At 63.0% G+C, this 57,040-nt stretch carries 55 protein-coding genes and 1 tRNA gene (2 of these 56 running past the window's edge); 28 read left to right on the top strand and 28 right to left on the bottom strand.

Translation table 11 applies throughout. The annotated features are described in order from the left end of the window. A protein-coding gene (gene ppk2, locus L6637_RS01925) for a polyphosphate kinase 2 (protein ID WP_237862372.1) crosses the window boundary here: on the top strand, window positions 1-346 show its 3' portion. Its footprint begins 455 nt before the window's first position; only the last 346 of its 801 coding nucleotides appear in the window; the start codon falls outside the window, past its left edge; the stop codon is at window positions 344-346. 70 nt (window positions 347-416) lie between these two features. Here the strand turns inward: ppk2 and L6637_RS01920 are convergent, their stop codons facing one another. The 5 genes from L6637_RS01920 to L6637_RS01900 all read right to left on the bottom strand — a co-directional run bounded on the left by L6637_RS01920 (window position 417) and on the right by L6637_RS01900 (window position 7,863). Further along, window positions 417-851 carry a hypothetical protein gene (locus L6637_RS01920; RefSeq protein ID WP_237868896.1) on the bottom strand — a complete coding sequence of 145 codons (435 nt, stop codon included), beginning with the start codon at window positions 849-851 and terminating at the stop codon, window positions 417-419. Window positions 852-871: 20 nt separating this feature from the next. Continuing rightward, window positions 872-2,572, bottom strand: coding sequence for an aspartate:alanine exchanger family transporter (locus tag L6637_RS01915; RefSeq protein WP_237868894.1), 1,701 nt, complete (start codon window positions 2,570-2,572; stop codon window positions 872-874). A gap of 18 nt (window positions 2,573-2,590) precedes the next feature. After that, complete coding sequence (locus L6637_RS01910; protein WP_237868892.1) at window positions 2,591-5,344, bottom strand: decarboxylase; 2,754 nt, start codon at window positions 5,342-5,344, stop codon at window positions 2,591-2,593. A gap of 138 nt (window positions 5,345-5,482) precedes the next feature. Then, window positions 5,483-7,186, bottom strand: a complete 1,704-nt coding sequence (locus L6637_RS01905) for a SulP family inorganic anion transporter (RefSeq protein WP_237868891.1) — start codon at window positions 7,184-7,186, stop codon at window positions 5,483-5,485. Next, window positions 7,183-7,863, bottom strand: a complete 681-nt coding sequence (locus L6637_RS01900; protein WP_237862574.1) for a YoaK family protein — start codon at window positions 7,861-7,863, stop codon at window positions 7,183-7,185. Before L6637_RS01900 ends, L6637_RS01905 begins: the two co-directional genes overlap by 4 nt. Before the next feature lie 134 nt (window positions 7,864-7,997). Here L6637_RS01900 and L6637_RS01895 point away from each other — a divergent pair, with 134 nt between their 5' ends. Genes L6637_RS01895 through L6637_RS01885 form a run of 3 tightly spaced genes read left to right on the top strand, consistent with a single transcriptional unit; the run spans window position 7,998 to window position 11,193 of the window. Beyond that, complete coding sequence (locus tag L6637_RS01895; protein ID WP_237868890.1) at window positions 7,998-9,686, top strand: aspartate:alanine exchanger family transporter; 1,689 nt, start codon at window positions 7,998-8,000, stop codon at window positions 9,684-9,686. 11 nt (window positions 9,687-9,697) lie between these two features. Further along, window positions 9,698-10,582 carry an alpha/beta hydrolase family protein gene (locus L6637_RS01890; RefSeq protein ID WP_237862366.1) on the top strand — a complete coding sequence of 295 codons (885 nt, stop codon included), beginning with the start codon at window positions 9,698-9,700 and terminating at the stop codon, window positions 10,580-10,582. A gap of 23 nt (window positions 10,583-10,605) precedes the next feature. After that, window positions 10,606-11,193 (top strand): invasion associated locus B family protein, encoded by a 588-nt coding sequence (locus L6637_RS01885; protein ID WP_237868889.1) that lies wholly within the window; start codon window positions 10,606-10,608, stop codon window positions 11,191-11,193. Window positions 11,194-11,207: 14 nt separating this feature from the next. Here the strand turns inward: L6637_RS01885 and L6637_RS01880 are convergent, their stop codons facing one another. Further along, window positions 11,208-11,531: a response regulator gene (locus tag L6637_RS01880; RefSeq protein WP_237868888.1), complete on the bottom strand. Its 324-nt coding sequence runs from the start codon at window positions 11,529-11,531 to the stop codon at window positions 11,208-11,210. Between the two features lie 171 nt (window positions 11,532-11,702). Next, on the bottom strand, window positions 11,703-12,326 hold the full coding sequence (locus L6637_RS01875) for a response regulator transcription factor (protein ID WP_237868887.1): 624 nt from the start codon (window positions 12,324-12,326) through the stop codon (window positions 11,703-11,705). A gap of 273 nt (window positions 12,327-12,599) precedes the next feature. Between L6637_RS01875 and L6637_RS01870 the strand changes: the two genes are divergently transcribed. Continuing rightward, the gene (locus tag L6637_RS01870; protein ID WP_237868885.1) at window positions 12,600-13,283 is read left to right on the top strand and encodes a helix-turn-helix domain-containing protein; all 684 of its coding nucleotides are present in this window, start codon (window positions 12,600-12,602) and stop codon (window positions 13,281-13,283) included. A gap of 15 nt (window positions 13,284-13,298) precedes the next feature. On the opposite strand, the gene L6637_RS01865 is transcribed toward L6637_RS01870, so the two are convergent. From L6637_RS01865 to L6637_RS01855, 3 genes are all read right to left on the bottom strand, one after another. Then, window positions 13,299-13,988: a MarC family protein gene (locus L6637_RS01865; RefSeq protein WP_237868883.1), complete on the bottom strand. Its 690-nt coding sequence runs from the start codon at window positions 13,986-13,988 to the stop codon at window positions 13,299-13,301. A 154-nt stretch (window positions 13,989-14,142) separates the two neighbouring features. Further along, window positions 14,143-14,607 carry a potassium channel family protein gene (locus L6637_RS01860; RefSeq protein WP_237868881.1) on the bottom strand — a complete coding sequence of 155 codons (465 nt, stop codon included), beginning with the start codon at window positions 14,605-14,607 and terminating at the stop codon, window positions 14,143-14,145. Between the two features lie 70 nt (window positions 14,608-14,677). After that, a complete protein-coding gene (locus L6637_RS01855) occupies window positions 14,678-15,769 on the bottom strand; it encodes an AI-2E family transporter (RefSeq protein ID WP_237868879.1) in 1,092 nt (363 codons plus the stop codon). A 157-nt stretch (window positions 15,770-15,926) separates the two neighbouring features. Between L6637_RS01855 and L6637_RS01850 the strand changes: the two genes are divergently transcribed. Next, a complete protein-coding gene (locus L6637_RS01850; RefSeq protein WP_237868877.1) occupies window positions 15,927-16,439 on the top strand; it encodes a GNAT family N-acetyltransferase in 513 nt (170 codons plus the stop codon). Between the two features lie 1,493 nt (window positions 16,440-17,932). Here the strand turns inward: L6637_RS01850 and L6637_RS01845 are convergent. After that, window positions 17,933-18,862: a helix-turn-helix domain-containing protein gene (locus tag L6637_RS01845; protein ID WP_237868876.1), complete on the bottom strand. Its 930-nt coding sequence runs from the start codon at window positions 18,860-18,862 to the stop codon at window positions 17,933-17,935. Window positions 18,863-18,984: 122 nt separating this feature from the next. Next, window positions 18,985-19,749 carry a sigma-70 family RNA polymerase sigma factor gene (locus tag L6637_RS01840; protein WP_237868875.1) on the bottom strand — a complete coding sequence of 255 codons (765 nt, stop codon included), beginning with the start codon at window positions 19,747-19,749 and terminating at the stop codon, window positions 18,985-18,987. A 466-nt stretch (window positions 19,750-20,215) separates the two neighbouring features. On the opposite strand from L6637_RS01840, the gene L6637_RS01835 reads away from it, so the two are divergent. The 14 genes from L6637_RS01835 to L6637_RS01770 all read left to right on the top strand — a co-directional run bounded on the left by L6637_RS01835 (window position 20,216) and on the right by L6637_RS01770 (window position 34,628). Beyond that, complete coding sequence (locus L6637_RS01835; RefSeq protein WP_237862572.1) at window positions 20,216-20,878, top strand: response regulator transcription factor; 663 nt, start codon at window positions 20,216-20,218, stop codon at window positions 20,876-20,878. Window positions 20,879-20,917: 39 nt separating this feature from the next. Continuing rightward, window positions 20,918-21,352 carry a response regulator transcription factor gene (locus L6637_RS01830; protein WP_237862356.1) on the top strand — a complete coding sequence of 145 codons (435 nt, stop codon included), beginning with the start codon at window positions 20,918-20,920 and terminating at the stop codon, window positions 21,350-21,352. After that, window positions 21,345-23,453, top strand: a complete 2,109-nt coding sequence (locus L6637_RS01825; RefSeq protein ID WP_237868874.1) for a PAS domain-containing sensor histidine kinase — start codon at window positions 21,345-21,347, stop codon at window positions 23,451-23,453. The genes L6637_RS01830 and L6637_RS01825 overlap by 8 nt, the downstream gene beginning before the upstream one ends. A gap of 268 nt (window positions 23,454-23,721) precedes the next feature. Then, window positions 23,722-24,600, top strand: a complete 879-nt coding sequence (locus tag L6637_RS01820) for a helix-turn-helix transcriptional regulator (protein WP_377802680.1) — start codon at window positions 23,722-23,724, stop codon at window positions 24,598-24,600. Between the two features lie 53 nt (window positions 24,601-24,653). Beyond that, window positions 24,654-25,604 carry a helix-turn-helix transcriptional regulator gene (locus tag L6637_RS01815; protein ID WP_237862353.1) on the top strand — a complete coding sequence of 317 codons (951 nt, stop codon included), beginning with the start codon at window positions 24,654-24,656 and terminating at the stop codon, window positions 25,602-25,604. Window positions 25,605-25,705: 101 nt separating this feature from the next. Next, window positions 25,706-25,996 (top strand): hypothetical protein, encoded by a 291-nt coding sequence (locus L6637_RS01810; RefSeq protein WP_237862352.1) that lies wholly within the window; start codon window positions 25,706-25,708, stop codon window positions 25,994-25,996. A gap of 123 nt (window positions 25,997-26,119) precedes the next feature. Beyond that, window positions 26,120-27,325: an NAD(P)/FAD-dependent oxidoreductase gene (locus L6637_RS01805; protein ID WP_237868873.1), complete on the top strand. Its 1,206-nt coding sequence runs from the start codon at window positions 26,120-26,122 to the stop codon at window positions 27,323-27,325. Window positions 27,326-27,396: 71 nt separating this feature from the next. After that, window positions 27,397-28,194, top strand: a complete 798-nt coding sequence (locus L6637_RS01800) for an acetoacetate decarboxylase (protein ID WP_237868872.1) — start codon at window positions 27,397-27,399, stop codon at window positions 28,192-28,194. Window positions 28,195-28,228: 34 nt separating this feature from the next. After that, on the top strand, window positions 28,229-29,404 hold the full coding sequence (locus L6637_RS01795) for a DUF3734 domain-containing protein (RefSeq protein WP_237868871.1): 1,176 nt from the start codon (window positions 28,229-28,231) through the stop codon (window positions 29,402-29,404). Between the two features lie 53 nt (window positions 29,405-29,457). Next, window positions 29,458-30,606 (top strand): HlyD family secretion protein, encoded by a 1,149-nt coding sequence (locus L6637_RS01790; RefSeq protein ID WP_237868870.1) that lies wholly within the window; start codon window positions 29,458-29,460, stop codon window positions 30,604-30,606. A 41-nt stretch (window positions 30,607-30,647) separates the two neighbouring features. Then, window positions 30,648-32,252: an MDR family MFS transporter gene (locus L6637_RS01785; protein WP_237862347.1), complete on the top strand. Its 1,605-nt coding sequence runs from the start codon at window positions 30,648-30,650 to the stop codon at window positions 32,250-32,252. Between the two features lie 44 nt (window positions 32,253-32,296). Next, window positions 32,297-33,079: a 3-hydroxybutyrate dehydrogenase gene (locus L6637_RS01780; protein ID WP_237862346.1), complete on the top strand. Its 783-nt coding sequence runs from the start codon at window positions 32,297-32,299 to the stop codon at window positions 33,077-33,079. A 37-nt stretch (window positions 33,080-33,116) separates the two neighbouring features. Further along, on the top strand, window positions 33,117-33,827 hold the full coding sequence (locus L6637_RS01775; RefSeq protein WP_237868869.1) for an SDR family NAD(P)-dependent oxidoreductase: 711 nt from the start codon (window positions 33,117-33,119) through the stop codon (window positions 33,825-33,827). A 39-nt stretch (window positions 33,828-33,866) separates the two neighbouring features. Continuing rightward, a complete protein-coding gene (locus L6637_RS01770) occupies window positions 33,867-34,628 on the top strand; it encodes a DUF1275 family protein (protein ID WP_237868868.1) in 762 nt (253 codons plus the stop codon). A 280-nt stretch (window positions 34,629-34,908) separates the two neighbouring features. On the opposite strand, the gene L6637_RS01765 is transcribed toward L6637_RS01770, so the two are convergent. Next, window positions 34,909-34,998 (bottom strand) — tRNA-Ser (locus L6637_RS01765). Window positions 34,999-35,231: 233 nt separating this feature from the next. Between L6637_RS01765 and L6637_RS01760 the strand changes: the two genes are divergently transcribed. Then, on the top strand, window positions 35,232-35,648 hold the full coding sequence (locus L6637_RS01760) for a hypothetical protein (protein ID WP_237862343.1): 417 nt from the start codon (window positions 35,232-35,234) through the stop codon (window positions 35,646-35,648). A 131-nt stretch (window positions 35,649-35,779) separates the two neighbouring features. On the opposite strand, the gene L6637_RS01755 is transcribed toward L6637_RS01760, so the two are convergent. The 13 genes from L6637_RS01755 to pncA all read right to left on the bottom strand — a co-directional run bounded on the left by L6637_RS01755 (window position 35,780) and on the right by pncA (window position 49,655). Continuing rightward, entirely contained in the window at window positions 35,780-36,106 is a 327-nt protein-coding gene (locus L6637_RS01755) for a hypothetical protein (RefSeq protein ID WP_128951785.1), read from the bottom strand. A 235-nt stretch (window positions 36,107-36,341) separates the two neighbouring features. Then, on the bottom strand, window positions 36,342-38,189 hold the full coding sequence (gene ilvD / locus L6637_RS01750; protein WP_237868866.1) for a dihydroxy-acid dehydratase: 1,848 nt from the start codon (window positions 38,187-38,189) through the stop codon (window positions 36,342-36,344). Between the two features lie 161 nt (window positions 38,190-38,350). After that, the gene (locus tag L6637_RS01745; RefSeq protein ID WP_237868864.1) at window positions 38,351-39,211 is read right to left on the bottom strand and encodes an ABC transporter permease; all 861 of its coding nucleotides are present in this window, start codon (window positions 39,209-39,211) and stop codon (window positions 38,351-38,353) included. Then, complete coding sequence (locus L6637_RS01740; protein ID WP_237862340.1) at window positions 39,208-40,137, bottom strand: ABC transporter permease; 930 nt, start codon at window positions 40,135-40,137, stop codon at window positions 39,208-39,210. The genes L6637_RS01745 and L6637_RS01740 overlap by 4 nt, the downstream gene beginning before the upstream one ends. After that, entirely contained in the window at window positions 40,137-41,123 is a 987-nt protein-coding gene (locus L6637_RS01735) for an ABC transporter ATP-binding protein (protein ID WP_237868862.1), read from the bottom strand. Before L6637_RS01735 ends, L6637_RS01740 begins: the two co-directional genes overlap by 1 nt. Beyond that, window positions 41,120-42,103 (bottom strand): ABC transporter ATP-binding protein, encoded by a 984-nt coding sequence (locus tag L6637_RS01730; RefSeq protein WP_237868861.1) that lies wholly within the window; start codon window positions 42,101-42,103, stop codon window positions 41,120-41,122. Before L6637_RS01730 ends, L6637_RS01735 begins: the two co-directional genes overlap by 4 nt. A 4-nt stretch (window positions 42,104-42,107) precedes the next feature. Further along, complete coding sequence (locus L6637_RS01725) at window positions 42,108-43,745, bottom strand: ABC transporter substrate-binding protein (protein WP_237868860.1); 1,638 nt, start codon at window positions 43,743-43,745, stop codon at window positions 42,108-42,110. Window positions 43,746-43,772: 27 nt separating this feature from the next. After that, window positions 43,773-44,588, bottom strand: a complete 816-nt coding sequence (locus L6637_RS01720; protein ID WP_237868859.1) for a sugar phosphate isomerase/epimerase family protein — start codon at window positions 44,586-44,588, stop codon at window positions 43,773-43,775. Window positions 44,589-44,972: 384 nt separating this feature from the next. Next, entirely contained in the window at window positions 44,973-45,185 is a 213-nt protein-coding gene (locus L6637_RS01715; protein WP_237868858.1) for a hypothetical protein, read from the bottom strand. Window positions 45,186-45,315: 130 nt separating this feature from the next. Further along, a complete protein-coding gene (locus tag L6637_RS01710; RefSeq protein ID WP_237868857.1) occupies window positions 45,316-45,699 on the bottom strand; it encodes a GrlR family regulatory protein in 384 nt (127 codons plus the stop codon). Window positions 45,700-45,736: 37 nt separating this feature from the next. After that, entirely contained in the window at window positions 45,737-47,770 is a 2,034-nt protein-coding gene (locus L6637_RS01705; protein ID WP_237868855.1) for an NAD(+) synthase, read from the bottom strand. Window positions 47,771-47,896: 126 nt separating this feature from the next. Next, window positions 47,897-49,012 (bottom strand): alpha/beta fold hydrolase, encoded by a 1,116-nt coding sequence (locus tag L6637_RS01700; RefSeq protein WP_377802679.1) that lies wholly within the window; start codon window positions 49,010-49,012, stop codon window positions 47,897-47,899. 16 nt (window positions 49,013-49,028) lie between these two features. Further along, the gene (pncA, locus tag L6637_RS01695; protein ID WP_237868853.1) at window positions 49,029-49,655 is read right to left on the bottom strand and encodes a bifunctional nicotinamidase/pyrazinamidase; all 627 of its coding nucleotides are present in this window, start codon (window positions 49,653-49,655) and stop codon (window positions 49,029-49,031) included. A gap of 254 nt (window positions 49,656-49,909) precedes the next feature. Between pncA and glk the strand changes: the two genes are divergently transcribed. The 3 genes from glk to L6637_RS01680 all read left to right on the top strand — a co-directional run bounded on the left by glk (window position 49,910) and on the right by L6637_RS01680 (window position 51,527). Beyond that, window positions 49,910-50,878 (top strand): glucokinase, encoded by a 969-nt coding sequence (gene glk / locus L6637_RS01690; protein ID WP_237862330.1) that lies wholly within the window; start codon window positions 49,910-49,912, stop codon window positions 50,876-50,878. A gap of 143 nt (window positions 50,879-51,021) precedes the next feature. Then, window positions 51,022-51,225 carry a hypothetical protein gene (locus L6637_RS01685; protein ID WP_237862329.1) on the top strand — a complete coding sequence of 68 codons (204 nt, stop codon included), beginning with the start codon at window positions 51,022-51,024 and terminating at the stop codon, window positions 51,223-51,225. Between the two features lie 140 nt (window positions 51,226-51,365). After that, on the top strand, window positions 51,366-51,527 hold the full coding sequence (locus L6637_RS01680) for a hypothetical protein (RefSeq protein WP_237870041.1): 162 nt from the start codon (window positions 51,366-51,368) through the stop codon (window positions 51,525-51,527). A gap of 83 nt (window positions 51,528-51,610) precedes the next feature. Here the strand turns inward: L6637_RS01680 and L6637_RS01675 are convergent, their stop codons facing one another. Next, window positions 51,611-51,988: a response regulator gene (locus L6637_RS01675; protein ID WP_237862328.1), complete on the bottom strand. Its 378-nt coding sequence runs from the start codon at window positions 51,986-51,988 to the stop codon at window positions 51,611-51,613. Between the two features lie 126 nt (window positions 51,989-52,114). Further along, window positions 52,115-52,933 (bottom strand): Spy/CpxP family protein refolding chaperone, encoded by an 819-nt coding sequence (locus L6637_RS01670; protein WP_237862327.1) that lies wholly within the window; start codon window positions 52,931-52,933, stop codon window positions 52,115-52,117. 485 nt (window positions 52,934-53,418) lie between these two features. Here L6637_RS01670 and L6637_RS01665 point away from each other — a divergent pair, with 485 nt between their 5' ends. The 4 genes from L6637_RS01665 to L6637_RS01650 form a co-directional block, all read left to right on the top strand. Beyond that, entirely contained in the window at window positions 53,419-54,759 is a 1,341-nt protein-coding gene (locus L6637_RS01665) for an ABC transporter substrate-binding protein (protein ID WP_237862326.1), read from the top strand. A 132-nt stretch (window positions 54,760-54,891) separates the two neighbouring features. Continuing rightward, complete coding sequence (locus tag L6637_RS01660) at window positions 54,892-55,830, top strand: carbohydrate ABC transporter permease (protein ID WP_237862325.1); 939 nt, start codon at window positions 54,892-54,894, stop codon at window positions 55,828-55,830. Further along, window positions 55,830-56,735: a carbohydrate ABC transporter permease gene (locus L6637_RS01655; protein WP_237862324.1), complete on the top strand. Its 906-nt coding sequence runs from the start codon at window positions 55,830-55,832 to the stop codon at window positions 56,733-56,735. The genes L6637_RS01660 and L6637_RS01655 overlap by 1 nt, the downstream gene beginning before the upstream one ends. A gap of 6 nt (window positions 56,736-56,741) precedes the next feature. Then, window positions 56,742-57,040: the start of an ABC transporter ATP-binding protein gene (locus tag L6637_RS01650; RefSeq protein WP_237862323.1), read on the top strand. It continues 802 nt past the right edge of the window; the window shows 299 of its 1,101 coding nt (coding positions 1-299); it begins with the start codon at window positions 56,742-56,744; its stop codon lies beyond the right edge, outside the window.

Here is a 57,040-nt window from a genome sequence, read left to right as displayed (position 1 = left end):
CGGGATGGAGGAGCAGGAGCTCCGCTTCAGGGCGCGGATCGAGGATCCGTTGCGGCAGTGGAAGCTGAGCCCGATGGACACCGAGTCGTTTGGCCGCTGGTACGATTATTCCCGCGCGCGAGACATGATGTTCGAGGCGACCGACACCAAGCATGCGCCATGGCGACTGATCCGCTCCGACGACAAGCGGCGCGCCCGCCTCAACATCATCTCGCATATTTTGCAGGCGATCCCTTACAAGAAGATCAAGCGCGAGAAGGTCAAGCTGCCGCAGCGCTCCCACAAGGGCCGCTACAACGATCAGGCCAGCCTGCGCGGGCTGAAATTCGTCGAAGAGCGATATTGAGACGCATGATCCCAACATGAAAAACGGGCTGCGGTGACGCAGCCCGCTTTATTGCAAGCCTCGTTCACGCCTATTTCAGCTTGATGGTCACGCCACCAACCGCAGCCGACACCTCCGCGCCGACCTTCGGTCCTGTGAGCTGAAGGATCACACCATTGCCGTTCTGCAACTGCACGGCGCCGGCGCCGGCGGCGACCGCACCGCCGGCTCCGCCCGCTGCATAGGAACCTTCGATCGAGGCCGGCCCCTTCAAGTGATAGGCATGGCCTACGAACTTGGTCGTCGAGGCGCCAATCGTGAAGCCGACGCTCATCCCTGATACCGTGAAGGGATATTTGTGGCCCCTGTAGAGCAGCACGCCCTCCCCGCCACCGACGCCGACGATGAAGCCGCCCTTGGTGAAGACGACGGCGACCTGGCCGGTGTCGGCGCGCGTGGGCGTGCTGAAACCTGCAACGATCGCAAGCGAAGCGGCCAGCGCAGCTCCGACGGTCAATTTTCTCATAGCGTTCTTTCCCCTTTTGTTTACTGCGCCAGCAGCATTGCGAAGTAGCCGAAGATCGTCAGCAGGATACCCGAGACGGCATAGCCGACCGGGAATCCGATCCAGGGCACGGAGCTCTGGATCTCGACCGCAGCCTCCCGGCACGGACCGGAATGCGACCGCGCGCCGGCGACGCCGCCCATCAGCACCGCCGGGTTGATCTTGAAGACGTGGAAGCCGATCGCCCAGACGATGAACGGCGGGATCGTGCAGGCAATGAACCCGACGATGAATATCTTGAGGGCAATCGCACCCGTTAGCTGCGACAGCAGCCCGGCGCCCGCATTGACGCCGACGATGGCAACGAACACGACGAGGCCGAGATCCTCGAGCACGTTGCGGGCCGCGTTCGGCGTGTTGCCGAAGAAGCGCAGCCGCGACACGATCGAGGACACGATCACACCCGACAGCAGGAGGCCGCCGGCATTGCCGAGGCCAACCCTGGCGCCGAACGCCGGGAAGTCCACCATGCCGATCAGGAAGCCGAGGATCATGCCGACCGCCAGCGTCAGCAGGTCGGTCGACGTGTTGGTGCGCGCAATGCGGCCCCACATGTCGCCGAGCTCGCTGACCGCAGACTTGAGGCCGACCACCGAGACGATGTCCATCCGCTCCAGCTTGGTCTTGAGACCGGCCGGGATCTGCACGCCGCCGCGCTCGACCTTGGTGACCTGCAACTGGCCAGCAATCGCCGTATCGCGGAAGGATTCGAAGGTGCGGCCCACCATCTCCTTGTTGGTGATGAGGATGTCTGCCTGGTCCATGGGAATGCCGAGTGTCTTGGCATCTGCGACCTCCGGGCCGATCAGGCCCATCTTGTCGGTGAGATGCTCGGTCGAGCCGCCAAGGGCGACAATGTCGCCCTTTTGCAGCACGAGATCGGCATCGGCCCCCTGCGGCTCGCCGTTGCGCCCGACATTGACGATCCGGTATTCCGGATTCATCGCGCGGAACTTGGCGATGCTGATTCCGGCGGTCGCGGGATTTTCCAACCGATAGGCACGCAGGCCGAACTGACGATAGCCGGTGAGGCCGCCGCCTTCGAGATCCTTGACCCCGAATTCCTGCTCATACTGCCTCGCGGCAGCCCTGGCGTCGACACCCCACCAGCGCGGCAGATATTTGCAGATCAGGATGATGCCGACGGTGCCCCAGATGTAGGTGATGCCGTAGGACAGCGCGATCATGCCGGAAGCCTGCTCGGGCTTCATACCCTCGGGCAACTTGACGACGCCTGAGGTAATCGCCTGCTCCGCCGAGCCGATCGCCGCGGACATCGTCTGCGAGCCCGCCAGCATGCCGCCGGCAGCACCGACAGGAAGGTCGAAGATCTTGGCACCAAGAACGACCAGCGCGAGGCCGAGCACGCTCGACACCAGCGCCAATATGCAGAACTTCAGCCCGTCACCTTTCAGGCTGTTGATGAAGGATGGCCCGACACGCAGGCCCACCCCGTACATGAAGAGATAGTAGAACAGGCTCTTGGCAAAGTTGTTCAGCTCGAGCTTGACGCCGTAGGTCGACGACCACACCGACAGGCCGGCGCCCACCACGATGGCGCCGGCGACCATGCCGAGGCCATATCCCTTGATGCTGGCCCGGCCAATATAGACGGCGAGGCCGACGACGAAGAACAGCAGCAGATACGGGTTCTGCTGAAGGAACGTGAAAAAACCCTGCATGTCGGTCCCCTCCGATACTTATGACGCGGCCTTGAGCTTCGGCTGCGCACCGGGCTTCGGCCGGCCAAGTTTCGCCAAAGCCTCCGTGCGCACGAGCTTCAGCCCTTCCTTGGCGTCGTAGCCATGGATCTCCTTCACATCGAGCTTGCGCATGAAGTCGATCGTCTCCTGGGTGATCACCTGGCCCGGCACCATGATCGGGAAGCCCGGTGGATACGGGATCACGAAGTTCGCCGAGACCAGTTCGGGGCCGGCCTTCAGCCGGCGGTCGATCTCGGGATCGTGGAGGCGGATATGCTCGCAGCCCGCGACGTCATAGGCGGCGTAGAAGCCGGTGCGGATGTCGCCCTCGTTGGTCTTGGCGCCGGAATCGCCGCGGAAGCTCGGATGGAAGTGCGAGAAGTTCGGCAGGTCGGGCACGTCCTTCATCAGGCTCTTGACGCGCGCCTCGAAGGTCTTGCGCGCATTTTCGCCGCCTTGCACCAGCCCGCGGTCGACCTCGCCTGCGATCTCGGCGAGGACCCGAATGAGATGCGCGACGTCGCTGCGGGTGTTGTTGATGTTGGACTGGACCAGCACCGAGTTGCGCGAGGTCTTGTTGACCTGGATGTTGTACTCGTTGGCGAGAATGCCCTTGAACTGGGTGCCGTCGAAGCCGGCCATGCCGCACACGAGGGTCATGCGGGTTGGATCGAGGCAGAACTCGTCCTCGTCGAGGCTTTTCAGCGTCGTCGCCCAGTTCACGCCAGCCGAGAGATAATCCGTGAAGCCGCTCTGGCGGTACTGCGCCGGCACCATGGCGTCGGCACCAAGGATGCGGAAGTATTTCGAGAGCAGCGGATTGTTGTTGACGGCCTGACGGATCGCGAACGCGATCTCGATCGCATTGGCGACGAGACCATATCCCTCCAGCTCCATCTGCCGCCGCGAGATGTCGAGGCTGGCGATGAGCTGCTGGTTCGGGCTGGTGGAGGCATGCGTGAACACGGCCTCCTTGAACTGCTGCTCGACCGTGTGGAATTCGACGTCCTTGACCGACAGCATCGACCCCTGCCGGATCGCCGACATCGACTTGTGGGTCGAGTTGGTCTGATAGACCCGCAAGCGGATCTGCCTGGGATCGGGGATCAGCCTTGTGCTGAGCAGAACCTCATCCGTCGGGTTCTTGCCAAGCTGTGCCTGCTGCTTCTCATAGGCGTCGACCGATTTGGGATCACGCATCCACGCCTCGATGTCGTTGGCGGCGCCGAGGCCTGTGCGGCGGCGCAGGAACGGCGAGAAGCGCGCGAAGCCGAACCAGGCTTCGTCCCACAGGAAAATCAGGTTCGGCTTGATGGCGAGACATTCCTCCATCACCCTGCGGGTGTTGTAGATGTGGCCGTCGAAGGTGCAGTTGGTCAGGTCCAGCATCTTGACGCGGTCGAGCCGGCCCTCGGCCTTGGCGCTCAGCAGCGCCTGCTTGATCGTCTTGAGCGGCACTGCGCCATACATCGAATATTCCGTCATCGGGAACGCTTCGACATAGAGCGGCTGCGCACCGGCGAGCACCATGCCGTAATGGTGCGACTTGTGGCAGTTGCGATCGACGATCGCGATGTCGCCCGGGGCAAGCAGCGCCTGCACCGCCATCTTGTTCGAGGTCGAGGTGCCGTTGGTGACAAAGAAGACGCGGTCGGCACCAAGCGCCCTCGCCGCCTTTTCCTGGGCCTTCTTGATGTTCCCGGTCGGCTCCAGCATGCTGTCGAGACCGCCAGTGGTCGCGCTGCTTTCGGCCAGGAACAGGTTGGGGCCGTAAAACTCGCCCATGTCGCGGATCCAGTCGGATTTGAAGATCGACTTGCCGCGGGCGATCGGCAGCGCGTGGAAGGTGCCGATCGGACGCTGGGCGTATTTCTTGAGATTGTCGAAGAACGGCGTGTCGTAGCGATCCTGGATGCCCTCGAGGATCGACAGATGCAGCTCCAACAGCTCTTCCACCGAATAGAAGATGCGGCGAACGACGCTGGCCTCGGGATTACCGGCGAGTTCCTCGACGTCGCGGTTCGAGATCATGTAGAGGTCGAGCTCGGGCCTGACCCGCTTGATGATCTGGGCAAGCCGCAGCGCGGACGCGTCGGATTCATCCTTGAGACCGGCCGTAGCCGTCAACGAACGGAGGACCGGCGCATCGTGCCGCGAACGAAGGCCAAAGCCCTCGTTGATGATGACGGCGCCCAGATTCGGATTGAGCATGGTCGCGCAGAAGGCGTCTTCGAGGCTGCCGACGATGACCGGTTCGTAGATGAAGCCATCCTCGGGGCGGCGCAGCTTGCGCCATTCGGCCGCGAGAGCCGGCCATTGGCTGGACGACATGCCGGTGACGATCAAAGTCTCGAAATAGGGTCGGCGTGCCTTATGACCACCGAAGGTGGGCGACACCAGTTCGGGCGCATCGCCATTGCCATCTTCCTTCGCATTCCAATCGCCGGCATGCTGGCGGAAGGATCGCGTGGCCAAGGCCTGGGTGATCCGCGTCGCAAGCGACCGCGAGGCGGCCGCATCGCCCGACGAGGCTGCCTCGCGCAGGGCCGCCATCAATTGCAGGCCGGGATAGCCGTGGAATTCTTCCGTCACCGACAGACTGGCCAGCGCCTCGTCATAAGCCGCGCGATCGCCGCCGCGCGCCCAAACCTTGGCAGCCTCGACCAGATCACGCCAATCGTCCGCCCGCGCGCCGGGACCGGAGAAGAACTGGTCGATGCGCTTCTGCGCGGCCTTGGTGTCCTTGGACATATATCTCTCCCGATCCTTACAGGCGAAAGGTGATGCGGGATCGTGCTTTGGGCGCCCGTCGCTCCATTGATCCAAGTCAACGGTCACACGCATTCTCGGCAGGCCGGGCGCGATGCCATTCGCATCGCAACAAGCTCGTCATGCCGTTCGCTGAGCCGGACCGCCGGTGTTTTCGCCGAGCACGCTGTCGAGCGAGCGCAGCCACTGACCGCTGTCGGTCTTCTCCCCGAGCCCCTCGGCGCGCAGGAGGTCGCGAAGCTGCGCATGCGCGCCGACGATGCAGAGGGTCACGTGGCGCGAGGCGAGCTCGTCGTAGAGATCGTGCAGCATGCGCGCGCCCGCCAGATCGATATAGGGCGACGCCGAAAGGTCGCAGGCGACCAGATGGACGCCCGGCGCGGTTCGGAGCGCGGTCAGCACTGTATCCAGAATCGTTTCGGCATTGATGTAGAGCAGCGACCCTTCGGGGCGAAACGCGATGATGCCAACGAGTGGCTCGACGTCCGCGTGCCGCGCGCTGTCCGAATAGCGGCCGCTGCCCGGCAAGCGGCCGAGGAATGCGACGTTCGGCCGCGAAGCGCGCGCCAGCAGCAGGACGATCGACGCGATCGAGGCCAGCAGGACACCCTGGAGGATGCCGAGCAACAGCACGGCAATCAGAGCGATCGACGCAGCATAGAAGTCGATCCGGCTCACCTGCCACATCCGCACCAGCGCGCGGATATCGACCAGCTTGTAGACCGCGGCAAAGACGATAGCCGCGAGCACCGCCTTTGGCAGGTTGGTCAGCAGCCCCGTGAAGAACAGGAGACAGAGCCCTAGCGTCACCGAACAGATGACGAGCGCCAGAGGCGTTCGCGCACCGGCGCTGTCGTTGACCGCCGATTGCGACAAGCCGCCGGCGACGGGATAGCCATGGCCGAAGGCGGCTGCGAGGTTCGCAGCGCCCAGCCCCAAGAACTCCTGGCGGACGTCGAGCGCATAGCCGTGCTTGACGGCAAAGCTCCGCGCCGCCGATACACCCTCGATATAGGCCAGCAGCACGCAGCCGGCTGCGAGCGGAAACAGATCGTCGAACTCAAGCAGGCCGAAGGTTGGCATGCCCAGCGCCGGGAGCCCCTCCGGGATCTTCCCGGTAACGGGCACACCGAGGCCGGGAAAGCCTGATATCGTCGCCACTACAATCGCAAGCGCCACGACCGTGATGCCGACCGGCTTGCCAGGCAAGAGCCGTTCGCCGAGCAGAAGCAGCAGGAGTGCTACAGCACCGATCGCCAGCACCAGGAGATCGAGATGACCGAGCTGTCCGACCAGCTTGAGGGCACGGTCAAAGAAATTGTGTCCGCCGCCGGCAACGCCGAATAGGCTCGGCAACTGGCTCATGATGATCGTGAGCCCCGCCCCCGCCTTGAATCCGACAAGGATGCTGTCGCTAACGAGCCGAACCAGCACGCTGAGCTTGAACAGCCAGGCGATGAAGCAGAGCACGGCAACGCCGAAAGCCGCGAGACTTGCGATCTGCGCGTATTTCACGGCATCGCCGCCGGCGAGCACGCCGACGGTCGCGGCGATCATCAGCGAGATCGCCGACGTTGGGCCGATCGCCAACTGCCGCGAAGCCCCAAGCAACGCATAACCGATGCCGCCGAGCATGTAGCCATAGACACCGATCTGCGGCTGCAGGCCGGCGAGCGCGGCGTAGGCCAGCGAAACCGGAATGGCGTACGCGGCGAGCGTGACGCCGGCGACGGCGTCGGAAGGAAGCCATTCGCGACGATAGGCGGCAAGCCAGCCAGCCGGTGGAAAGAACCGCGTCCAGCTCGATTCGGGTGGCGTATTCATGTGATCACCTCACGCGGTGTCGCTTCGCAGCGCAGCAGGACAATCAGCAGCGCGACGACGGGAATGCCGAGCGCGAGGTTGGGAATGGTCTCGGTGGCGAAGGCACCAGCGGCCGCGCCGCAGCCGAACACCGCGCACAGCGCGAAGAAGATGGCGGACCTGCGCAGGGTCCCAAGCGGCGCACCTCCGTAGGCGACCGCGAAGATATTCTCGACGGTCTGACGCATGTTGCCGGTGATCATGACCGTGCTGCAAGCCACGCCCTCGACTTTGATAAATATGGCCGACTGCATCGCCGCGACCATGGAAATGCCAAGCGTTCCTGCAATATCCGGCATCCGGTTGTGCAAGATGCCGATCACGATCAAGAAGACAATCTCGACCAGGACGCTGAGCGCGCTGGCCCGCTCTCCGGCCACACGGCGCAGCCAGGCGGCTATGACGATGCCGGCGGTGAAGGCCAGGATGGGCGGCACGAAATGCAATGCCTTGGTCCAATTGCCCGCCATGGCGTAGACCCAGAGAAAGATCACATTGGCCGTCTGGGCATTCGCCATGACGCCGTGGATGATCCAAGTATAGGCGTCAATATAGCCGCCGGCGAACGCCAGCAGCAGGACAATCTCGACCGTCTCATCGCGGCGGATTGCGCCGGCGGCAACGTCCAAGGTGCTCATGTCGACAATACGGAGCCTAAATTCTTCATTTGGTTCATAGGCGCCGCCGCGTCCTCGCCGAGGCTTGATCTGGATCAAGCAATCTCCCCCCGCGGCAAATCAAATCGCGGGAAAAGCGCCGGGGAACGTCGACCATGGAAACCGTCAGGTGGATCATCGCCGCCGCACCGGAAATCTTCCTGCTGCTGGCGATCGCGATCGGCACCATTCTCGGCCGTATCAAGGTCCGCGGTTTCTCGATCGGCACCACCGCCTGCATCTTGATCGTCGCAGTGTTGATCGGACAGCTCGGCAGCTTCACCTTTCCACCGATCCTGCGGGCCATCCTGTTCAGCCTGTTCGTCTTCACGATCGGCTACCGCTCCGGCCCGGAATTCTTCGCCTCCTTGAGCATCCGGACGCTGGCCCAGGTCGTGCTGTCGCTGGTGATCGGCGCGACGGGCCTCGTGCTCGTGCTGATCTTTGCCCGCCTGTTCAAGCTCGATACCGGCACCGCCGCGGGCCTCACCGCCGGTGCGCTGACCCAGTCCTCGGTGATCGGCACCGCATCAGGCGCGCTGGCGCAACTCGGCCTCGCGCCGGACATCCTGAAACAACAGGAAGCCAATATCGCCGCCGGCTATGCTGTCACCTACGTGCTCGGCTACATCCTGACGCTGCCGTTCGTCCCGTTCGTCGCGCCGCGGCTGATGCGGGTCGATCTCAAGGCGGAGGCCAAGAAACTCGAGGCCGAGCTTGCCGGCGGCGTCCCCGCGAAGTCGGACAATCTCTCCTACCGCAAATTCCAGGCTCGGGCCTATCGCGTCTCGGCGGCCGCCGGCCGCACCGTCGAAGCCATTGAAGCCGAGATCGGCGGGCGCACCGTCGTCGAGCGGATCGTCCGCCAGGGCGCCGACGTCGGACCGCATCGCGATGTCGTGCTCGAAAATGGTGACGACATCGTCCTGACCGGTCCGACCGCGGCGATCGTCGCCGCCAAGCCGGTCATCGGTGCGGAAATCGACGCCGACGAATTGTTGCGCAGCCTGCCCGGCAATGTCATCGACGTGCTGGTGGAGAACCGCAAGCTGCATGGCCGCTCGATCCGGGAAGTCGCCGAGATCGTCGGCGATAGCGCCCGCGGCGTCTTCCTGCGCGCACTGACCCGAATGGGCCGCGAGGTGCCGCTCGGGCCCGATACACGCGTCTATGTCGGGGACGTTATGACGCTGGTCGGCAGCACCCCCAATATCGCGCGCGCGACGGCGCAGGTTGGCTCTGCCCTGAACACGAGCGATCGCACTGATATTGCGTTTCTTGCCGCCGGCATTGCCATCGGTCTTCTGGCCGGTCTCGCCAGCTTCAAGATTGGCAATGTTGCGCTGACGCTGGGCGGCGGAGGCGGCGCGCTGATTGCGGGCCTGGTCTGCGGCTGGTTGCGTTCGCGCAAGCCTAGCATGGGCGCCATGCCGCCAGCCGCGCAGCAGACCTTGGGTGATATCGGCCTGGGCGGCTTCATTGCTGCGATCGGCCTGGGCAACGGCCTCGCCGCCTGGTCGGCGATCCAGGCCCACGGCTTGTTGCTTGTCGGCATGGGGATCGTTGTCACGCTCGTCCCGCTGACGGTCGGTACGATCGTCGCCTGTTACGTGCTGCGGATGAACCCGGTTGTGACGTGCGGCGCGCTGGCCGGCGCCATGACGGTCGATGCCGCCGTGACCGGCGCCTGCGACGTTGCCGAGAGCAAGACCCCGGTGCTTGGCGTTGCGGTGCCGTATGCGGTCGGCAACGTCGTGCTGACGGTGCTCGGTCCGATCGTCGTCGCCGCCACATATTCGGGATGACGGAGGCCCAGATGCGTGACTTGCGTGCAATCCTCGGCCCGTTCGTGACGGTCATGCTCGGCCTCCTCATCTTCGCAGCGCCGGCGCGCGCCGATGATGAGGTCCGCATCCAGGAGGAGCTCTGGGCCCTGACGTTGCCGTTACCGATGTTCGCCTATCTCGTGCGCCCGGTCGGCGACGGCCCCTTCCCGCTCGTGATCATGAACCACGGCGTTTCGCTCAACATGGCTGACCGCAGCTTCTTCCCGCTGGTGGAGTTTCGCGACGCAGCCAAATGGTTCGCGAAGCGCGGCTATCTTGTGATCGCGCCGGTGGGCACCGGATATGGGGCGGCCGCGATCGATATTCCGGAGCGCGGGCTGTATGGGCCATTTTTCTCGAAGATCGGCAAATGTGAGAACCCCAATTTCCCCGATGCCGGCCTCGCGATCGCACAGGTCGATCGCTGGATCATCGACTATCTGACCGCCGAGAAGCGCATCATTCCAAAGGATGTCATCGTCGTCGGCCAATCCGCCGGTGGTTGGGCGTCAATTGCATTATCGAGCATGAACCCACCGGAAGTGAAGGCCATCATCACTTTCGCCGCCGGCCGTGGCGGCCGCGTCGGGGGCAAGCCGAACAACAATTGCGCGCCCGACAAGCTCGTCGAGGCGACGGGGAATTTCGGCCGCACATCGCGGATACCGATGCTGTGGATCTACATCGAAAACGACACGTTTTTCGGCCCTGATCTGTCGAAGCGGATGCATGCGGCCTTTACCGCCGCCGGCGGCAAGGCAGAGTACCATTTGATGCCGCCATTCGGAAGTGAGGGCCATTACTTTATTGGCTCGCCGGACGCGATCCCGATCTGGTCGCCAATCGTGAGTCAGTTTCTCGATGCGCAAAAATGAGCCTGAACTTGGGAGCCGCGACGATGCCCCGTCCTCTTCGTTTTCTTTCCGGCTTTCTGGTCCTCGCTGTCGCTAGCTCCGCGACGAGTCCAGGCCTCGCCGCACGGAAGGCGACGGCGCAAGTCGACAAATCGGCTGAGGTCGCAACGCGAGGCCAGCGCGAAGCCAAGGATGTCACCTATGGCGACTGGCAGAAGGTATGCTTCACGGCCGGCGGCGCGCCCAAGCTCTGCCGAACATCCATCACCGGAATATTTCCAACCGGACAAACGGCAGTACGCGTGGACCTCATCGAGCGCGAGGACTCACCTACGGTGCGCCTGCAACTGTTCATGCCCGTCGGCATGTATCTGCAACAGCCGGCCAAGGTGAGGATCGATCACGGCTCGGCTCGCCGGGTCCCCTATAATTGGTGCGCCACCAATACCTGCATCGCAGCTGATGTTGCCGACCCAGCCATGATCAAGGAGATGGAGTCCGGCAAGACGCTGACGCTGGAGGTCGTCGACGCCAATCTGCTTGCCTTGACGACGTCGATACCGCTCGCGCAATTCGCCACCGTCCACAAGGGCGCGCCGGCCAAAACGCTGGAGCAATATGTCGACGAGTGAGAGGGGCCGAGAAGTCAGGCGGCGGATGCACGCTCGACCGAGGCGATCAGCGATTGCGCCGAGAATGGCTTTGTCAGATATGCAACGCAACCTGATGCCATCGCAGCGGCACGATTTGCCGCACTGTCATTGCCGGTGATGTAGATGACCGGCGCGACAACCCCCTGCCCTGCCAGTCGGAGCCTCAAATCGATGCCCGACTTTCCGCCGAGATTGATGTCGAGCACGATGCAGATCGCCTCGTCGAACTTGCCCTGATCGAGCAAAGCATTCGCTGAGTCGAACAGAGCCGCAACGAACCCGTGCGCACGAAGCAACCTGTTCAGGCTGGTCCGCATCGAAGGGTCGTCATCGACGACGAAAACTGTATCGCGGGACGGCAAGGAGGCGACCTTTCGGTCCGGCGCTATCTGTAGCGCGATGCCCGCATGGCAGCACCGCTCCACGAACTTTCATATTGTCCCTTGGGGCAGTCCAACGCGGCAAACTACTTTCCCAGCGACGGGAACCTAATCGCCCTTCGTATCGAGCATCCCAAGTCGTTCCGCGATCGAAACAAGCTCTGCAAGCGAATGAACTTGCATCTTCTCCATCACCTGATGGCGGTGGGCTTTCACGGTCCGCTCGGTCGTCCCTAGCTCATATGCAATTTGCTTGTTGATCTTGCCGCGGACAATGAGATCAAACACCTGCCGTTCGCGCTGGGTCAGCCTGGCGAGGTGCGCACGAAACGCCTCTAGCCTGCTGCGTTGGCTCCGCATGGCGTCCTGCCGCACCAGCGCACGTTCGATCGCGTCAAGCAGCAATTCTGACGAGACCGGCTTGGTCAGAAAGTCTTCCGCTCCGGCCTTGATGGTCCGCACCGTCGTTGCCGTATCGGCATGTCCGGTCAGGAAGATGATGGGCAGCGTCGAGCCTGACGCGACCAGCCGGCTCTGCAATTCGGGGCCGCTCAGTCCCGGTATCCGCACGTCGAGCAGAATGCATCCCGGCTGATCGTCACCTGGCGCTGCGTCCAGCAGATCCTGCGCCGACGCATAGGTCGCGACATCATAGCCGGCGAGCTTCAACCGGCGTTCGATCGCCGTCCGGAACGATGCGTCGTCATCAACTACGTGGACCAGGCCGGGCACTCTTCACCTCTCGCAAAGTCTAGCAATGACGAATGAAAGACCGAAACGATCGTGCTTCCACACGGCATCCTTTCCGAAGGCAGCAAGGGCTTCTCAATCCGCGCAACGAAATTTTCAGTCTGTCCCTAGGTACATTGGCCCTTGGGACAATGGATGGGAATACCGCGTTAGTCGTAAATCAACTTCAGCGGGAGTGGGATAGCGCGGCGCATTTCCTGCGGCGAGAGTTTCTGTCCGACAGACCAATTCGGCGTTGAGCTGAGGAGTTGGCCTATGTTCGTTCGCATCACCACGGATTCCGCACCCCGCCCCAATTCGCTCCGCGACCTCGGCATGACCAGTTCGTCGACTACGCTGATCAGTCTGAGCGAATTTTCCTATAAGAAAGGTTCTGAAGTTTACGGCGAGAAGGAACCCGCCGATTATGTCTATCAAGTCAAGTCTGGGGCGGTGCGGAGCTACAAGCTGCTGTCGGACGGTCGCAGGCAGATCGGCGCCTTTCATCTCACTGGCGATATCTTTGGCCTGGAGAATGGCAGCGAGCACCGGTTCACGGCCGAGGCGATCGTCGATACCACGGTACGTCTCGTCAAGCGGCAGAGCCTTGAACTGGTCGCTGAAAGTGACACCGTGGTCGCCAGGAACCTGCTCAGCATGACCACCAACAATCTGCAGCATGCGGAAGACCATATGCTGCTGCTCGGGCGCAAGACCTCGCTGGAGCGGGTTGCGGCGTTCCTGCTCGAGATGGACAAGCGGGTGACAGCGGCTGGGGTCATGGCGCTGCCCATGTCGAGGCGCGATATCGCCGACTATCTCGGCCTGACGCTGGAGACCGTCTCACGTGCGTTGTCGCGGTTGCATGAGCTCGGCGTCATCGGCTTTATCGGCAACACACAGCGCCAGATCGTGTTGCTGGACCGGCACCAGCTTGCAAGCCTCGATCTGCCGGCTTGATCTGACGAGAAGCCGCTAATGGACGGTGTGTGCAGCACCATCCAGGATGGTTCGCGCGACGTCCGTCGTCCCGGTGATGATGATCTGCACGCCGATGCAGAGCAGCAGGAATGCCGACAGCTTTGTAACCACGCTGGTGCCTTCCTCGCCGAACACGCGCGCCATGGCGCTCGATTTGCGGTAGGCGTGGTATATTGCCGCGGTTACGGCGATCGCAATTGCCAGCGAAACAATCGACGATTCGAACATCGCGTCCAGACTGTCGGTCCGGCTTATTCCGATGGCGATGGCGGTCGCAATCGTCCCAGGTCCGGTTGTGAGCGGGATCGTCAGCGGGAAGAACGCCATCCGCTTCATGGTCGCAAGATCGGCAGTCGCCTCCGCATGGGGGCCGGCCGCACCGGGCAACGCGTGGAGCATCGACCAGCCGGTTGCGGCAACCACGAGGCCCCCGGCAATCCGGAGCGCCGGTATGGTCACGCCGAAGAAGTTCAGAATCTGGCTGCCGAGAAACAGCGAGACCAACAGAACAGCGAAGGCATATCCGGCAACGCGCAGCGCAAGATCCGCACGCTCTTCCTCAGACAGGCCCCTGGTCCGGTCGAGGAAGATGAAAGCCAGTCCGTAAGGATTGATGATAGCGAATAGCGCGCCAAAGCCGAACAAGAAATCGGCAACCCACCGGGATGTCGCGAAATTGGGCATCTGGCCTCAGATTCCGTTGCGCCGCGAAAGGTTTCCGTACGAGCCTGACAGGCACGATCCGCACATCACGTCAGCTCCGCCCGATGGTCGCTTCGGTCCATGTCCAGCGAAATTGCGTTTCGGAGTGCTCTCATCGTTTTCGGGACAGTCGCATTCACGGCACTTGTTCCTTTCTTCGGATGACGTCGTCCTTGATCAGCCCGACGTGGTCGAGCGTCTTGCGCAAGACCTCGAACAGGATCGCGGCTGACCAGCCGAACAGCAGCACGCCGTTCATCGCGGTCAGCGGCCCGATCAGCCGCCATTCGCGCACCGGCGTGATGTCGCCGTAGCCAAGCGTCGTGTAGTTGACGAAAGCGAAATAGACGAGGTCGCTGTCGGCAGCGGCCACGGCCTGGACGACGGCATAGGTCCATGCCCATACCAGAACTTCCAGCGCGTGCGCGACGTTCAGGACCGCTGCCGTCGCAACCATCACACCCATCAGGTGCAATCTCGGCCGCCCAACCTTTCGAAGACCTGCGCTGCGGGCAATTGCGACGGCGACGAGTGTAACCAGCGCGTGGATGCCGATATTGATCGCACTGATCAGCGCGCCGACCGTCAATTGCAACAGCATAAGGATCGACCAACCTCGCGGGTGCCGAACGATATTCAAGGGGGGCTGCAATCGTCGACGTTGATTTGGGTCAACGATCGGCAATCCCGTCCGGCACCGGCGCGGCCTGCTCGATGCGGATCCAGGCGGCGGCAAGCTCCCAGGCAACCGCCAGGATGATCGGCCCGATGAAGAGCCCGATGATCCCGTGCGCGAGCGTTCCGCCGATCACGCCGATCAGGATCACGAGCGTCGGCGTGGTCAGCCCACGCCCCATGACCAAAGGCTTCAGGATGTTGTCGAGCAGGCCGACGATGACGAAGAAGACCGTCAGCGGCAGTGCCGTGGTGATGTCCTTGTCCGTCCAGACCCAGATGACCACGGGAAGAAGAACGATGGCCGCGCCGATCTGCACGATCGACAACAACAGAACGATGACGGCGAGCAGGCCTGCGCTCGGAATGGCGGCGAGCTTGAAACCGATGCCGGCGAGCAAGGCCTGAATGATCGCAACGCCGATCACGCCCTGCGACACCGCGCGGATGGTTGCGCCGGAGAGCTCTAGAAAATGCTCGCTCTGTTCCGGCACGATCCGGTACAGGAAACTGCGAATCGCGCCGGCAAGCTGCGGCCCGTAGGGAAAAAGGAGCCCGGCGACCAGCACTGATAGCAGGAACTGAAGCGTGCCGATGCCGGCGCTGCCGACGAATGACAGCATGAACCCGGCCAACGGCTTCAGATACGGTGTGACCTCCCGCAGCACCGCGCGGATATTGGTGTAGGCCAGATTCCAGAGATCGTAGAGCTGCGGGCCGATCAAGGGCCAGCTCTTGATCCGCTCAGGTGCTTCCCGAAGCGCGAGCTCGCCAGCGCTGATCTGGCTTGCGATGTCCCTGATCCCTTCGACGGCACTCAAGCCTAGCCACGCCGCGGGCCCGATGACGATGCCGAGCATGACCACCGTGAGGATGGCCGCCGCAATACGCGGGCTGCCGCCGAGGAATTTGGCGAGCCAGCTGAAGACCGGATAGAACGCCACCGCGAGCACCGCGCTCCAGGTCAGGATCGGCACGAACGGCTGGATGATCAGGAAGGTCCACACGACCAGCAGCCCGAGCAATCCGAGCCGGATCACGAGCTGGATGACGCCGTCGGTCGTCAGAACTTGTCGAATTGTCTTCACGCGCGGTGCCTGTGTCCTCAGGAGCCCGCCAAGCGTAGCCGCCCCGCTCGCGCAGCCGGCTTGATCCAGATCAAGCAGTTCCGCCGCAGTCACCAGCCTGATCGCCGGATGCAGACGACAGTCGTCGTCTCCGCCTCATAAACGCAGCGAGACACCGATGACTGATGCCGCGAGCTACTCGCACAGGGACACGTTGCGCGACGGCACGCCCGTCGAGATCCGAGCGCTCCGCCCCGAGGATGCGGTCGAGATGCTCGCCGCGCTGGGCCAGACCAGCGCGCAGTCGCGGCGGCGTCGCTTCTTCATCCCGAAGCAGCATTTTTCGGACAGGGAGCGCGACTTCTTCATGGAGATCGATTTCGAGCATCATGTCGCGCTGGTCGCCTGCGTGGACGATGCGGGCATCGTCGGCGGCGGCCGCTACATCGTCACAGAGCCTGGCCGCGCCGAAATGGCCTTCATGGTGATCGACGCCTGGCAAGGGCGCGGCATCGGCGGCCTGCTACTGCGCCACCTGATCGCGCTGGCGCGCGACGCCAAGCTGAGCGAATTGATGGCCGAGGTGCTCCTCGAGAACGCCGCCATGCGCCGCGTCTTCGATAGATTCGGATTCGTGCGCGTAAAGGGCCAGGATCCCGATGCCCTCCACCTGGAATTGAAGCTGAGCTAAACGGATCAAACTCCAGTCAATTCAGCCAATTAGACAGAATTATTGACGCTGAAATTGAAGGGGTGACCTGTCAACCTTTGCAACTCCCGCAGCGCGCCTGCCTCGCAGAGCCTCGCGAGGACACGCTCCCAGGCTGGAATGCGAGGCCCCCGGGTACCGGGCACGGCCGGCCGATGCCCCCTCTCCGAGGACACGGCGGCGATCTGCCCCCCCCACCCGTGAAGCCTTCACGCGGTGGATTTTGTATTTCTGTTCGTTAAGATGCCCCCAGGGTTAGCCACTCACAGCTTGCTCCGGAGTGCATGGATGCAGAACTTTGTAACCGGATGCGTTGTGGTCGCTGTGGGTTTTATGGTCTTGCTTGCCTTCTCCCAAAAGCACCATCAATGCTGGAATGGGCACGTGCTGCAAGACTTGCACGAGCATGTGCTCACTCGTCAGCCTTGCGGATCCCTCAGTAGCTCCTCCATGTAGGAGTCCGCCGCTCTCTTCCACTCCCGCGACGCGCAGTAGCGCCCGCGCATTTTGAGCCGCCAGTAATCGCGAATTTTGACTCTCGCCGGCGCTGCGCCTGGATCGCGGAATGCCACGCGTCAAACGCCGCCGCGACTCCGAACGGAGCAACCAGCGGCTTGCCATCAGGCCAGGAAAACCACCCGTTCTCCCAAGTGACGAGCCCGTCTTCGTGAACCCTGCCATTCACGAGGGGTTCATACCTGCTGAAGCACGCTTCGCCTTATGGAGGTTTTCAGATGATCATTATCGGCCTCGCCGCATCGCTACTCGCAGGTCAGGCTTTGCCGACCATGGACTTTCAGCCGCCTATGCAGCAGGTCCAGTACGGCGTCCCCAGGCACCCGCCCCCTTGTGGGGACGGTTGGGATATCAGTGCTCGGGATGGCTGGTGCTATCCGAACGGATACCTTCCGCCTCAGGAACAGGCTGCGAGGCAGTGGCAGTATCGACGTGGATACGGTTACGGCGGCCGATATCCCGTTCCTTGCGGCAACGGTGCTGACATCGATATCCGAGATGGGCAATGCTACCCGACCGGGACAGTACCGCCTCAATTTCAACAGGGCCGGCAGGGGTACTACGGCGACGATTACTACGATCGCCGCCCCCGGCGCTATTATCGCTATTATTAAGGAAGCCGCCGCCTGAACCGGCGGGCCTTGGTCGTCTCGGCGCAATCAGCCGCTGCTGGTCGCGCTTGCGGTGAGTTCGACGACGGCGCCTCATTGGTCACGCTCCGCAAGCATGCTGCTCGAGAGTGACCTGGGCATAGGTCGCGACAAATGCTCGAATTGCAGAAAACGTTCGCGAACACGCGAGTACCGAGCAATCGACTGATTTTGCTGGATTAGCGCACTTTTTCTTACCTAGCGTTCTGCACAGGGATCCGGAACACGGGGACAAACGGATCTCTGCCGATCGCGAATCCCTGCCCGGGGTTAACCGCTCGGCCGAGGACGAAACTCACTATCCGGAGCTCACGTCTCACGTACCGAATTACCCCGCATGTCGCGGCGCCAAGCGCCCGGGCTTAGACCGACCAAAGTGGAAAATACCCGCGTAAAATGGCTTTGATTGGCAAAACCGACCGACATTGCGATCTCGGCGAGCGACAGGTCCCGAACGGTCATCAACTGCTTCGCAGCGCTGACGCGTTGGCGAAGCAGCCACTGATGTGGCGGCAGCCCGACGGACGCTCGAAACGAGCGAGAAAAATGGCCAACCGACAGGCCCAACTCCGCCGCGATCTCCTCCAACGCGAACTTCCCGCTGAGATCCGACTCGAGCTTTTCGCAAGCGCGCCTCACCTGCCATGGGGCAAGACCACTGGGCACGAGTTCGGCGTTGCGCAGGCCACCATACGCCTGAGCGACGTGCGCAGTGAGCGCAAGCATCATGTGGTCTACGAAAAGCTGGTTGGCTTCAGCGGGCCGGCGCAATCCCTGGAGAAGTGCCGCGCCGATGTGATGCACGACTTCGTCGCGAAAGCCGGTGCCGAACTGGCAATCGAGCTGCCCGACACGCCGCACGCCGAACTGCCCTGCAATGCCGTTAAGGGCCGAAGCAGGAACGTAGAAATGAACAGAATGGAACGGCTTGTCGATCACAAAGCGCGGATCGTTCTTCAGGTCATAGAGGTAAGTCGCGCCTGCCCGGATATTGGGCTTGGTCACGCACTTGCCATGCTCCCAATATTCGCAATCCGGGTAATCGCGAAGCTTCAAGCTGACGAGGTAGGCGTCTTCCGGATCGACCGCACCGCAAAGGCCCGGAACGGGATTGTCATCCCGCGTTTCCGTCGCAGCGACCTCGACGCCGCGCACGGAACGGGCGATCAGCGACGAGGGCGTGTCCCGAAGGTGCAGAAGCTCCCTGAACTTCTCCCCATGAAAGCCGCTCTGTGCCATATCGGTCGACCATCGCTCCTACAGACCCGCAGATCAGCCTACTGCCACGTCGGCCTCCATTATCGCGGTTGAGGGAGAGCCGTCCAGCGGAACCCATGACACGAATGGTTTACAACGCGATTTCAACGTGTTGCCGCGGCGTCGAGACCTGCCGCCACCAGGATCCTCGCGAGTTGCTTGCGCGCGTAAAAGATCCTGCTTTTCACGGTCGCCTGCGGAATGCCGATGATCTCGCTGACTTCGGCCGTGGAGTTTTCACGATAGTAGTACAGGTCGATGATCTCCCGGTGAGCCGGGGATAGCTCATCGATACACGCCCGCAAAAGTCCCTCTGTTTCCTTGCGGTCCAGAGCAACATCAGGTGTATCCCCGTCATCGATGATCCCAAGAGTCTCGTCTTGATCGATCTTCTCGTGCGTTCGTTCTCGCCGCGAGTTGATGGCCTTGAATCGGGCGATCGAGAGCAGCCATGTGGAAACGCGCGCGCGACCTTCGAACATGTTTGCGGAGCGCCACACATCGAGGAACACCTGGTTGACGAGATCGTCGACGATCGCGGGATTCCGGACGAGACACCGAATGAATTGGGACACTCTCTTGCGGTGGCGGGCGAAGATGATGTGCATGGCCGCCTTGTCGCCCTCGGCGACGTTCTTCAGCAGCATCTCGTCGGAAACGTCGGCCTCCTGGCGGACCGCATAGACCAGCCTCTCGCGGCTCTTGGCATCGAATGGCCCGTCCGATGATTGCAAAACAGGATCATTGCACCTGGTTGCGGACGCGACTGAGCCCGTTTGGGCGCAGCCGGATAAGGGAGCGCTTCGCCGAGGTCGATGAAATGATGGGGTACGCACCCGCGCTCGTTGTCGTTCCCTGATAACAGACATCGTCCCCTCCGTTCTCTTGACGAGATTGCGATGAGGATGGGTCGCATGAAGCCTCTTCGGCTATCCTACGAGGGGCGTCCGCTTCTAGTCTTCTGGTCTAGGGTCTATTACCCGCTCGGCGGGCCAAGGGGAGCTCGAAGCCGTAGCTCCGGTCAGGTCTCTCCGTCGGGCACACGCTTGTGAAACGCTCACGACGGCTCTGGGTCGCAGGTGACGACTTTGCCCAAACGCACGATCGCCTCAAGGCGCAGAGCAGAATCAGACAAAACACGCGGGTTTTGGGAAAGACGACGGTATTGCATAGCCTTAAGAGCCGTAAGAACCCGGGTGAGACCGCGAAGCTGAGGGCCGAAAGCCCCGGCCAGGAAACGGCGACAAACCGCGGAGCAGGAAGCGATCAAGAGGCCAAGCCATGCTTGATATTACCGCCAGCTCTCATGCTCCACCTGACCCGCCTTGCCATCTCATGACCATCAACGCCGACATCACCGACCGTCCGCTTGTGCTGATCGTGGACGACGACGAAGAGATTCGCTTCGCGCTGCGCGAGTTGCTGCTGTCGGTTGGACTCGACGCGTGCTGCTTCGGCTCGACCCAGGAACTGTTGCACGCCGATCTGCCGGAGCGACCGGGTTGCCTGATCCTCGACGTCCGCATGCCCGGCGCCAGCGGCCTGGATCTGCAGCAGCATCTTGCCGCAAACGGCAACGCGCGGCCGATCGTTTTCCTCACCGGTCACGGCGATATCGCCATGACGGTGCAAGCGATGAAGGCAGGAGCGGTGGATTTCCTGACCAAGCCAGTCAGGGATCAGGCGTTGCTCGACGCGGTCACCGCAGCGATCGAAAAAGACCTGGCGCAAAGGGCATCGGCCGAACGTGTCCGCCAACATGTCGATCGCTACGTGACATTGACTCCGCGCGAACGTGAAGTGCTGCGTGAAGTGGTCAGGGGTCGTCTCAACAAGCAGATCGCGTTCGATCTCGGCATCAGCGAAATCACGGTCAAGCTGCACCGCGGCAATGCGACGCGGAAACTCCAGGCCGGATCGGTCGGCCAGTTGGTCAGGATCTGGGAATCATTGCCCCCGGAAATTCGAGGGAAGCCATCGGCCTACACCAAAGAATAGGTACAACCCAGGACGCAATGGGCGGATGGTCGAAGGGCCATGCCAGCGAAAACCGCTCGTCCGCCCAAAGCACCCATCGTCGCTGTCATAGATGACGACGAGGCCGTGCGAGAGGCGCTTTCGGATCTCCTCTTGGTGCTGGGACTCGCATGCCGGACATTCGATCGAGCGGAAGCCTTCATGGCCGAATATCAGCCCGATCGGTTCGACTGTCTGATTACCGACGTGAGCATGCCGGGCCGGAGTGGCCTCGAACTCCAGGAGCGACTACGGGAACTTGGCTCGTCGATGCCGGTTATTGTCATCTCTGCTGATACAAATGCGGCCACCCGCGCACGCGCGCTGAGCGGCGGCGCCCTTGCCTGCCTGACGAAGCCGGTCAATGATGATGTTCTGCTTCGCCACCTGGAGTCGGCGCTAAACCGCGCAAGCGGCGTGCGCGACGATCGACGGGACGCACCGTCAGATGACTAATTCTTCCCGACGCGCCGCAGCAAACGGCCACGACCCCGCTTTCGCCGCTCCTTTCGTCGCGGAACTCTCCGATCTGGCATCCGAAAGCATCATCGTCAGCGACGTTCATGGTGTCATCAGGTACTGGAACCCGGCCTCGGAAGCGCTCTACGGATGGCCTGCCCTGGCGATGGTCGGGCAGCATGTCCAGACGATCGGATCGCTCGCCCACGCCGGCACCGACCATTTCAACGCACTGCTGCGCGAAGGCCGGTGGGAGGGTGTGGTCCACCGGCGCGGGCTGACCGGAACTGATATCGTCGCCGCCGTGAGACAAATCGTCAGGCGGGACTCCGCCGGCGACCTTCTCGATATTGTCGAATTCGGTCGTGACGCCGGGTCCCTCACCCGAGCGTCGTATCTGCGCATGGATGCGGAGCTGCAATCGTCCCTCGCTGCATCCTGGGAGCTCGACACGTCGGCCGCGCGCCCCTTGCTCGATGCGATCGCGGAACATCGACGTAGCGGCGTCGCGATCGACTTCGATCAGCATCCGGATTGGGTCGACAGGATGCTGTCCGCAACCCGCATCCTGGCCGTCAACGATCGCGCGGTCCGCATGTTCGGTGCGCATGCCGGCTACGAGCAGATGATCGGAAAATCCATCGACACGTTCTGGCCAGCCGAGAGCCGCTCTGTCCTGGCGACACTGCTCGAAAGTGTCGCCAGCGATCGCACGCGCCTCGAGACACGCAAGATGGTCTTGAGCGGGAGCTTGCGCGAACCCGTCATCAAGGCCTGGCATTCGGCGGAGCCGAAGCCGCCCGACACCGTGTTCGTGACGATCAACGGCGTGACGAATGACGACCGGACCACCTGGGAACTGCAGGCGAGCGAGGATCGATATCGTAGGCTGATCCAGTATCTTCCGACCGCGCTTTGGCAGGTCGATTCGCGTCGCGCAGGTGAGGCTTTCGACCAATTGAAGGCAGCCGGTGTCCACGATATCGCGGCCCATCTCGGGCGCAATCCGGATCTCGTCGAACACGCCAAAGACGTCGTTCGCGTCACCGACGTCAACCGGGACGCCGTCTCGCTGTTTCGCGCCGGCAACCCCGCCGATCTCATCAAGCCCGTCAGGTACATTTTCGCCGCCGCTCCAGGACTGGCTGAACGAGTGATGGTGGCGCACTTCGAAGGCCGCCGGAATTTCATTGCGGAAACCAGGATCCGCGCCTTTGACGGTTCGATCGTCGACGTCCTGTTCACGGTGACATATCCGGTGCCGCCCGAGCAGCTCGACAACACCTTCATCACCATGCAGGACATCAGCGAGCGGTTGAACGCCGAACAGCAGCTTCGCAAGCTGCAGGCCGACTTCTCGCATGCCGGGCGCATCGCGACGCTCGGAGAGCTTGCGACGTCGATCGCCCATGAAATCAATCAGCCGCTTGCGGCCATCGTGACTAACGGCGAGACCAGCTTGAGGTGGCTGGCACGCGAAGATCAGAACACGGAAAAGGTCACGCAACTCACCTCACGAATCGTATCGAACGCGCGCCGCGCCAGCGACATCATTCATCGCATCCGCGACATGGCAGCGAAGCACGAACCGGAGAAGCGCCTGATCGACCTGAACGAGGTGGTCGAGGAAGCGCTCCTGTTCATTCGCCATGACATCGATTCAAAGTCGATCCTCCTTTCAGCGAACTTCGGCGCTGAGCTTCCCAAGGTCATGGGCGACCGGATTCAGTTGCAGCAAGTGATCATCAATTTGCTGGTCAACAGCGTCCAGGCCATCGTGCAGTCGGGCCAACCGACGCGCCGGATCGACACCCGGACGTCGATCGACGACGAAGGTTCGGTGGTCTTCTCCGTTCTCGACAATGGACCGGGCGTTCCCGCCAAGGATTTGGAACACATCTTTGACAGCTTCTTCAGCACCAAGGATACGGGAATCGGCATTGGCCTCGCTATCTGCCAGTCGATCATCACGGCGCATGGCGGTCGTATCACGGGCGTGAACCGTGCGAACGGCGGAGCGCATTTCCACTTCGCGCTCCCGCCGTTGACGGTTGCCGGCCCTGAAACAAGCTCGGTGGCGCCATCCGCACGCGCATGAGCCGAAAATCCGGCACATCACGCGTCATCCTATCCCAAGGTACAGCTGACTCTATCCGCTGAACCAGCCAGACCGAACCGGCAGCACGATACCGCTGCGCGCTGTTTCCCATCATCATGCACGGAACAAGGAGCCTGCCTCGGCGGCCACGTATAGGCCGGCGAAAGCGGAGCACAGGTTGTTCTCGACGCGAGCAATATCCATGAGCAAGCCGATTACCGATCCAGTCAAGGCTCTGCCGGTCGCGGCCAGGACGCGCGAGGCGGACATGCCGACTGCCGAGCGGCTTGCTGCCGATGCGGAGATGGCTCGCGTTCTCCACACGACACCTCTGCACATGGCATTGGACTCTTCCGGTGCAGGGATCGCCCACTGGCAACATGAACCGCTGCACGACGTGGTCGAACCCATGAGCCACCACGTCGTCATGGCTTACAATGGCACGGTCCAGCGCATGGAGCGGCGGACCGGAAGCTCGGTTGCCAAAGGAACGTTCCGTCGCGGCGTCGTGATCATCATTCCGGAAGGATCGAGCTCCCGATGGGACATTCCGAAATCCGTCGATGTCGTTCAGCTCTATCTTCCTCATGCCTCGCTGAAGCGCGTCGCCGACGAAGCCGGGACCTCGTCGACCGATCTCCTCGAGCGAACGGCACACCCCGACCCCGTTACGTCCCGACTGCTGCTGAGTGCAGCCGGCGTGCTGAACGGCAATGGAGCCCTCGATACGCTGTTCAGGCTCCAACTGACAGACCTCCTGGCCACGCGCCTCCTGGCGGCACACACCGGCTCGCCAACGACATTCCAGCCGGTCGTGGGCGGGCTTTCGCCCAAAGTCTTGCTCCGTGCGATCGAACGCTTGCGCTCGGACAGCGAGGCGGACCTCTCCCTCGATGCGCTGGCTTCTGACGCCGGCCTGTCGCGCTTCCATTTCTGCCGTGCCTTCAAGGAGAGCGCCGGTCTTTCACCTCATGCCTGGCTGCGGCAATACCGGCTCGAGCAGGCCATGAACATACTGCGCGACACCGACGCAACCATCGCCTCGGTCGCAGCGGAGCTCGGCTATACCTCGCAAACGGCCTTCGCCGCGGCATTCCGGCGATCGACCGGCGAAACGCCAAGCGATTGGCGACAGCGCGTCCGTTAGCATCAATCGCTCCGCAGGTAACGAAGCCCGTTTCCGAATGCGAGGATAGCGCCATGAGCAACGAGATCTTGAACGATCCTCTGAGGGCTCTGCTGGTTGCGCCTGGCGGTCGCCAGCGCGAGTTGCCGGTCGGTGACCGGCGTCCCGCCGATCTGGAGATGTCGCGCGTCCTCAAGACCGCACCGCTCCAGATGGCTTCCGACCCCTCCAACGGCGCAATCGCGCACTGGAAGCATGGCGCCCTGCACGATGTGGTCGAACCCATGGCCGACCACGTCATCATGGCTTACCCCACCGGGGTCCAACGCCTCGAGCGGCGCATCGGCAGGTCGGTTGCGATTGGCACGGCGCGTTCCGGAGTGGTGACGATCATCCCGGCCGGGACAAGCGCGCGATGGGATATCCCCGGCTCTGTGGACGTCATCCAGCTCTATCTTCCGCCCGCAACCCTCGAACGCGTTTCGCGTGAAGCCAATGCACCCGCTCCCGGCGATCTTCTGGAAAGAACTGCATATCTCGATTCCCTCACTTTCGAACTGCTGATGAGTGCGGCCGACGTGTTGCAAGGCAATGCAGCTTTGGATGCTCTATTCAGACAGCAACTGACGGATCTGATAGCGACGCGTCTCCTGGCAGAGCACTCCGGCACGCCGACTGCGCAGGAGCCAATCGCGGGCGGGCTCTCTCCCCATGCGCTGCGACGTGCCATCGAGCGACTGCGCTCGGACAGCGATGCTGACGTGTCCCTCGCCGCGCTCGCGTCCGATGCCGGGCTGTCGCGCTTCCACTTTTGCCGGGCCTTCAGGGAAAGCACCGGACTGTCGCCTCATGCCTGGCTGCGCCAGAACCAGCTCGAGCGGGCCATGAACATGCTGCGCGACAGCGACGTGGCGATCGCTTCAGTAGCCGAACAGCTTGGCTACGCTTCGCAAACTGCGTTTGCGGCGGCGTTCAAGAAGCTGACCGGCGAAACCCCGAGCGAATGGCGACGACGCACGCGGTAATGACAATCGCTCTGCAGGTGCCGCAATCGCTCTGGCGCAATTGCAGCTCCGGACAGGTAGATGTTCAGGGTCCCCTACGCTCCCAAATACGGAGACAAACGATGGCCTCGAGAACCCTCATCAGCCTTCTTGCATTCGTACCGCGAAGGAGAATTGCCGCAACCACGATCCTGTACGGCCTTTCGCTGGCCGTCCGCTTCACCTCGGCAACCGGCGAACAGATGGAAATTCCGGCTCAGTCCATGCAGAGGGCCATTCCGGTGATGTCGATCATGACCACGGACGACGCTCGGCCCTACGCCGACTGGCTTCCGAACGCAGCTCAGCCGGTGATGTTTCGCAACCGCTGGCTCCCGCTGAAGTCCTCGATGTCGAGTTGCGCTTCCCGGTAAGACCACGCGATTTCGTTCCACCTCTTCGCGTCATCATCGATCGCAAAAGCCTTGCCGCCAACGAGAGGCGGCGGCGGCAACGCGCCTAAGTCCGAGCAACCACAAACCACAGGAGACCACCACATGCGACTCGTCATCATTGGTTCCGGCTTTGCCGGCATGTACGCCGCCCTTTCCGCAGCCCGTTTGCGCGACATCCAGGGCGTCTCGCCCGAGGCTCTCGAAATCGCGCTTGTTGCACCGGAGCCGACCCTGGTGGTCCGCCCCCGGCTCTACGAGCCGAAGCCTGAGACCCTGACGGCACCTCTGCTGGACGTCCTCAACGCGATCGACGTCGACTACGTGCAGGGCAGCGCCGAGACGATCGACAGCAAGACCCGCACCGTGCAGATCGTTGCGGCCAAGGGCGCACGAAAGACGCTTCCCTATGATCGGTTGATCGTCGCCACCGGCAGCCGGTTGTTCCGCCCGAATATTCCCGGCCTCGCCGAGCACGGCTTCAGCGTCGACCAGCTCGACGACGCGATCGCGCTCGACCGGCATCTGCACGCCCTGGCGCATCAGCGGCAATCCGCGGCGCGCGACACGGTCGTTGTGGCCGGCGGCGGTTTCACGGGAATCGAGGTGGCGACCGAGATGCCGTCACGACTCCGCGCGATCCTCGGCAAGGATGCCAAACCCCGTGTCATCATCGTCGAGCGGAACAGTGCGGTCGCTCCCGACATGGGCGCGAGCCCGCGCCCCGTCATCGAGGAGTCCCTCCGCAATCTCGGTGTCGAGACCCGGGTTGGTGTCGGCGTCGCGTCGCTGGATAAGTCCGGCGTCACGCTGTCGAGTGGCGAGCACATCGCGAGTGCGACCGTGATCTGGGCCGCCGGCATGCGCGCCGCGCCGTTGACCGCGCAGATTCCGGCCGAGCGGGACAATTTCGGCCGGCTGCTGGTCGACCGCGATCTGCGCGTGCTGTCGGTGCCTGGCGTGTTCGCCACAGGTGACGCCGCCAGGGCTGCGTGCGACGGAATTGGAAACTACGCCCTGATGTCGTGCCAGCATGCCCTGCGGATGGGTGCCTTTGCCGGCAATAACGCAGCCGCCGAGCTTCTGGGAATTCCGACCAAGCCATACCACCAGGAAGCCTACGCCACCTGTCTCGACCTCGGGGAGGCCGGCGCGATCTTCACGCTTGGGTGGGAGCGAACGCTGAAACTGGTCGGCGCGGAAGCAAAGAAGACCAAGCAGCAGATCAACACCGTCTGGATCTATCCGCCGCCGGCCGAACGCGCTGCGGCACTGGCGGCGGCCGATCCCGAGCACGTCGGCGAACTTTAGCCGTGTCAATCGATCGGGCCGCGAACCTCAGAGCGCGGCCCGTCGTCTTCCGTAAATCTGGAGCCAGACCGATGAAACACGAGACCGTGCGCACAACTGCGTTTGCAATGCCGCTGACCAATCCGGCCTTCCCACCCGGACCCTATCGCTTCGTCAACCGCGAATACTTCATCATCCAATACCGAACGGATCCCGAGGCGCTGCGCCGAATCGTGCCGGCTCCGCTCGAAATCACCGAGCCGGTGGTGAACTACGAATTCATCCGCATGCCCGATTCCACCGGCTTTGGCGACTACACCGAAAGTGGCCAGGTCATTCCGGTGTCCTATCAGGGCCAGACCGGTAGCTTCACGCATCAGATGTTTCTCAACGATCACCCTCCCATCGCGGGCGGACGCGAGCTGTGGGGTTTCCCCAAGAAGCTAGCGCAACCGAAGCTCGCGGTCGAGATCGACACGCTGGTCGGCACGCTGAACTACGGCTCGGTCCGCATCGCAACCGGCACGATGGGCTACAAGCATCGCGCGCTCGACGCCGCGATGGAAGCGAAGAAGCTCACCGCGCCGAACTTCCTGCTCAAGATCATTCCGCATGTCGACGGCGCGCCGCGCATCTGCGAGCTGGTGCGCTACCACCTCGAGGACATCACCGTGAAGGGCGCATGGACCGGGCCGGCTGCGCTCGACTTGTATTCGCATGCGCTTGCTCCGGTCGCCGAGCTGCCGGTCCTCCAGGTGCTGTCGGCCAAGCATGTCGTCGCCGACCTGACGCTCGGGCTAGGCACCGTGGTCCACGACTATCTCGCGTCAAGCGCGACCACGCGCCGCCACGGCCACGCAGAGAGCCTGGCCGATGCGAGCACTGGCTGATCGAACGTCATCCATGCCATCGGGAGTCATCAAAATGCTGAACATGATGCGCGAGCAGAGCAACCCTGTGGCGCAGTCGAACAAATCACTGCCTTATGATGTCGTTGCTCTCGTGCTGCAAGGCGGCGGCGCACTCGGCGCCTATCAGGCCGGCGTCTATGAGGGCCTGCACGAGGCCGGCATCCGGCCGAACTGGCTGGCCGGCATTTCGATCGGCGCGCTCAACGCCGCCATCATCGCGGGCTCACCCGAGGCCGAGCGCGTCGCGCGGCTGCGCGAGTTCTGGGAAACCATCTGTGCTTTCTCGATCGAGTGGCCGGCCGGCGAAGGACTGGCCAATGCCCTGCCCTTTGCGTTCGACATTCGCTCGATCCGCAACGCGCTGGCTGCGACGCGGGCGTTGGTGCAGGGCCAGCCGGGATTCTTCAGGCCGCGCTTCCCCTCGCCGCTTTGGTCGCCGTTCTCCGGCGACGCAGCGACCAGCTTCTACGACACAGCGCCGCTGCAACAAACGCTGGAGCGGCTAGTCGACTTCGATCGACTGAATTCGGGCGAGGTCCGCGTCAGCGTCGGCGCGGTCAATGTCCGCACGGGCAATTTGACCTATTTCGACACCGCCGAGCGCCGGCTGGGACCGAAACATTTCATGGCGTCGGGCGCGCTGCCTCCGGGTTTCCCCTCCGTCGAAATCGAAGGCGAGCACTATTGGGACGGCGGCGTAGTCTCCAACACCCCCCTTTCCCGTGTGCTGTCCGGCGAGCCGTGCGACACGCTGACGTTCCAGATCGACCTCTGGTCGGCCAAGGGACGCGTTCCCTACGACATGATGGAGGTGTCGAGTCGGCAGAAGGACATCCAGTATTCCAGCCGTACCCGCAACGTCACCGATCAGGCGCTGCGGATGCAGACGATGCGTCAGGCGCTGCAGCGGACGATCGAGAAGTTGCCGGAATCCGCAATGCGTGATCCCGAGATGTGCGCCATCGCCGAGATGGCACGCCAGCGCGCCTACAACATCGTTCATCTGATCTATCAGACCAAGAGCCACGAGGGCCATTCGCGAGACTACGAATTCGGCCTGAGCGCGATGCGCGCCCACTGGCAGAGCGGCCTCGACGACATCCGCCGCACCCTCGCCGACCCGAATCGCCTGGACCCGCCCGACCCGGAGCTCGGCATCGTCACCCATGACGTCCATCGCCGCGACTAGGCTGCTCCAGCTCGTCGCCTAACTGCCCTTGATCAGGTCATTCGGAGAATGCCATGTCGAACGCCTATTACGTTGCAGATCCCACGGCGAAGTTGAAGCTGCGTCCGTCGCGACAGGCGATCAGGCGAGCGGCGATCGCCTTCCCTGCGGCGCTCGGCGTCGCTGCCGCAGCCCATTTCGGCCATTACTATTTCACGACCGGCCGCTATCTGGAAACGACTGACGACGCCTACGTCAAAGCAGATTCCACGATCATCGCGCCGAAAGTATCGGGCTACATCGCGGAAGTGCTGGTCACGGACAATGAGTCGGTGACGGCCGGCCAGCTGCTGGCAAGGATCGACGACCGCGACTTCAGGACAGCCCTCAGCCAGGCCAAGGCCGACGTCGCTGCCGCGGAATCCGCGGTGAAGAATCTCGACGCGCAAATCGCGCTGCAGCAGCCGTTGATTCAACAGCAGGCCGCTGCGGTGGAGGCCACCGAGGCGAACCTGAAGTTCGCCAAGGAAGAGAGAGCCCGCTACGACGATCTCATGAAGTCGGGCTCCGGCACCATCCAGCGCGCCCAGCAGACCGACGCGGCGCTGCGGGCGCAGACCGCGCAGCTGCAGCAAGGTAAAGCTGGATTGATCGCCGCCAACCAGAAGGTCGAGGTGCTTGCGACCCAGCGCGCGCAGGCCGTCGCACAGCGTGATCGCGCCCGTGCGGTCGAGCAGCAGGCAGCGCTGAACCTGTCCTATACCCGGATCACAGCCCCGGTCGATGGAACGATCGGTGCCCGCTCGCTCCGGGTCGGCCAATATGTCCAGGCCGGCACGCAATTGATGGCCGTGGTGCCGCTCGATGCGGTTTATGTGGTCGCCAATTTCAAGGAAACACAGCTCACCCACGTGCGTAGCGGCCAGCCCGTCGAGCTATACGTCGATAGTTTCGAATCGACCGTGCTGAAGGGTCATGTCGACAGCCTGTCCCCCGCGAGTGGCCTGGAATTCGCGCTGTTGCCGCCGGATAACGCAACCGGCAATTTCACCAAGATCGTCCAGCGCGTGCCGGTGAAGATCGTACTCGACGGCCATGGCCTGAAAGGCCTGTTGCGTCCGGGCATGTCGGCCGTGCCGACGATCGACACGAAGTCGACGGTGGTCGCCGAGCGCGCAGCCGGGAAGCAGCTCGCCTCGCGCGACGGCAAGCCCCGCAGCTGAGCAACCGCGCGCCGCTCAGTCGCACGTGACGAGGAACAACCATGACCACGTTGAACACCACCCTCGACGACGTTCCGGCCAGCGAGCCAGAAGCTGCAACGCCTGCCGTCTCCGCCAAGACCTGGCTTGCCGTGATCGGCGCCACGCTCGGCGCCTTCATGGCGGTTCTCAATATCCAGATCGTCAATGCCTCGCTGGCCGATATCCAGGGCGGGATCGGTGCGGGCATCGATGATGGCGGCTGGATCTCGACCTCCTATCTGATTGCCGAGATCGTGGTGATTCCACTCTCCGGCTGGCTCGCCCAGGTGTTCTCGATCCGCATCTACCTGCTGACCAACGCCCTCCTGTTCCTGGTGTTCTCGGCGGCCTGCGCCTTGGCCCAGGACCTGCCGCAGATGATCGTGCTGCGCGCCGTGCAAGGGTTCACGGGCGGCGTCCTGATCCCGATGGCGTTCACGCTGATCATCACCTTGCTTCCCAAGGCGAAGCAACCGATCGGGCTCGCGATGTTCGCGATCTCAGCCACGTTCGCGCCCGCGATTGGTCCGACCATCGGCGGCTATCTCACCGAGAATCTTGGCTGGCAATACATCTTCTACGTCAACACCGTGCCGGGCGCGATCATGATCGCGATGCTCTATGTCTCGCTCGAACCCGGCCCGATGAAGCTGTCGCTGCTGCGCGAAGGCGACTGGCTCGGCATCATCACGATGGCGATCGGCCTGTCGGCGCTGCAGACCGTGCTGGAGGAAGGCAACAAGGATGACTGGTTCGGCTCGCCGTTCATCGTTCATTTCGCAATTGTCGCCGCTATCGCTCTGCCGCTGTTCGTCGTGATCGAATTGCTGACGAAGAAGCCGTTGCTCAATCTCCGCATCCTGTTCCGTCGCAATTTCGGCTTCGGCGTGCTCGCGAACTTTCTGCTCGGCGTCGCGCTGTATGGCTCCGTCTACGTCCTGCCGGTCTATCTGTCCCGCATCCAGGGATACAATTCCGAGCAGATCGGCATGGTGCTGGCGTGGACCGGATTTCCCCAGCTCCTGTTGATTCCGCTGGTGCCGCAGCTGCTGAAGCGCCTTGATCCGCGCATCGTGATCGGCGTCGGCTTTGCACTGTTCGCGGGGTCCAACTTCATGAACATCTTCATGACCAACGATTATGCGGCGGACCAGCTGCTATGGCCGAACGTCATCCGCGCCTTTGGTCAGGCCCTGGTCTTCGCCCCGCTCTCGGCCGTCGCGACGTCGGGCGTCGAGGCGGAGAACGCCGGATCGGCATCGGCCTTGTTCAACATGATGCGCAATCTCGGCGGCGCCATCGGCATTGCCGCGCTTCAGACGCTTCTGACCAAGCGCGAGCAGTATCATTCCAACATCCTGACGCAATCCGTCTCGATGTTCGAGAACGCGACCCGCACGCGGCTCGAGCAGCTCACGCAATATTTCATCAATCACGGCGTGATCGACCGCGTCGATGCGGCTCATCGGGCCTATGTCGCGATCGGCAAGATCATCCAGAAGCAGGCATTCATCCTGGGCTTCAGCGACACCTTCTATCTGCTCGGCGCCTCGCAGATCGTCGCCCTCGCAGCAGCGCTCATGCTCACGAAACCCGGCCATATCGAAGCCGGCGGCGGCCACTGACCGACCAAGACGACAACCACCTCCAAGCACTGAAAGGACGTCAAATGTTGAAAAGCAAAGTCGCAATCGTTACCGGATCGACCAGCGGAATCGGGCTCGGTATCGCCCGGCAGCTCGCCAGGCTTCGCGCCAACATTGTGTTGAACGGCTTCGGCGACGCAAGTGAGATCGAGGCGATCCGCGGCGGGATCGAGCGCGAGCACGGGGTGCGCGTCGTCTACGACGGCGCCGATATGTCGAAGGGCGACGCCGTACGCCGGTTGATCGCCACGACGGTCGAGACATTCGGGCGCCTCGATATCCTCGTGAACAATGCCGGCATCCAGTTCACCGCACCCGTAGAAGAGTTTCCGCCCGCCAACTGGCACGCGATCCTGGACATCAATCTGTCGGCCGCATTCCACGGCATCGCGGCGGCGGTCCCCGAGATGAAGAAGCAGGGCTGGGGGCGAATCGTCAACATCGCCTCCGCGCACGGCCTGGTCGGATCGACCCACAAGGCAGCCTACGTGGCGGCCAAGCACGGCTTGATCGGCCTGACCAAGGTGGTTGGCCTGGAGACGGCCGGCACCGGCGTGACCTGCAACGCAGTCTGTCCTGGATGGGTACGGACGCCCTTGGTCGAAAAGCAGATCAGCGACATCGCTGCGCAGAAGAACATCAGCCAGATGGATGCCGCAAAGGCACTGCTGGGCGAGAAACAGCCGTCCTCGGAGTTCGTCTCCCCGGAGCAGCTTGGAGGCACAGTGGCCTTCCTATGTTCCGCTGCGGCAGACCAGATTACGGGCACCGCGATTTCGGTCGACGGCGGCTGGACCGCGCAATAGCTGAAGCAGCAGTCGAAGAACAGGAACGGAAGCCATCATGGACACAGAACGCAAAGTTGCAATCATCACCGGCGCCTCGCGGGGTATCGGAGAGGCGTTGGTCGAGGCATATCGCGACAGAAACTACCGTGTGGTTGCGAACGCCCGCTCGATCAAGCCGTCGCCGGATCCGGATATTCTCGCAGTATCCGGCGACATCGGCGACCCGACGACGGCAGAGCAAATTGTTTTGCAGGCACTCGATCGGTTCGGTCGCATCGACACGCTTGTGAACAATGCCGGCATCTTCATCGGAAAGCCGTTCATTGAGTATACCGACGACGACTATTCCAGGATGCTATCGATCAACCTCAGCGGCTTCTTCCACGTGACGCGACGTGCTGCCGCGCAAATGCTAGGGCGCGGGTCCGGGCATATCTTGCAGATCACGAGCAGCCTCGACGAGAACGTCAGTAGCAGCGCGCCGTCGGCACTGGCGGCCCTGACGAAGGGTGGTTTGAATGCGGCGACGAAGTCGCTTGCAATCGAGTACGCAAGCAAGGGAATCCGCGTCAACGCTGTGGCCCCCGGGGCAACCAAGACGTCGATGCACAGGCCCGAGATGTATGATGTCCTCGCGAAGCAGCATCCAATTGGGCGCATGGGCGAGGTCCACGAAATCGTCGAAGCCGTCCTCTATCTTGAAACTGCCGGCTTCGTCACGGGCGAAATCCTGCATGTCGATGGCGGACAAAGCGCTGGCTTCTAGGACGGAGCCGTACGACCCCGGTCACCAGACCTGAGGTCGATGGAGCCGCTGAAGCTCAACTGGAACTGCTGGTCTATGTTCGCTCAAGACAGCCCCATATTAGAACGGCCCGTGGATTTAGCGAATGATGCAGCGAAGCTGTCGCGCCTGGAGGCGCGGCTGCCGCCGTTGCTCAGCGTCATCGCCGGAATGGTCGACTTCACCGGATTCTTCACGCTGGGTCATATCTTCACTGCCCACGTGACCGGCAATATCGTGCTAGCCGCTGCCGTTGTCATCGACGGCGGCTCGTTTCACTGGGCGCAGCTGTTGGCGGTCCCTGTTTTCATGCTGGCCCTGGCGGTCATCTGGATGGTCGCCAAAGCTTCCGGCCGTCGCGGCTCGAACCTGGCGCAGCTGTTGCTTCGCGTTCAATTCCTCATGCTAGCTACGCTGTTGATCTTCAGCGTCATCGCCAAGCCATCTGCCGATCCGGTTGGATTGCGGGCCGGTGCGGCTGCGCTGTTGGCCGTGTCGGCCATGGCCTGCCAATACGCGCTCCTCCGTCTCGCAGTGCCCGGCGCAATCTCGACAGCGGTGATGACCGGCAATCTGGCCAACGCCGTTTTGTCGACTATGGACCTGCTTGCCGTGCACAACCCTCTGCTGCCGCAAGATTCAACGCCGCTCAGTCACTCGCTTCATCGCCTACTCGGTTTCCTCCTGGGGTGCGTCGTTGCCGCAGTAGCGGTTTCGGCGGCAGGTGACTGGGCTTGGTCGCTTCCAGCAGCAGTAGCCGCAGTTGCAACCGCGGTGCGTTAGCGATTGTCAACGCTGGCACGCCGCGGGCCGTTGCTTCGGGAGTTCACTACGCGCCAACGTGAACAGATCTTATGCGTCCGCCGGCTACTCAAGATTTATGGGGTCACGTCCGAGCTAGCGCGCCGGATGCCGGGTGGCCCCTCAAAATTCCAAGTGGCAGCGAATCTATTTGTAGCTTGCAACCGTAGCCACTCACTCCAAGCGTGGCGCGCAGGGGAAATTCTTCTGATATTGCAATATCTTGGCCACGAGGGGCGGTGAACAGTGGAGAACAATATACTGGCGGAAGGGGTGGGATTCGAACCCACGGTACCCTTGCGGGCACGCCGGTTTTCAAGACCGGTGCCTTAAACCACTCGGCCACCCTTCCAAACCTGGCTGTCGCTTATCGCAGGCCGTTCGGGAAGGCAACGCGAAGTTTGGCCTTGGCGGCGCGATCGAGATTCGGGCGCCATCAGGAGCCCTGTTTCGGAAGGAGGGTGTCATCGCGACCGATCCGTAGTTGCTTCGCCGCCAAAAGGAACCGCCTCTCCGTTGACCGGGATCAATGGGCTTCCGTCGGTCGTCGCTAGCGTGGCCCTACGCCTTCGAGGGAGGATCAATATGAGGCTGAAGCGAATTCTTTGGGCCCTGGTGCTTTTGGTTGGATTTGCGACGCCCGCGCTGGCGCAGCCGTTTCCACGTCCCGTCCTGCAGTTTGCCGGGCAAGTGATTTTCGGACCCACGCTTATCGTCGGGCTGAGGGTGGTCAACTGGAGCGATTACTCGCCCGCGCTCTTTGCAGCTTCGCCAAAGCTGCCACCATGCGGGCTCAATACCTCTGCATCTCGCACCTGGGTCGAGATCTACAACGCCAGAGGCCAGAGGCTCTATGGATTCTGCGGCTTCACAGATCCGTCCCTTCTCTCAGAGTTCTGGTTCTCGATTCCGGAAGCGAGTCGGCCAAGGGCGGTTTACATCGCTCTCATCGACCGGCTGCGGCGCCGAATAGTGGTGTCGAACAAGGTGGCCATTCCATGAACGGAATCTGGTAGAGACCGGATAAGCGGGCCGTCGTCTTTCAAAGCGATCCATTTCTCCTTGGCAACGGACAAAAAAAGCGCGGCGCCCCATGAGAGCCCCGCGCCAAATCCGTCCGTTACGATGTCGGCTCAGTAGCCGCAATGGCCGCAAGCCGGCTGCACCGGAGCATAATAGGAATAACCCGGCGAGACCATCTCGACGCGCTGGCGTGTGGCGTATTGCGGCGGGATGCGCTCGTACTGCACACCCGGCGGCGCCACCATCACGGTCTGCGGAACCATCACGGTGCGGTACTGCGCGGGCGTGCGGTGCGCCACGGTCGCCCCCGGCGATACCATCACGGTCTCATCGACGGTGCGGTATTGCGGCGCGACGTATTGCTGCTGATAGCAGGTCGTGCACGGCTGCGGCGGCGCGTAGCAATTATAGCAGCCGGCAGAAGCCGCTGATGTCATCGAAAACGCGGCGACGACTGTAGAGAAGACAACAGCAAGACTACGAGACATTATGTGGCGCCCCAATTGCCCGAAATGGATTTGCGAAGGTGGCCGCATTATACGCCGCAAAACTCATCTCTGCCGAAGTTCGTTGGGGCATCCTTAATGCGAACGGCCGGCTATCGCCGGCCGTTCAGAACTTGTTGACCATGCGTGAGCGCAAGAGTTGCGATCACACCCACGGAAGATGCGCCTATTTGCGGCGCTTCACTTCGCGCACGGCGCCGCGCGCAGCACTGGTGGTGAGCGCGGCATAAGCCTGCAGCGCAGTCGAGACGTTGCGCTTGCGCGCAGCCGGCTGCCAGGCGGCATCGCCCTTCGCCTCTTCGGCCGCGCGGCGGCTGGCGAGCTCCTCGTCGGAGATCTCGAGGTTGATGCTGCGGTTCGGGATGTCGATGGCGATGCGATCACCGGTGCGTACCAGCGCGATGTTGCCGCCTTCGGCCGCTTCCGGCGAAAGATGACCGATCGACAGGCCCGACGAACCGCCGGAGAAACGCCCGTCGGTGACGAGTGCGCAAGCCTTTCCGAGGCCCATCGATTTCAGATAGCTGGTCGGATACAGCATCTCCTGCATGCCGGGGCCGCCGCGCGGGCCTTCGTAGATGATCACGACGATCTCGCCGGCGACGACCTTGCCGCCCAAAATGCCTTCGACGGCCGCGTCCTGGCTCTCGAACACGCGCGCGGGGCCGGAGAATTTCAGGATCGAAGAATCGACGCCCGCGGTCTTCACGATGCAGCCGTCCTGCGCGAGGTTGCCGTAGAGCACGGCGAGACCGCCATCCTTGCTGAAGGCGTGCTCGATGCTGCGCACGACACCCTTCTCGCGGTCGGCATCGAGCTCGTCGTAGCGGCGGTCCTGGCTGAAGGCGACCTGGGTGGGGATGCCGCCGGGCGAGGCGCGATAGAAGGTCCGCACCGCTTCGCTCTTGGAGCGCTTGATATCCCAGCGCTCGAGCGCCTCGTTCATGGTCGGCGCGTGCACGGTCGTAACAGAGGTGTCGATCAGGCCGGCGCGGTCGAGCTCGCCCAAAATGCCCAAAATGCCGCCGGCGCGATGCACGTCCTCGACATGCACGTCGGCGACCGAGGGCGCAACCTTGCAGAGCACGGGCACGCGGCGCGACAGGCGGTCGATGTCCTGCATGGTGAATTTCACCTCGCCCTCGTGGGCTGCGGCGAGCAGATGCAGCACGGTGTTGGTCGACCCGCCCATCGCGATGTCGAGCGTCATGGCGTTCTCGAACGCCTTGAAGTTCGCGATGTTGCGCGGGAGCACGGATGCATCGTCCTGCTCGTAGTAGCGGCGCACGAGATCGACGATGGTGTGGCCGGCCTCGACGAACAGGCGCTTGCGGTCGGCGTGAGTCGCGACAACAGTGCCGTTGCCGGGCAGCGCCAAGCCAAGCGCCTCGGTGAGACAGTTCATCGAGTTGGCGGTGAACATGCCCGAGCAGGAGCCGCAGGTCGGGCACGCCGAGCGCTCGATCACCTTGACGTCATCGTCGCTGACCTTGGAATCGGCCGCGGCGACCATGGCGTCGATGAGGTCGACGGCCTTGGTCTTGCCCTGCAGCTTGACCTTGCCGGCCTCCATCGGGCCGCCCGAGACGAACACGGCGGGGATGTTGAGACGCAGCGCGGCCATCAGCATGCCGGGCGTGATCTTGTCGCAATTGGAGATGCAGACGAGGCCGTCGGCGCAATGGGCGTTGGCCATGTACTCGACGCTGTCGGCGATCAGCTCGCGCGACGGCAGGCTGTAGAGCATGCCGTCATGACCCATGGCGATGCCGTCGTCGACCGCGATGGTGTTGAATTCCTTGGCGACGCCGCCGGCCTGCTCAATCTCACGGGCGACCAGCTGGCCGAGGTCCTTGAGGTGGACGTGGCCGGGCACGAACTGGGTGAAGGAGTTGACGACCGCGATGATCGGCTTGCCGAAATCGCCGTCCTTCATGCCCGTCGCGCGCCAAAGGCCGCGGGCGCCCGCCATGTTGCGGCCGTGGGTGGTGGTGCGGGAGCGATAGGCTGGCATGGCGGTTTCCGTCCTCGGGGTTGACCGGCCGGGCGGAAAATTTGGAGCCGCCTCAGGCCTTTCCGGCCGGATAGCGCACGGGGTGGTCAGGCGCAACGGGAACTTGCCCCTGACACCCCCGGATTGGCCCGGTGCAGGCCTCCCCTGCTCCCGACGCGCCCCTATTGCAGGGTCGGATCGAGCTTATCGCGCAGCCAATCGCCGATCACGGAGACCGCCAGCGTCGTGACCACGATCGTCGTGGCCGGCGCCAGCATGATCCAGGGCGCCCGGGTCAAATACTCGCGGCCGTAGCCGACCATGTTGCCGAGGCTGGTCATCGGCGGCTGCACGCCCAGGCCGAGGAAGGACAGGCCCGACTCCATCAAGATCACCTCTGGGAAAACAAGCGTCGTCGAGACGATCAGGGTCGAGGCGATGTTCGGCAGGATGTGCCTGAGATAGATCCGCGAAGGCCGCGCCCCCAATTGTCGGACGGCAGCGGCGTACCCTTGCGCATTGGCGGAGATGGCAAGGCCCCGCGCAATGCGGGCGTAGCGCTCCCAGCCGAACAGGCCCATCAGGCCGATCAGGAGCGGCAGGGAGTTGCCAAAGAAGGCGAGCACGGCGAGTGCCATGATCAGGAACGGCATGCTGGCCTGGAAATCGGACAGCATCAGCACGAGCTGCTCGACCAAACCGCGGAAATGCGCGGCGAGGAAGCCGAGCGTGGTTCCTGCAACGGCCGAGATCGCGGTCGCGCCGAATGCGATCAGCAGCGAGATGCGGATCGAGACGAGCAGGCGCGACAGCACGTCGCGGCCGAGCTCGTCGGTGCCGAGCCAATGCGCGACATTGCCCGGGGCAGCCAGGCGATTGCGCAGATCGAACTGCGTGTAGCCATAGGGCGTGAACTTCTCGGCGAAGGCCGCGATGACGAGCATCGCGACGATCCAGGTGATTGCGAGCGTAACCGAGATCGGGATCGCCGGCAGGCTGATGCGCCTGCTGACAGCGGTGTCCTTCAGCGTTGCCTCGGTCATGCATGCGCTCCTTTGGCGCGCAAGCGCGGATCGAGGAAGCCGTAAAGGAAGTCGACGACGAGGTTCGACGTCACCATGGTCAGTGCAACCAGCAGCAAGATGCACTGCACGACCGCGAGATCGCGGTTGGCGACGGCGACGACAAGCAGCCGCCCTACCCCCGGCCAGGCAAACACGCTCTCGACCACGACCGCACCCGCAATCAGCGAGCCGATCATAAAGCCAAGAATGGTCACGGTCGGGATCGCCGCGTTTGGCAGCGCATGCGAGGTCACGACCTTGCGCCACGGCACGCCCTTGGCCGACGCCGTGCGGATATAGGGCTGGCCGAGCACTTCCAGCATCGCGCTGCGGGTGAAACGTGCGAGCACCGCGGCCCCGCCAAGGCTGAGTGTCGCGATCGGGAGGATAGCGTGACGCCAGCTGTCCTGTCCGCCTGACGGCAGCCAGCCGAGTTGCACGGCGAAGATCAGCACCAGCAGCAGCGCAAGGACAAAACTCGGCACGGTGAAGCCGGCAACCGCCGTCATCATCACGGCGCGATCGATGGCCGAACCGCGATGCAGCGCGGCATAGATTCCGGCAGGAATGCCAAGCGCGACCTTGAACACAAAGGCCGGCAGCGTCAGCGCCAGCGTCGCCGGAATTCGCTCCAGCACGAGCTCCATCGCGGGCCTTCCGTCGCGCATGGAGCGGCCGAGCTCGCCCTTGGCGATGGCGCCGAAGTAATCGAGGTACTGAAACCAGATGGGGTCATCGAGGCCCCAGGCCTTGCGGAAGGCGGCGAGGACTTCCGGCGGCGCTTCGGGGCCCAGGATCATCAGCGCGGGATCGCCCGAGAGACGCAGCACGACGAAGGCGAAGGTGACGACGAGCACGATCGTAAGCGCCGCGCGTCCGATTCGAATGGCGAAATAGCGTCCCATCACGCGGCATCCCGCGTTTGGGCGCCCGTGACGAGATGGCAGGCCACCTGCCTGTCGCCGCCGACCGCGGAAAGTGGCGGCACCTCGCTCGCGCAGCGCGCGATGGCGCGCGGGCAGCGTGGGTGGAAGGCGCAGCCTTGCGGGCGTGCCGCCGGGTTCGGCGGATCGCCTGAGAGCATGATGCGACCCGCGCTGCGGCGACCGGGCGCGGGTGACGCTGAGACCAGCGCTTGCGTGTACGGGTGTTCTGGGCGCGCAAAGAGATCGTCGGCGCTGCCGATCTCGACGATGCGGCCGAGATACATCACGGCGACGACATTGCTGATCTGCCTGACGACGCGCAGATCGTGGCTGATGAACAGCAGCGTCAGCCCAAGCTGCGCCTGGAGATCGCAGAGCAGATTTACCACCTGGGCCTGGATCGAGACGTCGAGCGCGCTGACCGGCTCGTCGCAGACCAGGAAATCCGGCTTCGTCGCCAACGCCCGCGCCAACACGATGCGCTGGCGCTGGCCGCCGGAGAGCGCTCCGGGATAACGCGCGCCATGGGCAGGCGTCAGCTCGACCGCCCGGAACAATTCACGGACCCGCTCTTCGCGCTCGTCCGGTGTGCCGATGCCGTGAATATCCAGGGGCTCGCGAATTTGGGTCGCGACCGGCAGGCGTCGGTCCAGCGCGCCCAGCGGATCCTGAAAAATCATCTGCATGCGGGCGCGTTGCGCGCGCCACGCTGGCGTTCCGAGCGCCGCCATCGGCTTGCCCTCGAACCTCACTTCGCCGCGATCGGGCGGCTCAAGGCCCAGCACGATGCGTCCCGTCGTGGACTTGCCCGAGCCGGACTCGCCGACGAGGCCGAGTGTTTCGCCCTTGGGAATCGTCAGCGATATGCCGTCAACGGCGTGCACGGCGGTGCTGCGTCCGAACATCCCGGAACGCATCGCATAGCTGCGTGAGATCGAGGACACCTCGACGAGCGGCGGGTTCATTCGGCGGCGATCCCGAGCAGCGCGCGGCGCGAGGCCTCGGCGCGGATGCAGGCAACGGTGCGGTCGTCGGCGATCGGCGCAAGAGTCGGCGCGGCAAGGCCGCACGGTTCAGTTGCGAGCGCACAGCGTGGCGCGAAGGCACATCCGCCGGGCATGTGCGCCGGATCGGGCACCGCGCCGGGAATGGCGGTTAGGCGACGGTGCGGCCCGTCGAGCGGCGGCAGCGCCCCGATCAGGCCCTGCGCATAGGGATGGACGGGGTCGGCGAAGAGCTGGTTGGCGGGCGCCTGCTCGACGATGCGGCCGGCATACATCACGGCAACGCGGTCGCAGTTTTCGGCGACGACGCCGAGATCGTGGCTGATCAAAACCATCGCCATGTTCATCTCCCGGCGGATGGTGGAGAGCAGTTCGAGGATCTGCGCCTGGATGGTGGCATCGAGCGCGGTGGTCGGCTCGTCCGCGATCAGCAGGTCAGGATTTCCGGCAAGCGCCATCGCGATCATGATGCGCTGGACCTGGCCGCCGGAGAATTCGTGCGGATAGGCGGAGAGCCGCCGCGCCGCGTCGGGAATGCCGACGAGGTTGAGCAGCCGCAGCGCTTCCGCCTTCACGGCCTCACCGGAGAGATCGCGATGCAGCGCCAAGGCTTCGCAAAGCTGCTTGCGAATGGTCAGCACCGGATTGAGGGCGCTCGCCGGATCCTGGAAGATCATGGCGATCCTCCCGCCCCTGACCTTGTCGAGCTCGGAGGCCGGCGCGAGAAGCAGCTCGCGTCCGTCGAGCCGGACGGAGCCCGAGACATCAGCATGTCGCGGCAGGAGCCCAAGCGCGGCAAGCCACGTGACTGATTTGCCCGAGCCGGACTCGCCGACGAGGCCGAGAGCTTCGCCCTTGCCAAGCGCGAGATCGACGCCCCGCAGGACCGGCACGCCGCCAAAGGCAACGCTCAAGCCCTGGATGCTGATGAGCGGCGTCACCGCCCTACGCCTCGAAATTGCCGGCGCGGAAATCCATCGCGAACGCCGGGGCCGCCTTCCATTTGATCGATTTCGGCTTGGCCGTGAAGGTCGCGTTCTGGTGCAGCACCGTGTAGGCGGGGTCCTCGCGCTCGGCGATCTCCAGCATCCGGTGGAAAGCTTTCTTGCGTGCCGCGCGGTCGGTCGAGGTCTCCAGGAACTCGGAGAGCTTGTTCAGCTCGGCGTTGGTCCATTCGCCGATCTGCTGCTGCTGGCCGTTCGGACCATGCTGGGCAACCAGCGACGACACCGGATCGTTGAAGGCCGCCGAGTTCGACCAGTCGCGCACCGCACGCGTCGGCGCGCGTTCCATGATCTGCGACCAGTTCTCCTTGGTCTCAATCTCAACGTTGAGACCAACCGACTTCCACATCTCGACCAGCACCTGCGCGGTCGCGACCTGATTGGTGTAGTAATTGTTGAGCAGGCGGTACGGGATCGGATCGCCTTTGTAGTTCGCCTGCCTCAACAGATCCTGCGCGAGCTTGGGATCATAGGCAGGCACGTCCCAATCGGCGTTGAACATGTCGCCATAGAACTCCCACTGCAGGCCCTTCGGCACGCGGGTGCGGCCGGCCCACAGACTGTCGACGATGGCCTGCCGGTCGATGGCGTGGGTGAAGGCGCGGCGCACCAGCGGGTTGGCGAGCACGGCGTGGTTCTTGTCGAACACCGTCAGGCGGTGATTGAGGATGGTGCCGCCCTGCACCTCGAACGCGGAATTCTTCTCGATGCCGGCGATCTGGTCCGGCGGGATGTCGCAGGCGAACTGATATTCGCCCGAGAGTAGCCCGTTGATGCGGCTCGCCACTTCAGGGACTTCCAGGAAGCGGATGCGCTTGAGCGGCGGACGGCCGCCCCAATATTCGTCGTGCGCTTCCAGCGTCAGCGACACGTCGGGCTTGAGCTCGACGACCTTGTAGGGACCGGTGGTGACAGGCTTGCGCGCCCAGTCGAGATAGCTTGCGGATTCGTCCCAGGCGCGGCGGTTGGCGATGTCGGAGCCAAAGCGCGACAGCCGGCCCTCGATGGTGACGTCGGGCGTCGCGTTGTAGAAGCGCACTGTGTATTTATCGACGGCGTCGACGCGCACGAGGTCCGGCCAGATGCGGCGCGCAACCGCGGGCACGTCGGGTGGCAATTCCTTGCCGGGCTTCGGCATCGGGATCTTCTCGAACGCCTGAATGGTGCTGCGGCTCTTGGCCTCGGTCTCGCCGAACATGCGCTCGCGGCTGAAGGTGAAGAGAACGTCCTCGGCCGTCAGCTCGTCGCCATTGTGGAATTTCACGCCCTGGCGCAGCTTCACTTCCACAGTCTGGTCGTCGATGCGGCGCCATTCGGTGGCAAGACCGGGCACGGCCTCGAGATTGCCGCGCCAGTTCTTGGAAATCAGGCCTTCCCAGATTGATGAGAAGAACACGCGCTCGCCGACGTTGGACTGCTCGCGCAACACGTCGAGCACGTTGGCGTTGGTCACCTTCTGCACCGCGATCGTCACCGACGGACGGTTGTCGGCCTGCCCAATCGCAAAGCGTGGCAGCAGCAGCGTGCCGGCGGCGGCACCGCCGGACTTAAGGATCGTACGACGGGTAAGCTTGCTCATGGCGGTGACCCTGCCCTCTGATGTCTGTTATTCGGCGAGACCGAGCGCGGCGAGATGCGCCGCACCCTTGCGGACGTCGTCATGGTTGCGCAGTTCGAGGATCAGCCGCGGATTGGAATTCAGCCGGTCGAGCGCACGGAACACGGCCACCCAGGGGATGTTGCCTTCACCCGGCGCCCAGTGGCGGTCGGCAAAACCGTCGGTGTCCTGGAGATGCACATGCGTCAGCATGTCGCCGGCGGTCTCGACGTAATAATCGACGGGCGGCGCACCGGTGGAGATGTGGGCGTAGTTGGCGTGGCCGGTGTCGAGCGAGACACGGACCCTGCTGCTTTCGAGCGCCTTGGCGAGACGGACGCGGTCGCGCGGGTCCTTGTCCTCGATGTTCTCGATGACGATCTCGCAGCCGATGGTCTCGGCGCGCGCGATCACCTCAGCCAGCGTCGCCTTGACGCGCTCGACGATGTTGGCGCGGTTATCAGGATAGAGATCGAGGTTGTTGTGATCCCAGGTGGTGAAGGGCGAATGCATGACCATCTGCGTCGCGCCGAGGAATTCCGCAGCATCAAGGCCTTGCAGCAGCCGCTTGGTCACGGCTTGGCGGATCAGGTGATCGTGGCTGTCGATCTTGAAGCCCCAGAACGGACCGTGGATGCCGAGGCGCCCGCTGTGGCCCGACAGCATCTGCTTGATTTCAGCGGCGGGCGTGCGCCAGTCGCCGTCAAGCAGATCGGCGCGGAAGAAATCCTGAATTTCGAGATCGCGCTGCCGTTCGAGAAGCCAGTCGCGATGAGCGGGGATCGACTTGATGGACAGTGCGGCGCCCAACACCGGCTTCGACATGACTTGCTCCCTTGATCGTCAGCGATGACGGAGAGCAGCGCTAGACCAGTTCAATGACAGGCCGGTGAAATCGAGGTTCCGCAAGCTGCATGAGATGTGGACATCGTGTCGCGCGCTTGCGTGATTTCGTGCAGCGGCAAATGCAGCGTGCGCATGCGCATACATCCGCGTGCTGGATCAAGTGTTTTTCAGTCCGTAGTGATCCGGAATGGAATCCTAACTACAACTCGCGTACATCGCGGGACATCGATCGGCGGCCACTTCCACGGGCATCACCCTCTGATCGCGCACCATGGGGTTGGGGGACCACATGGGGCGGGGGATTGAAGGCTGGGGCAAGGTGACGAGGTCCGGACTCCTAGGCACTCCGGACCTCGGAACTTTCTACTTCGAACGCAATTTCGCGCCGCCGGCTTTATGAGCCGCGCGGCGCGAAGTCGTTTTGACGGTGCCTTGCCGGTCCAGCACTCGGCGCGTTTGCGGATCGATAATCACCGTGCAGTCACCCTGCCCTTGCTTCGCGACCATGATATCGCCGGCGGCGGTACCGAGCGGGATCGGGGTGGATGAGCTGCCGCCCGGCATCTGAACCGTCACGCTCAGTGAATCCGTCCACGCACTCGAGCCCACCGTTGACGGCTCGATTTCAATGACAGACGCGAACGCCCCTTCGGTACGAATGTTCCTGAGCCGAATCGTCGTTCGCTCGTGGGAAGATCAGGTCGCCCTACATCGCATCCTTTAATGTCGGCCGGGCCGTGAACGTCACGCTGGTCTTGCCGACCAGCGCCATGCCTTCAACCTCCGCACCGCCGGCCGAGTAGTCCCCCGAAAAGCCGCAAGTGACTTCCCTGCCTCCGAAGGCGAGAGTCCTTCCGACCGCCTCGGTGTGCTGGTTGACGATCATGTCGCCGCGCCACTTGCCGTTCCGGAAGGTGTAGCTGCCCGTGTAGTAGAAATAGCTGTCGCCACCCATGATGCGCCCGTCGCACAGCACGACCACGCCTCTCGCCTGACCGCGCTTGCCGTCACGCATCTCGATATCGAAGATGTAGAGGCCGTTGACGACCCTGGCCTTCTCGCCCGCTTCCGACCCGTCCCCGGCCGACATCAGATCGTCTCCCCGGCAATGCCGACCCGCCGCGCCCTCAGCTCGGCACGTTTCGCTCGAGGTCCTCGAGCCAGGCCGCGGCGCTGGAATCCGACGGCGCGCGCCAGTCACCACGCGGTGACAGCGAGCCGCCGGCTGAAACTTTTGGCCCGTTTGGCATCGCCGAGCGCTTGAACTGGCTGAAGGCGAAGAACCGTCGCAGGAACACCTCAAGCCAGCGGCGGATCTCCTTAAGATCGTATGCGCGACGTTTATCGGCCGGGAATGCCGGCGGCCATTCGCCCTCGGCGACATCCTTCCACGCCTGGAACGCCATGAAGGCGATCTTGGACGGCCGTAAGCCGAAGCGCAGCGTGTAGAACAGGTTGAAATCCTGCAATTCGTAGGGCCCGACGGAAGCCTCGGTGCTTTGCGGCTTCTCGCCCGGCTTCACGGGAACCAGCTCCGGCGAGATTTCGGCCGAGAGGATTGAAGCCAGGGTTCCGTTCACATCGCGGCTGAACTGCTTCGAAGCAATCACCCAGCGGATCAGATGCTGGATCAGCGTCTTCGGCACGCCGGCGTTGACGTTGTAATGCGCCATCTGGTCGCCGACGCCATAGGTGCACCAGCCCAGCGCGAGTTCGGAGAGGTCGCCGGTGCCGATGACGATGCCGCCATGATGGTTGGCGAGCCGGAACAGATAGTCGGTGCGCAGGCCCGCCTGCACGTTCTCGAAGGTGACGTCGTAGACCTTCTCGCCTTTGCCGAAGGGATGGTCGATGTCCTTCAGCATCTGCGTGGCGGTGGTGCGGATGTCGAGCTCCTGCCAGGTGGTCTGCAACGCCTTCATCAGCGCCAGTGCATTGGTCTTGCTTTCGCTGCCGGTGGCGAAGCCCGGCATGGTGTAGGCCAAAATATTCTCGCGCGGCAGGCCGAGCAGGTCGACGGCCTTGGCGGCGACGATCAGCGCGTGGGTGGAATCGAGGCCGCCCGATACGCCGATCACAACACGCTTGGTGCCGGTGGCGCGCATGCGCTGCACGAGGCCCGCGACCTGGATGTTGTAGGCCTCGTAGCAGTCCTGCTCGAGCAAATGCTCGTCGCTCGGCACGAACGGGAAACGCTCGACCTTGCGCAGGAAGCCGATATCCACGGACGGCGGCTTGAGGGCGAATGTCACTTTCCGGAATAGCGCTTCGCGCTGCCGGCGGTTGTCGTCGAACGTACCCATCAAGGCACGCTCCTGCCTGAGCAGGTCGAGGTCGACGTCGGCCATCGTGATCTGGCCGTCCTGCCTGAAGCGCTCGCCCTCGGCCAGCAGCACGCCATTCTCGTAGATCGAGGTCTGGCCGTCCCAGGCGAGGTCCGTGGTGGATTCCCCGGCGCCTGCGGCGGAATAGACATAGGCCGCAAGGCAGCGCGCCGAGGTCGACTGGCAGAGCAGCGCACGCGAGCGCGCCCGGCCGATCGTGATCGGGCTGCCCGAGAGGTTGATCAGCACGCTGGCGCCGGCCAGTGCCAGTTCGGAGGCCGGCGTCACCGGAACCCACATGTCCTCGCAGATCTCGACGCCGATGGTGAGACCGGGCACGTCCTCGGCCGCAAACAGCAGGTCGGTGCCGAACGGCGCCTGGAGCTTGCCGATGGCAACCGCCTCACCGGCGATGCCGGCGCCCGAGGCGAAATGGCGGCCCTCGTAGAATTCGCGATAGGTCGGCAGATAGATCTTGGGCACGACGCCCAGAATACGGCCGCGGTGAAGGACGACGGCACAATTATAGATGCGATTGCCAAAGCGTAGCGGCGCACCGACGATCAGCACGGTCATCAGGCCCGACGAAGCCTCGACGATCGAGGCGAGCCCGCGCTCGACGGCATCGAGCAGTGGATCCTGCTTGACGAGGTCCTCGATCGCGTAGCCGGACAGGCATAGCTCGGAAAACACGGCGACCGCGACCGACTGCGCGTCGCAGGTTTTTGCCGCCGCGATGATCGCCTTCGTATTGGCGGTGGGATCAGCCACATGGGAGGTGGTGACGCAGGCCGCAACGCGCGCAAAGCCGTGGGCGTAGATCGAGTGGAAGCTCATCGCGCAAAGGACCTTAGATCTTGTCGGACCGGCCGCGGCCGGCTCTCGACTCTATGTAGCCCATCGACCGAGCCCCGTGCAGGCCATCCGTCGTCATGCATAACGGATTTGCAAGCCACGCTGATGTCAGGCGCTGCGCGCCAGCACGCCGGAGAGGTCGTTGCGCAGCCATTCGGCGATCCGGGGCCAGGCATGGGCATGGGTCCGCGCACCCATAAACAGACCGAGATGGTCACTCGGCTCTGAGCGTGCTGCGACGAAAGCCGGCGGCGTGCCGAGGAGCTTCCCCGTGGCAAAGGCCTGCGCGGCCGGCACGACATTGTCATCGAGCCCGGCCAGCATGAATACTGGCGCCTTGACGTCCCTCAGGTCGATCGCACGGCCGAGCGCCGTGAAATGACCCGATGCGATCCGATTCTCGCGGAAGATCCAGTTGACGATCTGAAGATAGTAGGTGCCGGGCAAATTGAGCGTTTCGCTGTTCCAGCGGTCGAAGCGCGCCAGCAGGGCCGCCCCCTCCTCGTCCGAGAGGTCTCGCTGCAATGCCGCCGCGATGTCGTCGGGACCTGGCACCTTCGACCAGACATGCAGCATCTCCTCGCCGCTGACATTGCCGCCGCCGCGCGCAACGAGCTGATCGTAGACCATCTCGGGCGCGTTGCGGGCGAGCTGCGCCAGCCTGGACTCGACCGAGAGGTCGACCGGCGCGCCAACCAGCACCAGCCGCCGTACCTTGGCCGGAAAACGCGCCGCATAGAGTAGCGACAGCCAGCCGCCCTGGCACAGGCCGACCAGATCGACCGGCGCGCCGATCTCGTCGACAGCCACGTTGAGATCGGACAGATAGCTGTCGATCGAGAGGTGGCGCATCTCAGGCGTGGCCGAGCGCCAGTCGGTAAGATAGACCCGATCGATACCGCCCTGTTGCAGCGACTGCACCACGCTGTGACCGGGTGCAAAATCTGCGATCAGGGCCCGGTGCAGCGCATAGGGCGCGCAAATAAGCGCCGGCTGGCCGGATCGCGTCGGCGCGCAATCCCGCAGCCGCATGGTGGCAAGCTCCAATGCTACGGTGCCTGATGTGGTCCAGGGGAGCTCGCTTTCGCCCTGCTCCGTCGGGCTGCGTTCCAACCACCAGAAGCAGGCATCCATCGCGAGCTTTGCTGCCGCAAACGGCCACAGCATGGGGTCATCGGGGCCACGCCCCGCCTCCTCGGGCTGCTGACTGGTCTTCTCCGCCACCATTACCGATTGATCCTCACAAGAACGCCTCCAGGCTGACGACGGAAATACCGAGCTCCCCAAGACTTCGATGGGTCGCCGCGACCGAGCCGTCGAGGTCGATGCCACGGCAGGCGTCCTCGATCACTGCAACTTCGAAGCCAGCCTTGCGGGCATCCTCGGCGGAGAAGCGGACGCAAAAATCGAGCGCAAGGCCGGCAACGAAAACGGTCTTCAGCTCGCGCTCGCGCAAATAGCCCAGCAGGCCGGTCGGCGTCGTCTTGTCATTCTCAAACAGCGCCGAATAGGAATCGATCCCGCGGCGAAAGCCCTTGCGCACCACCAGGCTTGCCCGCGTCAGGTCCAGATCCCGATGGAATTCGGCACCAGTCGTGCCCTGGACGCAATGGGTCGGCCACAGCACCTGGGTGCCATAGTCCAACTCGATGGTCTGGAACGGCTGCTTGCCCGGATGGTTCGGCGCGAAGGAGACGTGATTGCCTGGGTGCCAGTCCTGCGTCAGCACCACATTGGCGAATTTTTGGGCGATCCGGTTGATGGCGGGGACGACCTTCTCGCCGCCGGGAACGGCGAGCGCCCCTCCGGTGCAAAAATCGTTCTGCACGTCGATCACCAGCAGCACGTCGCGGTCGGATATCTTCATCGAGAGGCCCCAATCGCTTCCCAATCGCAAGTCCAATGCCGTCTGACCGGCGCATCGGGCGCCAGCCGCTCTCGCCAATGTCGACCTTCCCGCCCGGCTTCGCAACCACCGTCCTGAATGCAACGCTTTTGGGGGGTCCGTGTTGACTAGCTGTGCCCAAGAGCGGAATCTCTGGTATCCGCGCCATACGGATCGCAGCGACGAAGCAGAGGAGAACGGTTCCTGTGGCCAAAGGCCACGGCAGCCAAAGGACCATGAGTATCGGCAAGACAGGAAACATTCTTCTCGCCGATATCGGCGGCACCAATGCACGTTTCGCGCTGAGCAATGGCGAGCAGATCGGACCGATCGACTATGTGAAGGTCGCCGACCATCCAACGGTCCGCGAGGCCATCGCCGACGTGCTGCGCCGGGCCGACAGCGAAAAGCCGGTTAGGGCCGTTCTGGCTGTAGCGGGCCCCGTTACCAATAACCGCTGCGTCATGACCAACAGCCCCTGGGTCATCGACGGCAACGAGCTCCAGCCGGCGCTCGGCTTCGACAGCGTCCACGTGCTCAACGATTTCGAGGTGGTGGCCTGGTCCCTGCCCGCCCTGCAGCCGGCCGACCTGATTCCGCTCGGCGGGCAGGACGGCATGCCAGGTGAGCCACTGCTGGTGGTCGGACCCGGGACTGGTTTTGGCGTCTCCTGCCTGGTCGAACGCCACGGCTCCCGGCTCGCTGTCGTCACGGAGGCCGGGCATGCCACCTTGCCGGCGGAGAACGAACGCGAGGAACGGGTAATCGCCTCGATGCGCCGGCGCTTCGGCCATGTCTCGATCGAGCGCGGCGCCCTGTCCGGTTCCGGCCTGCAATCCCTCTACGAGGCGATGGCCGAGGTCGATGAAGCCCAGGTGCCGCAACGCGATGCGGCAGCGATCACCAAGTCGGCGCTGGACGGCTCTTGCCTGCTCAGTCGCGCGACGCTGGAGATGTTTTGCGCCATCCTCGGCTCCGTGGCCGGCAATCTTGCGGTGACCTTCGGCGCCAGGGGCGGCGTCTACATTGCCGGCGGAATCGTCCCACGCTTTCCGGAATTCCTCTTGGCTTCAGCTTTCCGTGCGCGTTTCGAAGCCAAGGGGCGCTTCCAGGATTATTTGCGCAACATCCCGACGCGCCTTGTCATGAAGCCCGACGCAAGCTTCGTTGGCCTGAAGATGTTCGCCGATCACAATCTGGCTTGAGGGGCGCCGGCACGGATCGTCTGTCTCCGGCAATTCACAGCTGACTGCGGCCAATCCGCAGTTCCATGCAGGATCGTGCTTGCCCGTTTGCGTCCGATGCGAAACAATCCCGGCGTGTGTGGCGTACGTATCGGGGGCGTGACATGCGTAAGCAGGATGTAGGATTCGACTATCACCGCTATCACCGGCTGCTGACCGAGGCGGATGATGAAACGAAGCGGGTAGCGCTGATCGAGCTGTTGATCGAGGAAAAAGCGAGGGACCGCTTGGCCGCACAGCGTGCCTCGGACCGCGCCGCCATGACGGCCCACACCATTGCGACGGTGCTAAGGGGCGGCCGCAACTAACGCTTGCAAGGCCTGACGCCCGGCGGCGAGGAGTCTGCGATCGATTGCGATTCCGTTAAGTATCCTTGGCAATCCTGTATCAAACTTTCTGCTCTAGAAGTTCCCTCACCTGATGCAATTCAGGATTAAACAGAGGGGGAATGAACATGAGCATGATTTCGCTCGCCGAAATGCCGGCTGCCATCCAGACCCGGTCGAACGATTATTCTTTTAAAGCGATTGTCGTCTTCTGCTGCCTGGGCCTCATTGCCTCGTTCAGCCTGATGGCGCAGGGCGTCGACCTCAGCGCCGGCCTGATGTGATTCACTGACGGACCTTCCGTCACCAAATGGCCGCCCCTTTCGGGCGGCCATTTTCATGGGCGATGCCTCCACTGTCGACGGTGTCAGTGCGGCACTTTGGCGGGCATATCCGGAAACAGCGAGTCGATGATGCTCTTGAGCTGATCGAGCGCTATCGGCTTGCGCAGAATTGGCCGGCGCCGGAGCAAGGACGGCAGCAATTCCGGCCCGTAACCGGTGGCAAACAGAAACGGCTTGCCGCGCCGCTCGATCAGATCGGCGACCGGATCGACATAAACGCCCATCAGATTGATGTCGAGGATCGCGAAATCGTACTGCGCGGTCATCGCAAAAGCGCTCGCATCGCGCACATTGTCCGCTTCCGCGACGACATGGTGGCCAAGCTCTTCCACCATGTCAGCCATCATCATCCGGATCAACGCCTCGTCTTCGACCAGGAAAACGGAGAGTCCGTCCGCCATATCAACCCCGCAAGCCTCGTTGCGAAGCTAAGCATACCCCATTTGCGAAAAGGATTCACGAATTCGTGGCCTTCAAATTCCACCAATGCATGCAATCCGATTCAAGCTCGATCAATCCAAATCTGGTCAATCCAGCCCGCGCTCATGGCTGAGGCGAACCATCTCCTGGATGAACACCTGCTTCTGCTTGTCATCGAGGCTCGAGTACAGCGGCTCGGCCGCATCGGCGACATTGCGCTGGTCGGCGGCGCGGTCGATCAGGAACTGCGCCTCGTTGCGCATCTGCTCGATAATGTCGTCGGGCGGATCGCGCTTGGCCCGCTCCATCCGCAGGTTGAGACGCTCCGCGCCATTGTGCCCGAGATAGTGCATGGCACTGGAGAAGCCGAACCAGTTCTTCTCCTGATCGGGCGTGAGATTCAGCTCGGTCTTGATCCGCTCGATATAGGAATCGCTGTTGGCGACGATCTGGTCGGCGGTCAGTTGCGGCGCGCCGGGCTGGGTCAGGACCGTGACGTCCTTATTGTCCTTGGTGTCCTGGGGAGCGTTCTTGGCTTCCTTGCTCGCCTTGGCCCCCTTGGCGCCTTTTGCTGTCTTGGCGTCCTTGTCCTTGGCCGGGCCCGACTGCTTGGCGTCCTTCGCATCCTTGGAAGCGTCCTTACCAGCATCCTTGCTGGCGTCCTTGGCTGCCGGCGCCTGGCCGTTGTTGTTATTCCCGACGCCGAGCACACCGGTGAATACGCCGACCACGCCGCCGATGGCGCCGCCGAGGACGCCTCCGACAGGACCCGCCGCCTTGTTACCAGCCGCGGCTCCGTCCTGGACGCCCTTGACCAAACCTTGTGCATTCGCAACCGCGGACGCGCCGACAAGCAGTGTCAGCACGGACCCGAGCGCGAGCCATCGTCGCAGGCCAAGCCGCGCAGGCGGCGCCGGGTTGATCATTTGGGTCTCCATCTCGATCTGCTTGCCTTCTCAAGGAAACGGCAGGCCTCCTGCCGGTTGCAACTCTACCGTTTTCGCCGAGCCGAGGTCTAGGTACGGACATCGCTGTCCCCGCTCGAAAGAGCTTTGGCGCGAAGCGGCGATGCAAGCCTATTCGGAACTACGGCGTAATTGCGCACGGGTCATTTGGCGGCTTCGCTCCACGTGTGCATCGCAATAAGAGCTGCCGCAGCTCATGACCGACGACGTGCGCCGTCGCTGCCCCATACACAACGTTAGTTCTAGAGCGCGACGCATTCGGCTTTCTCGACAGACGCAATCAATCATGATCTGATCGCGCTACCAATTTGCCGCGTCCCTCGCGTGAATCTGCCGCTGGGGATGACGAGGCCAAAAAGAAACGTCCAACAACAAAATCAAAAACAAACTTGGGAAATTCAAAGGAAACGACAGAACAATAAAACAAACCAAGGCGAGGAAACGAGATGTCACGCAAGACACTGACGCGACGTCAATTTGTGGCTGCCACTGCAATGTCCTCCACGGCGCTGATCGCAGCGCCCTATGTCCGAGGCGCTTACGCCGCCGGCAAACTCTCGATCGGTTTCTGGGACCACTGGGTGCCCGGCGCCAACGATGCCTCCACCGCACTCGTCAAGGAATGGGGTGAGAAGGAAAAAGTTGAGGTTTCGATTGATTACATCACCAGCAACAACAAGAAGATTGAGCTGACCGCGGCGGCCGAAGCACAGGCCAAGTCGGGTCACGACATTCTTCAGATGCCGAGCTGGTGGCCGCACGCTTATTCCGAAAACCTCGAGCCGCTCAACGACGTCATGGAGCCGCTCATCAAGCAGAATGGCGAGGTCAACGGCACTGTCAAATATCTGGCGCAGTCGGGCGGCAAATGGCTTGCAGTACCGGCAACCCCAGGAAGCCAGATCAAGGGCCCCTGCTCCCGTATCGATCTCATGAAGAAGCACGCGGGCATCGACGTCCAGGAGATGTACCCGGCCGGCGGCCCGCCGAAAGATGACAATTGGACGTTGGAGACATTCCTGAAGGCGGCGGAAGCCTGTCAGAAGGCCGGCTTCCCCTTCGGCATCGGTCTCGGCGAGACCACCGACAGCGTCGATACGGCGGGTGCAATCTTCCAATCGTTTGGCGCCGAGCTCGTCAATGCCAAGGGCGACGTCACCGTCAAGACTGACGCGGTGCGGCAGGCACTCGAATTCTACAAGAAGCTGATCGCCGTGTTGCCAGCCGATGCGCCGTCCTGGGATGACGCCTCCAACAACAAATGGCTGATCTCGGGCCGCGGCGCGATGATCATGAACCCACCGAGCGCCTGGGCCGTTGCCAAGCGCGATGCGCCGCAGGTCGCCGAGCAATGCTGGACTCATGGTTTCCCGTCGGGGCCGAAGGGCCGCTTTGCGCCGTTCCTTCCTTATTTCTGGGGCGTCTGGAGCTTCGGCAAGAACAAGGAGGCGGCCAAGAGCCTGCTCGTCCATCTGTCTTCACCCGCGGCGATTGAAAAGTTCGTCGTGGCGAGCGGCGGATACGATCTCCCGGCCTACGCGAACATGACGAAGCTCAAGACCTGGGCCGAGGAAGGGCCGCCCAAGGGCACGCTGTTCCACTATCCGGATCCCTACCATCGTCAGACCCTGTCGATCGCCGCGTCACCGGCGCCGCCGAAGATCGCCCAGCAGATCTATTTCCAGGCCACGCTGACCAAGATGGCGTTGCGCTTCGCGCAGGGTGAGAAGATGGAAACCGCGCTCGCCTGGGCCGAGGACGAGTGCGAGGGTTTTATGCGGACCTGAGCCGGGTGTGTGCCAAGGCGGTTCGTGCCTCCGGGCATGAGCCGCCAAGGCGCGCTCGCACTCCGTCCGCATGACAAAGGAGTCGACCGGTCGCCGGCTTCCTCCTTCATCTTCCGTCAGAAAGCTCATTCCATGGCCGATGTCGTCGTTCAGCAAGGTCGCCTCGTCCGCAACGCGCGCCCGCGAAAAGCTTCGGGTCTGCGCAACATGCTGGGCCGGAAATCGACCGTGGCGTTCTTCCTGACGCTGCCACTGATCCTTCTGATCGCGTTGCTCGTGCTCTACCCCGCCTTCTTCTCGCTATATCTGGCGACGCTGAACAAGGCGATGACCAAATTCGTTGGGCTGGGCAATTTCACCTTCCTGTTCAAACGCGAGACGTTCTGGATGGTGGTGAAGCAGTCTTGCATCTTTGCGGTCACCGCCGTGGTCTTCAAGGCACTGATCGGCTTCATCGTCGCGCATTTCGTTCACAACATTCCCGGCAAGAAGCAGCGCAAATGGCGCGGCATGCTGCTGGTGCCCTGGGTGATTCCGCCGGCGATGAGCACGCTGGCCTGGCTGTGGCTGTTCGATCCGTCCTATAGCGCCTTTAACTACACGCTCTCCTTCTTCGGCGTCGGCCCGATCCCCTGGCTCGGTGAGACCTTCTGGGCACGCTTCTCCGTCATCCTTGTCAACGTCTGGTACGGCGCGCCGTTCTTCCTGATCATGTACCTGGCCGCGCTCAAATCGGTTCCCGACCAGCTCTATGAGGCGGCGGCGATCGACGGCGCCAATTGGTGGCAGAAGATCTGGTACATCACGCTGCCGATGATGCGCAACATCATCGCGATCACCACGCTGTTCTCGCTGATCGTGACCTTCGCCAATTTCGACATCGTGCGCATCCTGACCTCGGGCGGACCGCTGGACACGACGCATCTGTTCGCCACCTGGGCATTCCAGGTCGGCATCCAGAGCAGCGACATTCCGCTCGGCGCCTGCGTCTCGCTGTTCATGGTGCCGATCCTCGCCGTCGCGGCGATCTTCATCCTGCGCGACGTCTCCAAACGCGGGAATGAAGCCTGATGAGTACGCTCGTAATCGACAAGGCTGGACCGACCCGCAAACTCGGCAGCATGAGCCGGGATCGCGCCTGGGCATTGCGCTGGTCCTATTTCTTCCTGGTGTTGTTTGCGATCTTCTTCCTGACGCCGCCAGTTTACATGCTGATCACCTCGCTCAAGAGCAGCGCAGAGATCTCGGCGGCAACCAACCCGTGGTGGGTGTTTCACCCAACGCTCTCGAACTATGTCGAGCTGCTGACCTCGAACCAGTTTTTGCGATTCTTCTGGAATTCGTCGATCATCTCGATCGTGGTCGTGATCGTGACGATGCTGATCAGCATCCCCGCGGCGTTCGCTCTGGCGCGGATGAAATTCTGGGGATCGGCGACGCTCGCGACCGGCGTGTTCCTGACTTATCTGATCCCGGACAGCCTGCTGTTCATTCCGCTGTTCAAGATGCTGGCGATGATCCAGGACTTCACCGGCATCACGCTCCTGAACCGCTGGTATGTGCTGGTGTTCATCTATCCGACGCTGACGGTGCCGTTCTGCACCTGGATCATGATCGGCTATTTCGCCTCGATCCCGAAGGAGCTCGACGAGGCCGCGATCATCGACGGCGCCTCCTGGCTCCAGACGCTGCTGCGCATCTTCATTCCGGTGGCACTGCCCGGGCTGATCGCGGCGACCATCTTCGCGTTCACGGTGTCCTGGGCCCAGTTCCTCTATCCCCTGGTGTTCACGACATCGGTCGACCAGCTCGTGCTGCCGGTCGGCATCACCACCACGCTGATCAAGGGCGACGTCTTCAACTGGGGGCAGATCATGACCGGCGCGCTGCTCGGCGCGGCCCCGCCGCTGATCATCTACGCCTTCCTGATGGACTACTACATTGCTGGCCTGACTGCCGGCGCGACAAAGGGTTGAATGCTCATGGCCGACGTTTCCTTGCGTAAGGTGATCAAGCGCTACGATGATGTCGAAGCCGTCCGTGGTATCGACCTTGATATCGCCGACCATGAGTTCATCGTGCTGGTCGGTCCCTCCGGCTGCGGCAAATCGACTACGCTGCGCATGATCGCGGGGCTCGAGGACATCAGCGACGGCGACATCATGATCGGCGGCGACGTCGTCAACGACGTGCCGCCCAAGGATCGCGACATCGCCATGGTGTTCCAGAACTACGCGCTCTACCCGCACATGACGGTTGCCGAGAACATGTCGTTCGGCCT

Source organism: Bradyrhizobium zhengyangense, from assembly GCF_022012435.1.
GTDB lineage: Bacteria > Pseudomonadota > Alphaproteobacteria > Rhizobiales > Xanthobacteraceae > Bradyrhizobium > Bradyrhizobium zhengyangense.
Note: the sequence above shows the minus strand (reverse complement) of the source record. Positions and strands in the feature narration are given on the sequence as shown.

Coding starts and splice junctions, on each gene's coding strand:
- L6637_RS01805 (WP_237868873.1), top strand. CDS start 26,120: ATGCGACTCGTCATCATTGGTTCCGGCTTTGCCGGCATGTACGCCGCC.
- L6637_RS01865 (WP_237868883.1), bottom strand. CDS start 13,988: ATGCCCAATTTCGCGACATCCCGGTGGGTTGCCGATTTCTTGTTCGGC.
- L6637_RS01680 (WP_237870041.1), top strand. CDS start 51,366: ATGAACATGAGCATGATTTCGCTCGCCGAAATGCCGGCTGCCATCCAG.
- L6637_RS01745 (WP_237868864.1), bottom strand. CDS start 39,211: ATGACCGAGGCAACGCTGAAGGACACCGCTGTCAGCAGGCGCATCAGC.
- L6637_RS01845 (WP_237868876.1), bottom strand. CDS start 18,862: ATGGCACAGAGCGGCTTTCATGGGGAGAAGTTCAGGGAGCTTCTGCAC.
- L6637_RS01755 (WP_128951785.1), bottom strand. CDS start 36,106: ATGACATCAGCGGCTTCTGCCGGCTGCTATAATTGCTACGCGCCGCCG.
- L6637_RS01815 (WP_237862353.1), top strand. CDS start 24,654: ATGAGCAACGAGATCTTGAACGATCCTCTGAGGGCTCTGCTGGTTGCG.
- L6637_RS01835 (WP_237862572.1), top strand. CDS start 20,216: ATGACCATCAACGCCGACATCACCGACCGTCCGCTTGTGCTGATCGTG.
- L6637_RS01810 (WP_237862352.1), top strand. CDS start 25,706: ATGGCCTCGAGAACCCTCATCAGCCTTCTTGCATTCGTACCGCGAAGG.
- L6637_RS01760 (WP_237862343.1), top strand. CDS start 35,232: ATGAGGCTGAAGCGAATTCTTTGGGCCCTGGTGCTTTTGGTTGGATTT.
- L6637_RS01820 (WP_377802680.1), top strand. CDS start 23,722: ATGCCGACTGCCGAGCGGCTTGCTGCCGATGCGGAGATGGCTCGCGTT.
- L6637_RS01735 (WP_237868862.1), bottom strand. CDS start 41,123: ATGAACCCGCCGCTCGTCGAGGTGTCCTCGATCTCACGCAGCTATGCG.
- L6637_RS01795 (WP_237868871.1), top strand. CDS start 28,229: ATGCTGAACATGATGCGCGAGCAGAGCAACCCTGTGGCGCAGTCGAAC.
- L6637_RS01895 (WP_237868890.1), top strand. CDS start 7,998: ATGGAAACCGTCAGGTGGATCATCGCCGCCGCACCGGAAATCTTCCTG.
- glk (WP_237862330.1), top strand. CDS start 49,910: ATGAGTATCGGCAAGACAGGAAACATTCTTCTCGCCGATATCGGCGGC.
- L6637_RS01655 (WP_237862324.1), top strand. CDS start 55,830: ATGAGTACGCTCGTAATCGACAAGGCTGGACCGACCCGCAAACTCGGC.
- pncA (WP_237868853.1), bottom strand. CDS start 49,655: ATGAAGATATCCGACCGCGACGTGCTGCTGGTGATCGACGTGCAGAAC.
- L6637_RS01905 (WP_237868891.1), bottom strand. CDS start 7,186: ATGAATACGCCACCCGAATCGAGCTGGACGCGGTTCTTTCCACCGGCT.
- L6637_RS01675 (WP_237862328.1), bottom strand. CDS start 51,988: ATGGCGGACGGACTCTCCGTTTTCCTGGTCGAAGACGAGGCGTTGATC.
- L6637_RS01785 (WP_237862347.1), top strand. CDS start 30,648: ATGACCACGTTGAACACCACCCTCGACGACGTTCCGGCCAGCGAGCCA.
- L6637_RS01770 (WP_237868868.1), top strand. CDS start 33,867: ATGGAGCCGCTGAAGCTCAACTGGAACTGCTGGTCTATGTTCGCTCAA.
- ilvD (WP_237868866.1), bottom strand. CDS start 38,189: ATGCCAGCCTATCGCTCCCGCACCACCACCCACGGCCGCAACATGGCG.
- L6637_RS01860 (WP_237868881.1), bottom strand. CDS start 14,607: ATGCTGTTGCAATTGACGGTCGGCGCGCTGATCAGTGCGATCAATATC.
- L6637_RS01915 (WP_237868894.1), bottom strand. CDS start 2,572: ATGCAGGGTTTTTTCACGTTCCTTCAGCAGAACCCGTATCTGCTGCTG.
- L6637_RS01910 (WP_237868892.1), bottom strand. CDS start 5,344: ATGTCCAAGGACACCAAGGCCGCGCAGAAGCGCATCGACCAGTTCTTC.
- L6637_RS01900 (WP_237862574.1), bottom strand. CDS start 7,863: ATGAGCACCTTGGACGTTGCCGCCGGCGCAATCCGCCGCGATGAGACG.
- L6637_RS01705 (WP_237868855.1), bottom strand. CDS start 47,770: ATGAGCTTCCACTCGATCTACGCCCACGGCTTTGCGCGCGTTGCGGCC.
- L6637_RS01670 (WP_237862327.1), bottom strand. CDS start 52,933: ATGATCAACCCGGCGCCGCCTGCGCGGCTTGGCCTGCGACGATGGCTC.
- L6637_RS01830 (WP_237862356.1), top strand. CDS start 20,918: ATGCCAGCGAAAACCGCTCGTCCGCCCAAAGCACCCATCGTCGCTGTC.
- L6637_RS01885 (WP_237868889.1), top strand. CDS start 10,606: ATGCCCCGTCCTCTTCGTTTTCTTTCCGGCTTTCTGGTCCTCGCTGTC.
- L6637_RS01790 (WP_237868870.1), top strand. CDS start 29,458: ATGTCGAACGCCTATTACGTTGCAGATCCCACGGCGAAGTTGAAGCTG.
- L6637_RS01720 (WP_237868859.1), bottom strand. CDS start 44,588: ATGTCGAAGCCGGTGTTGGGCGCCGCACTGTCCATCAAGTCGATCCCC.
- L6637_RS01920 (WP_237868896.1), bottom strand. CDS start 851: ATGAGAAAATTGACCGTCGGAGCTGCGCTGGCCGCTTCGCTTGCGATC.
- L6637_RS01870 (WP_237868885.1), top strand. CDS start 12,600: ATGTTCGTTCGCATCACCACGGATTCCGCACCCCGCCCCAATTCGCTC.
- L6637_RS01825 (WP_237868874.1), top strand. CDS start 21,345: ATGACTAATTCTTCCCGACGCGCCGCAGCAAACGGCCACGACCCCGCT.
- L6637_RS01850 (WP_237868877.1), top strand. CDS start 15,927: ATGACTGATGCCGCGAGCTACTCGCACAGGGACACGTTGCGCGACGGC.
- L6637_RS01660 (WP_237862325.1), top strand. CDS start 54,892: ATGGCCGATGTCGTCGTTCAGCAAGGTCGCCTCGTCCGCAACGCGCGC.
- L6637_RS01665 (WP_237862326.1), top strand. CDS start 53,419: ATGTCACGCAAGACACTGACGCGACGTCAATTTGTGGCTGCCACTGCA.
- L6637_RS01685 (WP_237862329.1), top strand. CDS start 51,022: ATGCGTAAGCAGGATGTAGGATTCGACTATCACCGCTATCACCGGCTG.
- L6637_RS01775 (WP_237868869.1), top strand. CDS start 33,117: ATGGACACAGAACGCAAAGTTGCAATCATCACCGGCGCCTCGCGGGGT.
- L6637_RS01800 (WP_237868872.1), top strand. CDS start 27,397: ATGAAACACGAGACCGTGCGCACAACTGCGTTTGCAATGCCGCTGACC.
- L6637_RS01710 (WP_237868857.1), bottom strand. CDS start 45,699: ATGTCGGCCGGGGACGGGTCGGAAGCGGGCGAGAAGGCCAGGGTCGTC.
- L6637_RS01890 (WP_237862366.1), top strand. CDS start 9,698: ATGCGTGACTTGCGTGCAATCCTCGGCCCGTTCGTGACGGTCATGCTC.
- L6637_RS01880 (WP_237868888.1), bottom strand. CDS start 11,531: ATGCGGACCAGCCTGAACAGGTTGCTTCGTGCGCACGGGTTCGTTGCG.
- L6637_RS01840 (WP_237868875.1), bottom strand. CDS start 19,749: ATGTCTGTTATCAGGGAACGACAACGAGCGCGGGTGCGTACCCCATCA.
- L6637_RS01780 (WP_237862346.1), top strand. CDS start 32,297: ATGTTGAAAAGCAAAGTCGCAATCGTTACCGGATCGACCAGCGGAATC.
- L6637_RS01740 (WP_237862340.1), bottom strand. CDS start 40,137: ATGGGACGCTATTTCGCCATTCGAATCGGACGCGCGGCGCTTACGATC.
- L6637_RS01725 (WP_237868860.1), bottom strand. CDS start 43,745: ATGAGCAAGCTTACCCGTCGTACGATCCTTAAGTCCGGCGGTGCCGCC.